The organism is Roseiconus lacunae (genome assembly GCF_008312935.1).
Lineage (GTDB): Bacteria > Planctomycetota > Planctomycetia > Pirellulales > Pirellulaceae > Stieleria > Stieleria lacunae.
Genome location: NZ_VSZO01000016.1, coordinates 1 through 57,671, shown reverse-complemented (window position 1 = coordinate 57,671; position 57,671 = coordinate 1). Strand labels below are relative to the sequence as shown.

The window sequence follows — 57,671 nt, the reverse complement described above, 5'->3', positions numbered from 1 at the left end:
CCACCAACGTTCCCACCATCGCTGCGGTGATCTTCGAGAAAGACGTTTCTTGGATACTGCGGTGGCGCGAAGGTAATGTTCGCTATTGATGGAAGGGGCGCGGAAATCGCTGAACGTGACGGTCGGTGCCTTCTGGCTTTTGCAAGCGTCGGTGGCGTCCACGACGGTCGAGGATCTCGATTAGGAATCTGAACCGCGCATTCGCGTCGTCCGGCGGATGGGGGCACAGATTGAAACTTTGTTTATACATGCGGTCGTCTCATGAGCTTCGGCAAGAAAAGCCCAGTGATCAAAGTTCCTTCAAGCAAAAGTCGCTTAAGCAATGACGATGCGATCTACCGCCAACTGAGTCGCGATGCGTGCTGTGATCAACCGCGATCAGAGTATCTTTGCCAAGCCGAATTTGATCGCATCGAGCAATTGCGTCCTCTCGAGCGATTCGAACTGAAACGAGTCTACCGCCAATTAGCACCGCCGACGATTTCGGAAGTGGATGCCGAGTATGGCGCAGTGATGCTATCACAAGGTGGTGGACTTTCGACCACGATTGTGCGGCGGGCGTTTTCTAGTCAAGGACCGTGGATTGGCAAAGGTTTTCGCCCGCTGACGGTGACCCGGGGTGAAGGTTACAACGTGTTTGGCGATCCATACGATCGACAAATCAAGCTGCTGATGGACACGTATATCGCACAGTCCAACGTGGCCGAGGGAACGGCGTACATCCTTGATTATCGCCAGCGCAACCGAGGTGCAATTTGTTGGCTGCGCGGGGAATTGCGTGTGCTTTCGGAAAATGTATTGCTGGGATTCGGAACCTTTGGGCCTTGGCGAAACAGTTTGCGTCGATTTCGGCGTTCGATTCCATTCTTGCTTTATCGCACCGGCGCGAGTGTCTTGCCGCTCTCGTCGACTCACGCAGCGTGACGGTGTCTCGGGATCTTGTTGATTTCATCTGCCGCAAACGCGATAGCGTGCGGTTCCTCAGCGCAAACCTGGGCCGATGCCCATTGGCTGATCGTTGAATCGCTTAATTCGATTCCATCAACAGGCCGCCGAGCCTTTCGGCACCATTCATTGGCAGCGTTCATCGGAAGTAGCGGAAGGTTTCGGCAGGATGATCCGCGGCACCGATACTATTGGCGGGCACCGTCGGCGCAGAAATCGGCTTGGTAACGGGTCGTTTGAACGACCACGTATGCAATCAGACTCGCCTGGATCCGGGAACGAATCTTTACAAAAAACCTGTTCGGGTCTCGGAACTACCCTCACCGTTACCGGTCATAAGGGGCGTGACCGCCGACACGAACCGGTGTAGCGAAGAAATTTTTTGTGAATTTAGAAAAGTTCTGTTCGGGTATCGAGCGAAAGAACTCACCCAATTTACCTGGCTTACTTTCGCCAGTCAGATTTGAGTGGGTGCCATTGACTTGCGTGTAACCCCTGGTTTGCTGGGGTGTTATGCAAATCCACTTCGTTTAGGACCACCGATCGGCGGGGTGATCAAACCAATAGCGAAATAACGCCCGTCCATCACTCGTTAAGGCTGGGCGGTCTTTCCCAGCTTCGGCAATCCGAAAATTCGGTATCGTTTACTCGTCTTGACCAGACGCTTCAGACGAGATAATCGTCATGGTTCATGGAGGACAAGCATTCGGCTATGAGTGCCGGATATTGTCCATGTCTTTTCATCCTTCTCTTTCCTGCGATTCGTTTCGACCAACTCCCGGACGCACGCCGGGATTCCATGTCAATGACTGACCTGGGTATCGCCCCATTGTTGATGCTCGCTGACTACCGCATTTCGACTTCCAGTTGCCGCGGCGGGTTCAGCTCACCCACCACTTATCGTTCCATGCTCGGGGGAATGTAATGCAGTCAATCGAAAGCCTACGATCGGTCCGTCTACGCGATCCGGCCCGTCAGGTCCTTTCAAGCAAGGTCAAAATTCAGCAGTCGGTTCAGTGTCGCCGTGCGATCACGGCCGAGGATTTCAAGCGGGCCGAAGAGTTTCGTCAGCACCGGTATCAAGAGGCTGGTTTATTGGGCGAATCTGACACCTCTTCGATCCAGACCGCTCGCAATCGTTCACCGGTGGTATTCGAAGAAGATCAGCACTGGCAAGCGTTGACATTTCTTGCCTTTCGAACGACTGAGTATTGGTTCGAGAGTCGACGTGGGCCGCGATTTAGTTCCGAGCCGAGGTTTAGAGGTGACCCGACACGAGACTCCCGAGAGGTGATTTGTGGTACGGTGACCATGTTGGTGTCACGCTCGGACCACTTAAGCGAGTCGTCCGACCATGTAGGCGTCGGGCGAGTTTGTCGGCTTGCGATCGAGCATGACCGCGGCGATTCGAAAACACCAACCAGCTACCGCGGAGTCTTTCTTTCGCTGACCGGTTTGATGCACCAAACGGCGATCGAACTTGGACTGAGCTACATGGACGCGATCGTTCATCCGCGGCATGCGAAACTTTACCGTCGCATTTTCAACGCCGAGCCGATCGGAAAGCCGTTTATTTGCCAAGAGGTGAGTGGCGCGCCGGGACAGTACATGCGGGCAAACATTGCCAAGCCAAGTCGTTTTCACCAACGCTTGCGTGATGGCTATGACAAAGGTCAGTTGAAGCAGACTGCAATCGCTAGCTGAGGCGAGTGGGCTCAAGGCAACTCAACCGAAAGCCTCGGCGGCTCTTGCTAATGAAGCTTGGCGTTGTTTCGGTGCCGATCCTTGTCGCGCTTCGTTTTCTTGGCCAAGTTCGCGCGCAGGGCTTCGGTCAGATCGATCCCCGATTGATTGGCCAAACAAAGCACGACGAATAGGACGTCGGCCAATTCGTCCGACAGTTCACCGGGCGTGTCCGTCGACTTGTAAGACTGTTCGCCACAGGTACGCGATAGAATCCGAGCCACCTCGCCGACTTCTTCGATCAGTTGGGCAAGGTTTGTCATCTCGTCAAAGTAACGCACGCCGATCGTTTGGATCCACTCGTCGACCCTTTGCTGGGCTCCGCGTAGCGTCAGTTCGTCAGGCGTCGATTCGGCGGGCATGTCATTCATTCATTTCTTAAGGCGTTACTTTTGCAGCAAAACGTAGGTTCCGCTTTTACCGGCGACGGCGAGGTCAACCTTTGCGTCGTCGTTTAAATCTTCGACAACGATTTGCAAGCCACAGCCGACGTGTCCTTCATCGATCGTGTGTCGGGTGAATTGTTTCAGCGTCTGATCCCAAGTGTAGTAGTACAAGCACGGAGGTTCGTTGCCGCCCGGGTCACGACTGTTGTGTGCGTAGTATCGTTTGCCGGTGATCAGTTCATTGTTCCCATCGCCATCGAGATCGGCCCAGGCGAGCGTGTGAGGTTGTGAATAGCTGTCGTCGATTTTGTGTTCTTTGAATTCAATCTTTCCGGTTGCTTCGTCCTTGCCGGTTTGCTCCCACCAGTAAAGTCCATAGTTGTGCCCGTTGCCGATGATCACATCGCTGTCACCATCACCATCGAGGTCATCGACGATCATTGGTAGGGAGCTATGGAGTTCCCAGTCGGCATGAAACGTCCAAGGCTGCGACCAAGGCTCGGAGGCGGGCTGTTCATACCAACCTTGGCCGACCAGCAAATCGATTCGCCCGTCGTTGTTTAGGTCACCGATTGCCACCCCGTGCCCGTTACCGACTTGGCCAACCGCGTGCCCGACCAAGTCATAGTTTGCGGATGCCGATTTCGTTTTTTTGTCGGCCGGCTTTACGGTCGATGTCTGCTTTTCAACTAGGCGATAGATAAACGCTGGGACATCTTTTTTCCAGCTGTTGACGATCCACTCGGGGCTCCCATCGCCATCAACGTCGGCGAACAATTGACCTTCGTTTTGAGATTGCTGGGTATCGAGCAACAGATGCTGCGGCCATTGTTTCCCGAGTCGCAGGGATTCGGCACCTGGGTTTTCGTACCAATAAACTTCGGTCGGCAAAAATGATCCGGCGATCACGTCCAACCGACCGTCGCCGTTGATGTCGAAAAGATAGTCGCCATTGCTTTGGACGTACCCGTTCCAGTCATCGATGTTGCGAAGCGGCCGAGCGGCCCAGTCACCGTTCCGAAACCAAGCTCGTCCGGCGACCAAGTCGGTTTTCCCGTCACCGTCCACGTCGCCCGCCGCGATACCTTCGTTCGCATCGAGGGCGAGCATGCGAATATCAAAGCGAATTGGTTCTTTGGCTCGAACGGTTCCGGCAAGCGAAGTCAATGCAACGACGGTGCTCAATAGGATCGCCCGAATCGTCCGCAGCGGTCGGGGAAATTCGATCGAAACACTGGGGGAAAAAATCGATAGTGGCATCGTAGGTCGAAGAGGTGGGAGAACACAGAAGGAAGGGGAGGCTGTGAAAACAAACATTCCACGCGGGCATTCTACATCGACCCGAAAAGTTTCTCAGTCCCGTTGATCGTCAATGTCGCGTCAGACCGAATTTGTTGAGAAAAACCAAAGTTTTCAATAAAAACTTACGGAGCGGCGCTACCGTCTGTCGCACTGACCCGACATGATGTGCATTCATGCTGCCGGCGGGGTGCATTCGTTTAGCGATTGGCAGCAATCAGTCTTCTCAGCCTCTTATCGGGTAACCACAAGCGTGATCAGCAACTCCATGAATGAGTCTGAGCTTGCGGAATTACGTGACCGCTCGTCCAGTCCGTCCGCAAAACGACAGGCGAAGACGACTGCAAATGACCCCGCCCGATACGCCAAAGAAACGCAGTACTCCAACGAAACGCTGTACGCCGAAGATTTATCCGAGGGGGATCGATGGGAAACCGAATTCCGAGAGATTTCCGGTAGCGACGTGAATCAATTCGCAGCGTTAACTGGCGACCACACCGCGATTCATGCTGACGGCACCGAGTCCCCCTTTGGGAAGCCGATCGCCCACGGGTTGTTGGGGCTGAGTGTTCTCGCTGGTTTGGGAACGCAATCTCCCAACGCGGCAACGCTGGCTTTGGTCAGCATCGACGAGTGGAAATTTTTAGCGCCCGTGTTTTTCGGAGACCGTGTCCGGGCCCGCAATGAGATTTTGACTATCGAGCCGCATGGCAGGCGGGCGGTGAAGGTGTTCTGGTTGCGCAGCTTGCTGAACGAATCTGAACGAGTCGTTCAGCAAGGCCAATTTGTCACAATCGTCGCGCGAAAGAACCGCGCCGCAAAGCCTCGATAGTGCTCCGTTAAGACCCAATGTTCGGGTTCGAGTCATCAGTCGACGAGCGTTTGCTCCGGTTGTTGCACCGAAACCGTGGCGAATGTTGACCGGTTAGTCGTTCATGTCAGGGATTGGCGATGCACCGGGTACCGAAAGCTGTGCGGTCAGTCATTCAATCGAGGATCTCGGCGGAGATATTTTGAACACCCTGCGAACCCTGATTGGGTGGGGTTGTCTTATCCCGGTGAAGCCTTCAATTCGAGTCCAGCCGGAGAACGTGACGTGATTTGAGCATGCATTGGTAAGATCGGTCCACGACGTGCTACATCGGAACATTGGTGTTTCGATCTGCCAGTCATGATTGGTTATAATCTGGTGGACCGCATCCTCGTTCGTTTCCATTCCCGATGCATCTTTGAGGCCCCTTTTTTAAGTGCGCGAACAACACACTGTCATTGATGACACCCCTGAACGCAGCGTTTTGGCTCGATTAATCCTGCCAGAGAACAGCGTTTCCGACGATCCGCTGGAAGAGCTGCACGGTTTAGCCACGACCGCCGGAACCCAGGTCGTTGGCGAGCTGATTCAACGACGTTCCACTATCGATCACGGAACGTACCTCGGACGCGGCAAGGTTGACGAGCTGCGTGAGATGGTCGAAAAGACCAAGGCTGACGTTGTTATTTTTGACAACGAATTGAATCCGGGGCAGACTCGTAACCTGGAGAAAGCGATCGGTGTCAATGTGATCGATCGCACGGAGTTGATTCTGGATATCTTTGCCGCCGGGGCGCGAACTCACGAATCGCGTTTGGCCGTCGAGTTGGCTCAACTCGAATACTCGTTACCACGATTGAAACGAATGTGGACCCACCTCTCGCGACAAGCGATGGGGGTTGGGATGCGTGGTCCGGGTGAGAAGCAACTTGAAGTTGACCGTCGTTTGGCTCAGAAACGTATCCACGATCTGAAGCAAGAACTGAGCAAGGTTGAATCGCGGCGGCAACGGCAAGTTGCTTCGCGTCGTGACGCCCCAACGGTATCGTTGGTGGGCTATACCAACGCCGGCAAAAGCACATTGATGAATGCGCTAACTGAGGCGGAAGTGCTGGCCGAAGACAAGCTGTTTGCGACGTTGGACACAAGGACGCGCCGTTGGCATCTTCCTCAATGGGGAACTGTGCTGCTGAGCGATACGGTAGGATTCATCCGTGACCTTCCGCACTCGTTGGTGGCAAGTTTTCGATCGACGCTTGAAGAAACCCGGCAAGCCGACTTGTTGTTACACGTCGCCGACGCCAGTAACCCAGACGTGTTCGCGCAAATCAGCGCCGTTTACAAAGTGCTTAGCGAACTTGAGATCGAAGAGAAGGACACGCTTCTGGTGCTCAATAAGATTGATGCGATCGAGTCACCGGCGATGTTGAACCGAGTGCTCGATCGCTATCCGAACGCGGTTCCTGTCAGTGCCGCGGATGGAAAAGGCTTTGAGTCGCTGATCGAAGCGGTTGGAGACGCATTGGGGCGCGAATTCATCGACCTGGACGTTGAAGTTCACCCTGGGAATGGAAAGTTGCTGGCGTTCTTGGCGGCGAAGGGCGAAATCGCTTCGCAGACCTTTGAATCCGAAGTCGTGCGGTTACGCGTCCGGTTGCCCGTTTCGGCACTCGGACCGGTACGCCAAGCAGCGATCTCGTATCGCGAGGTCAATGATCGCCGAGCTTCGCGTGAGCAAACGATCGATGAATCATCCGTCGCACCGATCGACGTGGCTGATGAAGTCAGCCCACCCTCGGCGTCTGATGTTGCATGATCGGATTCGGCCGTCGGTGGGATCCGACAGGAAAACTGGCAGTTGTGACGGGGGCCAGCAGCGGAATCGGGCAATCGATTGCAATGCAGCTCGTGAGTCGTGACTGTCATGTGATCGCCGTCGCGCGTCGCCAGCAACGATTGGACGAGCTGGCGGAATCTTACAGTGATCGATTCACCCCGGTCGTCGGTGATATCACATCCGAGTCGACGCGACAGAGAATTGTCGACACGGTCGGGAGTCACGGTCGAAGTTTAGATCTGTTGGTCAACAATGCCGGAGTCGGTGCGATTGGCCCCTTTGAATCGGCTTCGCCGGAACGGCTGAGGGGAGTGATGGAGGTTAATTTTTTCGCCGTCGCCGAACTGACGCGTTCCCTCCTGCCGATGTTGCGCCGAAGCAGTGACGCGGTGATCTGTAATGTCAGCAGCGTCTTAGGGCACTGTGCGGTTCCTGACAAAAGCGAGTACTGCGCGAGCAAGTTTGCGCTGCATGGATGGTCCGATTCGTTGCGTGCCGAATTGGCCGATCAATCGATCGGGGTCACGTTGGTCAGCCCTAGCACGACGCGTAGTGAGTTCTTCGATGTTCTCGTCGATTCCGGGGACGCGGTCAGTAAGAGTCTGGGAAGTTGGCCGCCACAACGCGTGGCTCGGGCTGCGATCAAGGCGATCGAAAGGCGGCGTAGTGAAGTGATCTTGAGTGTCGGCGGTAAACTGCTGGTCTACGCGGATCGGCTGTGTCCACCACTGATGGCGCGGGTGCTTAGGAAGCGTGAGCAGTAGTAGTAGGAGTCAATCGAACGATAAAAGAGATCGGCGACTAGCGGTCGCCGCCGAGGCTTTCGGTGATTGGCGGTTGGACGTTTGTCCCGTAGGCTGCACTTAACGGTGGCCAACGCCATTGGGCTGATGTTAAATTTAGATTTTGGTGAAGCACCCGCTGTCTCAACGATCATCATTCCTGTTCCTTCCCCCCCGACTTCCACGTTCAATGAAAGATTTTCAAATCGTCCCGACCGAAGATGAATTGAATGCGATGGAACGCGACCTTTCGTTTCATCCTTCGACCAACACCTCGCCCAAAATTCTTACCACACAGCAGGTGCAACAGTTCAACGAGGAGGGCTATGTACGACCGCTGAACATCTTCGATGAGAACGAGATCAGTGAGATTCGTGCCTACTTTGACGATTTGCTCGCACGCGTCGTTTCCGGCGGAGGGAACAGTTACTCGATCAGTTCGGCGCACCTGAAGTATGGTCCGGTGCACGATATTTTGACCGACCACCGGATCGTCGACCCGGTCGCTGATCTGCTCGGCGACAACGTGATCGGCTGGGGCTCACACTTTTTCTGCAAAATGCCCGGCGATGGAAAAGCCGTTGCTTGGCATCAGGACGCGAGCTATTGGCCATTGTCACCCAGCAAGGCGGTGACGGTATGGTTGGCGATCGACGACGCGGACCTGGAAAACGGCTGCATGAAGTTTATTGCCGGTTCTCATACCAAGGGGCACATGACCTACCGACCGAGTGATTCGGCAGAACACAACGTACTGAACCAGACAATCGAAAACCCGCAGCAATTCGGAACCGAAGTCGACGATCCACTGAAAGCGGGACAAGCATCGATCCATGCCGACTTATTGCTTCATGGTAGCGAAGCAAATCATTCAGACCGACGTCGGTGTGGGCTCACGTTGCGGTACTGCAGCGCCGACGTTCATGCGGACTTGGGCTGGAACGAAAAAGGTGTCCATGTTCGTGGGGCCGATCCGAGCGGCCACTGGTCCGATCAACCACGTCCTGCTACGCAGTAGCATTCTGTTGAAATGAAAATATCCCGATGGGAACGATACCGTTCAACCATCGGGATACTTGTTCGTCGCTGGCGTGGCCGATCAAAGTATTGGTAGCGTCCGCCGCCAAGGCTTTCGGTGACCGGCCATCGGTACCGGTTGGGGGCACCTAATCGTGGCTAACGCCATTCGGCTAACCGTCGGTAACGCCATTCGGCTGATGTTGTCGGTCGCGGCAACTACGTCGCGGGCTACTCTTTCTCTTTCTTTTCTTTCAACTCGCCACAGTCGGCGATTTCGATTGGCAAACGGACGGCACCGGTGGGCGACGATCCAAGCGATTCGATTCGCTTGACGACTTCCATCCCATCGATCACGCGACCAAAAATCACGTGTTTGCCGTTCAACCAAGGGGTTTCAACGGTGGTGATGAAGAATTGTGAGCCGTTGGTGTTTGGACCGGCGTTGGCCATGCTCAACAAACCGGGACGGTCGTGCCCGAAGGAGAATTTTTCGTCGGCGAATTTTTCGCCGTAGATGCTTTCACCACCCGTTCCGTTGCCGGCGGTGAAGTCGCCGCCTTGCAGCATGAACTTGGGGATCACGCGGTGGAATTTACTTCCCTTGTAGTGCAAGGGGCGTCCCGATTTACCGACGCCTTTCTCGCCGGTGCACAGGGCCCGGAAGTTCTCGGCGGTTTTTGGAACGTCGTCACCAAACAAGCCCATGACGATTCGGCCAGCGGGTTCGCCGTTGATTTCGATGTCAAAGTAAACCGTATCGGTTACGTTTGCTTCGCCAGGATTCTTCAAAGAAGTGTCGTTGCTCATAGTGAAGGTCGTGGACAGTGCCACGATCAGGGCCAGGGTAATTCGCATGGAGAAATTGTCCGTCGGGCAGGGAGTCTACAACGATCGCGCCTTACCGACCACCGGTCCTGATCCGGGTCAGCGTCGACGCTGTTTTTCATTTAATCGTATTATCTCCTATCCCGTCGTCATGGCTAGACCAGCCTTGGGTTTCAATTCCATCTCGTTAGCCAGGGAATTCGCCAGGAGGCACCCTGTAGGCGGGTTGGAAAGAGGACGCCGCGATGCCGGGCAATGGCGGAACCGAGAACAGGCCCCGCAGCTTACCTCGTCGGCTGACCAGGACGTACATCCGTTTCTAACTGAACAGCGACGTCAACGCTTGGGCTTTGACTAATTCACGCGGTTGATTGAGGTGGTTGTACACGATGGTTTCGGGGTGGATACCGAACGAGTGGTAGATTGACGCCAGCATTTCGGATGGGTGAACGGGATCTTCGAGTGGGGCCGAAGCCGTTTTGTCGCTTTTACCGTGCACGTAGCCGCGACGGGTGCCAGCCCCCGCCATAACGGCGGTGTAGCAGTACGGCCAGTGATCGCGGCCATCATCGGAGTTGTTGTTGCCGCTCGTGCTGACACCACGTTGCGGGCTGCGGCCGAACTCGCCGACGGCGACCACGAGCGTGTCTTCCAACATTCCACGTTCATCGAGGTCACGGATCAGAGTGCTCAGTCCGGCGTCAAGCATCGGCGCCGACTGATCTTTCATGCGCTTGCTTAGGCCGGAATGGTGATCCCACGAATGGTTGTCACTGTTTGCAACTTTCGGCCAAATCACCTCGACCACACGTGTCCCTGCTTCGACCAAACGCCGTGCCAGCAAGCAGCTTTGACCGAAGGTGTTGCGACCGTATTCATCGCGCAGTTTTTCGGATTCGGCACCCAGATCGAATGCTTCGCGAGCTCGGCCGGAAACGATCAGCGACAACGCTCGATCATAGTATTCGTCTAGTTCTAGGTCTTCGACGGCTTTGTTGATGTGTGGCATCTGTGAATTCAGCAGGCCACGTAACTGGGCGCGCCGTTTCAATCGGACGCTGAATACCTCGGGGCGAAGCTTCAGGTCATCAATTTTGATGCGGCTCATCTTATCCATATCCATGTCATCCCCGTCGGGATAAAGCGTGTATGGATCGAACGACTTCCCTAGAAATCCTGCGGTCCCGCCTTTACCGACCACGTTTGATTCCTGCAGCGGTCGAGGCAGCATCACGAATGGCAACATCGGTTCTTCGACCGGTTGCATCTTGATGATGTTGCTTCCGAAGTTCGGGAAATCTTTCGGCGACGGCGGTTCCAGTTGACCCGAAGGGCTGACCTTGTCGGTCGTGTAACCCGTCATCATCTGATAGATCGCCGCGGTGTGATTAAACAAACCGTTCGGCGTGTAGGACATCGATCGAATCATAGTGAACCGATCGTTCAACTGCGACAGACGCGGCAAGTTCTCTGTGAACTTGATACCTGGCAACTTGGTGCTGATCGGTTTGAATTGACTCTTGACGTTATCGGGAACATTTTCTTTGGGGTCCCACAAATCGAGATGACTAGGGCCGCCTTGCAGGTAGACCATGATGATGCTTTTCGCCTTACCCCATCCCGGACCGCCGCCGACTAGTTCGCTCGCAGAAGCGTTTTCGAGTTGAATCAATGACGGCAGGGACAAACCCAGCATCGAACATCCGCCGACACGTAGGAATGTGCGGCGAGTCTCGCGTAGGTGGTTGTCGCAAAGATCTTTCGCTGGGAAACCCTTGAAAGAAAGCATGACAGATTCTCCGGATAGGAAATCGATTCGGCGGCGGTGGTGACAGTGGGTCATGTCGTGACCGTCTTCGCAACAGTCACGACGCGATCGTTGAACAAATCAGTGATTGAATAAAAATGCGGGGCTATTGATGAGCGCCCAGGTCAGATCCTCGGCGGCTGTCAAACGGATCTTTTCAATTTGTTGCTCGCTGAACTTCGCGTCCTCTCGCAAGCGAACCAAACTGGGATCGTCGGGAGTGGGTTTGGAAAGTCGATCGCGGAGCTTTTCCAGGCGGACGGTTTCGGCGTCGCGTGGAACCGCTTTTTTGGCTGCGGCGACAGCTTCGATGGCTTGTTTTCTTTCGGCATCATTTTTACCGACGAAGTCAACAAGTGTTTTTTTAGATTCGTCGCTACGATTCGCTTTGGGGGTCAGTGCGATCGCTTTCAGTCGGTCAGAGAGATCCAGCGGGATGTCACCATCGACGGTCGTCGCACTGATGCGAAATTTGCCCAAACGGTGATCTTTGGCGTTGTGGTATTGATGCAATTGAATTTGCAGCAGTGCCCCAGACGGGTTCTCGATTGGTTGTTTGAACTTCAACGTTGCCCATTGATCCATTCCGGTGGCCCCGGCGATCGCCCATCCACGCTGATCACGGGGGTTTCCGTCGAAGGTGGCTTCAATGGTAAACCCGCCTTGTAAGAATGACGCGTGTCCGCTGGCGATGGCGACTGGTTTCAACTCACCGGGTTGATCTTGCGAAGCCGACTTAACTTCAATTTCCGTGATGACAAAATTTCCATTTGGCGGCAATCCAGGACCGCCGGCAGGCAACGACGGATCTGAAATCGCTTCGAGCCGCAGTCCGGTGATGTGCTTGAGCGACGTGGGGAACTCCAACGTGTACGTTCCCTTGTCGGAGTTTTCGCTGGCGGTGATCACGCGGTCGGGACCGATCGCGAATTTGGCTTTATTTGTGGAAGTCGCTTTGTTGGCCAGCAACGGATGCCAGTCGATTCCGTCACGGTGTTGTTTGACGAACTCGTCCGCTTTGGCGTCCAGTTTTCCGTTGGCCGTTTCGAGTTTCTTTTCGGCTTCGGCGATCCGTTGTTCTCGCTCTTTGGCCAATCGGTCTTGTTCGGGCTTTGCGGCTTCAATACGTGCGGCGAGCTGTGCTTTCGCTTCGTCCAACTTTTGCATTCGAAGCGACTCGAGCTCAGCCTTTTGTTCGGACCATTGAGCTTCGGCTTGCGCAAGCTGCTGCGTCAATGCTTCGTGGTCAAGTTGGATTTGTTGCTTCACTTGCTCGAACGCCGCATACTCAGCCTCGGTGGGTTCACGCCCGATCGAACGTAAGAATATCTCGTTGGCCAGATCACGGTCGTCTTGATTGTCCGCGACGATGCGTTCCAGTTCGTTTTGTGGATCGGCGATCGCGGAAGCCACCGTCGGTCCACCGATCAACGCCATGATCGGCCCGAGTTGCAGGTCGCTCGACCGTTCGCATTCGCACGCACTTTCGCGAACCGGACGCCCCAGGTTTTGCAGGAAGCCGTCGGCCAGTTTCACGCCGGCGTCGGTGATCGCGGCGGCCCGCGTGCCCTTGGGCATTCCTGGGATTTCGGTCGTCGATCCGGTCAACGCGTGCACGGCATCGTAGATCACTTCGGCTGGCAGTCGTCGCGGAATCGCCCGGGCGTAGTTCAGCGTGTCGTCTTCGTTGAATGGATTCGTTTCGACGTTCAACTGATACGTTCTGCTATTACAGATCTCGCGTAGCGTGCTACGTATGTCGAAGCCTGAATCGACAAAGCGTTCGGTCAAATAATCGAGCAGAGCGGGATTCGTTGGTGGGTTACCGGCGCGGATGTCATCGATCGGTTCGATCAAGCCTTTGCCAAGCAGGTATCCCCACAAACGATTGACAAATGACTTCGCAAAGTAGGGGTTGTCGGCATCGGTCATCCAAGCGGCTAAGCGTTCACGCCGCGTCGCATCGTCTGGTATTTGGCAGTCGACCTGGTAAGGAAACTCAGGTGCGGTAACTTTGCCGGTACGGGCGTGAACGATCTCACCTTCGTTTTTATCGACGACCTTTTCGTACAACGGTTTGGCACCTTCGACGGCTGTCCCACCGATACGCTTGTTTCCAGACTCGGGGTCTTTTTGCAAATCGACGCGGGCGAAGTACGCCGCCATTTCGTAGTACTGGTCTTGGGTCCAACGCTCAAACGGGTGATCGTGGCACTTGTTGCAATTGAATCGAATGCCGAGGAACAAGTGCGTCGTGTTCTCCATCGTGTCTTCTGGATTCCGAAGCACCTTGAAGTAGCTGGCTGCGGGGTTTTCACGATTGGATCCCTTCGCGGTTAAGATCTCGCGAACGAATTGATCGTAGGGTCGATTCTCGGCGACCGCGTTACGGATCCATTCACGAAACGCGCGGCTTCCTTCGACGCCAAGGAACTTGCGATTCACTTGAAGCAAATCAGCCCATTTGTTCGTCCAATAGTCAAACGAAGCTTCGCTGCTCAGTAACCGATCCACGATCTGAGCGCGTTTTTGGCGTGTCGGAGTCGTATCATTCAGGAATGCCCGAACCTCTGCGGCGGTCGGTGGCAATCCAGTTAAATCCAGGGTGACGCGCCGCAAAAACGTTGCGTCATCGCACAGGCCACTCGGGACCACTTTGACGCGATCCCATTTTTCGGCGACCCTTTCATCGATCGGGCCCCACGTTTCATGATCGGACGGTTGATAACCTTCACGATCGCCCATGACAGTCATCGTCGTCGCCGCATACCGTCCTTCGAAGCGAGCCAAAATCGGTGCTTCACCGCGACGGATCGCCTTGAGCAACCCGGAGCCCGATGAAGTCGCTACCTCGGTGTTGCCGCTCTCGACGAATGCTTCCCGTGTCACATCACGGGTCGTATCATCGCTGTAGTAGGCGAGTAAGCGAACCTGCTGTTGGCTACCGATCGACTGAACGACCGGGTTAAGCGGGTAGATTTCCAGTTTGATAACACGCGGCGATTGTTCATTCAGTTGACACCCGTTTGCGATCCAGCGACGAAGAACGGAGTGGTACGGATCGCCTGCGGTCATCAGCACGCCGCCTTCGTGGGGAGTCAATCCAAGGGGTTTTCGCAGCATCAGAGAATCTTCGGGGGCCGACGCGTTGATTCGTCGGGCAGCTAAGTCATCGGTCAACGCTCGCACATCGAAGATGGGGTCATAGCCACGGAGGGAGAGTTTGAATCCGTTCTTACCTTTCTGGGCTCCGTGGCAGGTGCCCTGGTTGCAGCCAAGTCGACTGAGCACTGGGTTGACGTCTTTGACGAAGTCGACGTGTTCGGCGACCTGTTCCGTTGAACCTGAAATGCCCGACGCCTTAATCGGTACGACGACCTGATGCTGGCCGAGTGACACCGTCAGCTTTGCGTCAGTGTCCTGCGTCGGCCAAACCAATCCATTGTTCGTTGTCACAATCCCTTGCGTTGTCTCCAGTGTCACCGCGCGGGTCGCATCGATCAATTCGCCATTCGCTTTCTTTGCAGTGACGACCAACTGGGTGTAGTCATACGGTGAGTCGGATTCGATCGTAGTCGGGTAGACGTCGATCGAAACGATGCCGCCAAGATCAAGTTTTTCAGGTTCCGTTTGACGCATGGTTTTCAGAAACGCCATCGCGTCGAAGCGGCGTTCTTCAGCATCACCCGAATCGAAATCGATCGGAAGTCGAATCGGTTCAAGTTCGCTGCCATCTGCGGCGACACGACGGACTAATCCTTGGTCCGTCGTGACATACAAGGTGTCGTCGGGACCGAACGCGATCGAGTAGGCGACTTGACCGCCGAGCTGAACGGTGGTCAGTTCTTTGGTCTCTTGCTCGCGATACTCGGCGACCTTTTTCTTTTCTTCGGCTGACCGATCGCTAATTCGCTTCGCAATGATCTTTTTCAGTTCATCCGACAGTTTCGTGTCGAAGTCGAATCCCCAGACGCGTAATTGGGATGTGCCATTTAGCGTCGCGACGGCCGCGATTCGATTTCCGTCGGTGCTAAAGTCGACATCAAAAATACGCCCGTCCAATTTCGACAGCTTTCGGATCAGGTTCGCATCGTCACCGATCTTTCGTGCGGTCTCACGAAAGATACGATAGACCTTCGCGACTCCATCGGCACCACCGACGACGATCTCATTGCGCTTCGGGTGCATCGCGATGCTGTTTAGTCCACCGGAAAGAGCACCGGGGGTAATCGAAGTCACGTTGTCGACAAAGCGTTCCGTTGCTACTTCGGTCAGTTTGCAAGACATGTCACGGGCGACAGAAACGAGATGACTGCCATCGGGTGAAAATGCCAAGTCTCGAATCCAATCTTCGTGGGCTCCTTGAAACAATACTTGTTCGCCCGACGTAGTGTCGATCGCCCGGACGACGTTGTCGGCCGCACCAAAGGCCAACTTGGTTCCGTCCGGCGACCAAGCGGCACCACACAACGCATCGTAGGTCACCGTTTTCGACAGTAACAGTTCATGAGTCTTCGTGTCCCAAATTTGGACTTCTCCTTGTTCTCCAGGCGATCCGCCGACGGCTGCCAATCGGCTTCCATCTTGCGAGAAACTGACGGAGTTCATGCGTGGACTCATTCCGACCAGTCGAGTACGCAGTGTCCCATCGGCGGCGTCAAGCAAAAAGGTTTCGTGATAGCCGCCGATGGCGATCAATTTTCCATCGGGGGAAACGTCGATCGAAGTCAACGATGGCTGCGCCTGATAAGTCGGAAGGTGGTCTTTGTCGAAACGTTGACCATGATCGGTGCGATCGTCGATCGCACCTTGTTTGATCCAACGACCGATGAGTTGGACTTCGGTTTCGTGCAGTGGCTTCGCAGGGGCCTTGGGCATTTCCGCGACGCCGTCGTGTGACGTTACCAATTCGATGAGATAGCTTTTATCGGGCTTACCGGGAACGATTGCCGCTTGCTCGGATTCGCCGCCCGCGAGCAAGCTTTCGAAATCGGTCATTCGGTAATCGCCGAGTTGCTTCGCGCCCTGATGGCAACCGAAACAGTTCTTTCGAAGGATCGGTTCGATCTGTTTGTCGTAACTGACCTTTGCGGTCGATGAATCGGGAGTCGATTCGTTCGCGCCGGCGGATGGTAGGTTCGCGGCGTTGTGACAGACCAGCCCGATCAGGGTCGCCAACACGAGCGGGTTGATCAAGCAAGAAAATAGGGGCGGGATTGCTTGTTTACATCGCGATGCCAGCGGCAGGGCGCGCGCAACCACAACACTGACGGCGGGATACATTGTCTTCACGTTGGATACCGGGGTTCGCAAACATCTCGGTTCCGTGTCTGATCAGACGGTATAACCTGCGCATTGACAGCCTTAGTCAATCAGGTCGCCGGCATCTGAACAAACGCAGAACGTTCTTGGATGACCAGCGCCAGTCCGACACAATTAGCGACGTCATTTCTAGACTCGCTCGTGAAGGTAGCCCAGCAAGGGGGCAGGCGGGAGTCGCCAGCGACAGTTAATGCCGTCGACGACACCATTCAGAGTACTGAATGACCTACGCCCCGTCAATCTTTTGTTTTCAAGCCTGCCCGTATCGGGCACTCTGGCGGATGCCGCTGAGGCTTCACCGTGGCTAACGCCATGCAGATGTTGGTGGTAGCGGACGCCGCCGAGGCTTTCGGTTCACGACCCGCCAAACTTTTTTTGGCCTGCTTCGATGATGATTTCAAAGTCGGCATCGAGGTCTGCATTCACGCCTCGCAGTCCGGCGACGACGTCTTGACCCCAGCGAAAGTATTCGGCTTGCCGTTCGGTTGACCAGGCCAACGGAGGGTCGATAAGCAACGAACGCAAGTTGCAGGCTTTATCGGCCAGCTTAATTTGTTTGGCTCCGGCAGTCATGTTGGGAGCGTGCACGACTTGCAATCGTTTCCGCTCCGCTTTTGGAAGCGATTTGTCGTCGGTGCACTCCATCACGAAACCTGTCACTTCATCGCCAAATCGTTCACAAAGCTCGGCTTCGCTGGTATCGGTATCCTCGACCGTGTCATGCAAAATCGCCGCGACCAAGATTGACGTGTCGGTTACGTTACCGACTTGGGCAAGATGTTCTGCGACTTCGATCGGATGATTGATGTAGGGCGTTCCCGCTTGATTTTTGCGACGCTGATCGGCGTGTTTTTCCGCGGCGAATTTGACTGCGGCAAGCAGTTCGGCGGTAGCCGGCGAAGGGAAGGTGTTTGGGTTCATTCGGATAACCATTCGGCAGCTTCGGGAGCGAAGTAGGTCAAGATTCCATCGGCCCCGGCACGCTTAAAACCCAGCAAACTTTCTAACGCGACTTGCTTGCGATCAAGCCAGCCGAGTTGTCCGGCGGCCGAGAGCATCGCGTATTCACCGCTAACCTGATAGACAAACGTTGGGACGTTAAATGTCGCTTTGACTCGGCTGACGATATCCAAGTAGGGCATGCCCGGTTTGACCATCACCGTGTCGGCGCCTTCGGCCAAGTCGAGCGCGACTTCTTGCAGGGCTTCGTCGCCTTGGGCCGGTGATTGTTGGTACGTCTTCTTGCTTGCACCACCCAAGTTACCTTTCGAACCGACGGCATCGCGAAACGGGCCATAGAAGGCGCTCGCATACTTGGCGGCATACGACATGACTTGAACGTTGTTGTGTCCGGCGGATTCAAGGGCATCGCGGATCGCGCCGATTCTGCCGTCCATCATGTCACTCGGGGCGATGACGTCGCATCCTGCATCGGCTTGAATGATCGTTTGCTTTCGTAGCATGTCGACCGTTTCGTCGTTGACCACGTCACCGTCACGAACGATTCCGTCATGTCCGTGAATCGAGTACGGATCGAGTGCGACATCGCAGATTACCCCCAACGAATCACCGACCGCCTGTTTAATCGCTCGAACGGTTTGGCAAACTAAGTTGTTGGGATTGATCGCTTCGGCGGCGTCTGCGGTTTTGAGTTCGGGGGGCGTGGCCGGAAACACCGCGATTGCCGGAATTCCCAAATCCACCGCCCGCTTTGCCGCATCAACGACGCGATCCGTTCCCAAACGATCGACACCGGGAAGAGAATCGATCGGCTGAGTTCCTGATCCCGGATGGACAAAGATTGGCCAAATCAAATCGTCGATCGACAACATCGATTCGGCGACTAAACGGCGAGACCAATCGAATCGACGAAGACGCCGCAAGCGCGTACGAGGAAAAAGGCCGCGAACAAAATCAGTCATCACCCAAAAACTCCAAGTATGTCAAATCACAAATCAATCGCTACGTTTGCCGAGCAGAGGGCGACTCTCTTGGTGGCATGTTGAGTAAATCGACAAACATAACTTCAATATTGTCACTATGACAACGATTGCTTCGCGCATAAAAAAACGCTGGCCAGGGTTGCGGAACCACTGGCCAGCGTAACTTTCTGCGTTCGGTTGAACTAGGCGTGTTACAGACCTCGCTCTTCTGCAAACGACTTGATGCGATAGATCCGTTGTTCTTCGACCGAATCTCTTACCTGCAACTTGCCATTACTGTCGATCATCAAGATCATGCCGGGGGAGGTCAGATCTTCGTTTTCCTTGCCGGCGACCGGGAGGGGAACACCGCCTTCGATGTCGACGATGGTTGTTGCCGATTCGATAATCGCCTCGCCGGTCTTCTTGACCTCTAACGTGATTGGGTCGACGACATCGGCCGATTCGACCTTCTTGCTAAGCACGGTTCCTTCGGTCGCCTTCATCGTTGTCGGAACGAACGTTCCCAGGCGAATATCAAAGCTGCTGGCGACGACGTCGGCGGTGGGCGATTCGCCCTCGGCAACGATCATCCTGGTGCCCAGCCTGAGATACTTGGACTTCTCAGATTTTACCGGTCCGACATAGGAACGATCAAATTTCGCGGGCAGCGAAACGGGTTCACTAATGTCGCTCCAATCGCTCCAGCGAGTGAATTCGCGTTTTTGGTTCTGTTCCGCAGCCGCGGCGAGCGATACGACGCGTTGGTACGCGTCGGGGGCGAGCGTTTTGCCTTTCGGTTGCAGTTCAGGTTTCTGAGGGAAGTTGGGATCGTTGACCCCAAAGCGAACGCGGTAAACATAGGTTTTTCCGGGCCGCGGAATGTTTGGATCTCGTTTCGCGCCCCGCAGGTAAGCGAAGTCGTAGAAGCGTAGCAATTTGTAATCGACTGGATTCTCCTCGGCCGGTTGACCTTCCATACCGCGGGAGCCTCCGCCGTAGCCGCCGTACCCCATGTCGTCACCCATGCCCATGTCCATCCCCATGTCCATGCCATAGCCCATGTCGTCCATGCCGCCGTAACCGCCGGCCATGTTGTGCGTCGCACCTCCGGCGATATCGACTTGGAACTTGCTCATGTCGACCGGACCACTGTTTTTCGCCTTCTGGGCTTCACGGTCCATTTCTTCCTGCATCAATTCGCGTTGGGTCTTCAACGGAATCAGCGGGTGCGTCGCAATATCGGTGTAGGGATCAAGCAAAACCGGTGGGACCCACATCGTGACACCCGGAATCCAGTAATCACGTGGGATGACCTCGGGGGCGAATCCAGACCAATAGTTGGCGGCGTTTACGATCGTTTTTTCGTTGGTGTCACGAAGGATCCAATCCTCTTCGGTCAACGCGTCAACGGACTTGTTGGTGACGTCGGCACGTTGAACCTGATAGGCCAGGTATCGCGGCAAGTCACGTGTGCGTGGGTTGTAGCCAGCCGAATACGAAAGCGCCTCTTGATACGACTTGATCAGGTCTGCGTGTGGAATCGCGGCCGACCCGGCGATGAACAGGCCGATGCCAGGAACAGGCGGTTGTTCCTCGCCGCTACCGAGTGACCGGGTTGCTTCGGCTTTGGTCCCTAGGTTCTTGTCAGGGGAAAGTTTGCGAATCGGGCCGCTTGCCGCTGCACCGGCTCCAATCCCCGAAGGACCGCCGCCCATTTCCATCATCATTTCCATCTCGTAACCCATGTCCATGCCGCCTTGGTCTTCCATGCCGTACATGTCGGCCATGCCATTGTTGCGGCGGCGACTGCGTCGTGATCTGGGTTTTTGCTCGACGACTTCGACCGGATCGGCTGGTTCCAACTCGGACAGTGCATACAAGCCGTCTTTCGAGCGAAACGCCATTGATGCGATTACGCCTTGAACTCGGATGCCCTCAGGTTTTCCCAGCTCGGGGTCTTGCCGTCGCACTTTGTTCGCGGCGACTTTGCTAGGTTCCCAGAGTTCGGGCGTGTACATCGATGCCGGGATGGCATTGAGAAACTTGCTTTGGGCTTCAGCGATATCGAACTCGGGTCGGCGACCATCGAGCACTTGCTCGGTGTGATCATTGTCGACTTCGTTACGGACTTGATTGGCGCGGGTCGTCAGGTTTTCCGGATCGCGAGTTTTCCGGATATCTTCTTTTCCGTAGCCCACCCAGACCAAAAATCCGGACATCGCGACCACGATCAGCACGATCAACTTTTCAAAGTTGTAAAGCGCAAAGTCTTTTAGTTTGTCGGAATCCATAACTTGTCTCGCGTGGGAGTGCGACAGTTTAAACGTGTATTGGAGAAGAATCGAAAAGCCGGCGAAAACGCCGAGGGCAAGAAACCGCTAGGGCTGAGCCGCGGCCGGGTTCGTTGGCGAGGCCGGAGCGGTGGTGCCACCGTCCGCCGGTGGCGTTGCGTCCCCAGGGTTTGCTGTCGGAGGGGTGTTCCCCGCGGGCGCGGCTGGGGCCGCCGGAGTCGTGCCATTTTCAGGCGTGGCTGCGGGCTGACCAGGTTGGGTGCCTGCCGGTGTTCCCGAGCCTGCCGGCGGTGTGGTCACTTCGGCGGGAGAATCATTTGGATTGGGGAGCGCGTCGATGACTTCGGCAGAAGCATCGATCGTCACTTCTTCCTGGTCTTGGACTTTTTCGACGCCCAACGCTTCGGTGCTCGGTGGGTTCCAGAAATAGATCAGGCCATAGATTTCGACGTCCAGATCGGTCGCAAATTCTTCATCCTTGCCGGCGTTGATGCCGCCTGCCATGCCACCGCCACCACCGCCGCCCATTCCCATGTCCATGCCCATTCCCATTTCCATTCCGCCCATCATGTCGTCATAGCCCATGTCACCGCCCATACCGCCCATTCCACCGGCGGCGCTGGACGCGCCTTTGGGCATGACGCGAACTTGGTGAACGTCGACCATCAGTGGCGCGTTGCCACAAGCGGCGAGCAATTCAGGAATACTTTGCTGTTCCATCTGCAACTTCATCATCACGGGAACACGTTTCGCGACTGCGATGGCGACTTGTGAGGGATCGTTGCTCAAAAATGCGCTGCGTAACGTGGCCGCATCGATTGGCTCGAATGCCGTGTTAACGTATCGACCGTCGCCGGGGTCGGTCGCTTCGACGGTGCTACCAAGTCCCATCGAGCTACCCGGGTCCATCGAGTCGTAATCACCGCCCATGCCCATGTCATCGTAACCCATGTCCATGCCCATCCCCATTCCCATGTTCATCGCACGGGAGCCGGGATCGGAGATGGTGCCTTCGTCAAAGGTGACCGACTTTCCGATCCCCATCGCCTTGATCTCACGAATCTTTGCCTCGAACGCTTGCTTCGCATCGCCATTGACGTTCGCGATGATTTGCAACATCTGCTTGAGGATCCAAAGGTTTTCCTGGGAATAATAAACGTCCAACTCTGACGGATTATCTTTGGTACCGCGCCAAGGAAACATGTCCTTTAGGATGGATTCCTGACTTCCGATGCTCCACTTCACCACGGGTTCGTCGGTGGATCCAGAGATATTCACTTTCACGCGTGGCCCACCGGCTCCCATCGACATGCCCATGCCGCCCATCATGTCGTCATAGCCCATATCACCACCCATGCCGCCCATCCCTCCGGTCGGACGCTTGTTGAAGTCCGCCTTCCACTGGGCCTTTGCGATCGCGGCAATCTCGGGCAACACTTCACCGATGTAGCGTTCGTAACGACGCAGAAGTTCAGGGTTGACGTTCTCATGTTCTTCGTTGCCGAATTCTTCATATTGCTCGAACGGCAACTTCAACTTCGACTCATCGACTTCGCCGGTTTCTTCGTCGCGGGCATACTGAAACTCGTCCAGAAATTCTTTTTGCATCACGGGGGGCCAAGTCAGAATGTCTCGCTGTGCATCGAAGACATTTTGCCAAGCTTGCATGACCTCGCCCTTCCGCTCTTCGATCATGCCTTCCATCAATTGATGCGACAGATCGTTGGGTTGGGATGGCATCTCGCCGCTGTAGCTGGTGACCTTTTGGAAGTCCGAGTTGATACTGGAGATCTGTTTGGAGATCTCCTGATCGAGTGTGCTGGTCGAGAGATACCAAACCGACACACCGCCGAGCAAAACAACGGCACTGCCGATCCAGAAGCCGTACTTCATCGCGACGGCAAGGGCTTCTTTGACTTGGTCCATGATTCGATCAGTTGGGTTGAAAAGTGTGACGCGAGTCGAACGTGGTGACGAGAGCGGGAAGAGTCGAGGTCAAATGACTTAGGGGGTTGAGGCAACCGGTCCGTCTCCGGTGGTTGCGTCGGTCACGGGCTGGCCGGCAGCCGGATCAACCGCGGTTGGAGCCGTTTCATCTGGGGCCGCGCCGTTTGGTGCAGTGCCGTCTGGCGCAGTGCCGGGTTCATCTGCGTTCGTTCCGGCCGGGTCGGTGCCAGCAGGTTGACCGCCAGTCGGATCGGTTCCGCTAGGATCTGCGGCGGCTGGACTTCCTGCGGTCGGATCCGTTGCCGTGGTGGCGGGATCGACGGCCTCGCCATTGGCCGCGGCCAACTCGGCAGCTTCGGCTTCTTTGAGTGCCTTTTCTTCGACGCGTTCGCTGTAGGTTTTTGGCGTCCAAACGAACTGGAAGACGAAGTCCAAACGGCGGGGCGTAAAGAACTGTGGCTCCGCATCGGGATCCTGTTCTTGGCCTGCCGCTGGATTGGTCGCGGCCGCGGCGCCGGTGGTTCCCGCCATCGGGGGTTCGTAATCCGGGTTCGGGATTTTCGTTTCGTACGGCGTCTCGATGTTCAGAACCAGCGGGTGACTGATGCCCAGTTCTGCCGGCGTGTACGTCTTGATGTCGTTTGGATCGTTGGGGTTGGGCAACCGAATGATTCGATTGGCGACATCCTGTGGCAACTTGCTTGGATCTCGGAACGCCGTGGTCAGGTACCGCCGGGTGTGGTTGTTGCCATCCAAACCGACTTTGGTGTCATCGTTGAAATAGTGATAGCCTTGCAGTTCGATCACCCAAGCCGGTCCGACCGGCGGTTCGATCGTGCCACCGGCCGCAATTTCCTCTTCGGTCTTGGGGACTTTCATGGCCGCTCGCCAGTCTTTGTCCTCTTTCTCAAAGCGTTCTTCTCGTTTTTCGAACCATGCGGTCAGCGCGGCTTCGTCGTAATACTTCGTTTCGAATGACGTGATGTGGAAATCGATTCGTTCTTCGTAGGGCAGTTCTTTCGGCGAAGGCAACTGGCCGTCTTCGTATTTTGCACGCGGAATCATTTGATTCACGCCACGCAGCAGTTCCATCCACAGAACGCGTTTTTCTGCGTCACCGGCGATTTCTTTTCCGACGGCGTTTAGGTACGTCAGCGTTTTGTCCAGCTTGGAGTCCTGATCACGATGGTCATCGGCGTAGCTGGCCATGTTGGCGACCGCTTGGCTGGACGATTTCCAGATGTCGTCGTGGCTGGTCTGCCAGCTGTGCTGGGTAAAGTAAAAGTTGGTCGACATTCCAAACAGCAAGCAAGCCAGTGCCGCGACGGTCCACGGTTTCTTGGCCCGGATCATCCGCTCGGTGATGATTTCCTGGGGCACCAAACTGGCGTGGACTTGCGACAGTCCCAATCCTTGCAGACACAGTCCGTAGCATACCGAGAACGTGGTCGCGTTATCGCGGAACGCCGGCATCGAAAGCACATCTTCGCCGCTGAGTCGATTGAAGCGGTCGAGCACGTGGACTTCGAAGCCAAGGTTCTTGCCCAGATAGGCTGCCAAGCCGGGCATCTTCACCGTGTTTCCGGTTACCAGCAACTCGCCGATTTCGGCTTTGCGATCGATACTGCGGAAGAACCCGATCGAGCGTTGGACTTCGGTAACCAAGTCATTGAACACCGGACGCATCGTCTGGAAGATCAGCTTGGGGTCGACCGCTTCACGTGCGTTCCGTTTGATGTGCTCCGCCTTGGCGAAGGTCATCTTCAGGTCTTTGGTCAATTGGCGGGTGAAGTGGTTACCGCCGATCGGCATACTGCGCTGCCAAATTCGGAACCCGTTGGTGACGATTAAATCAGAGCTATCTGTCCCGATCGACAACAACACACTTGATTGCGGCGGATCGTCGGCGTTGAAAACCTCGCCCTCGAGTCGCTCATTCATTCGGTCGTACGCGACCATGTTGTAGAGCGCGATCGGCGACAACTGGACAACATCGACTTCCAGATTCGCATCGTTGAAAGGCTGCATCTGACGCTTCGCCTGCTGCTGCTTCATCGCAAACAGGCCGACTTCGCAGTCCAACGCGTATCCGTCTTCGACCATGCTGCCGGGCATCATCTGGTAATCCCAGACGACTTCGGACAAGTCGAACGGGATTTGTTGCCGGGCTTCGTAGCGTACCAGGTCAGAAATCTTCTTGACTTCGACCGGCGGCGGTTTGAAAAACTTGGACAAACCGCTTTGCCCGGGCACGCTCATGCAAATCTTCTCTCGCATGCCGTCGTTACGCTCGATCAACTGATTGAGCGCGTCGGCAATCAGCTCTTCCGGATCCGCTTCGGGCTGACTGAGGATTTTGGGGTATTCGATCAGGTCAAACGCATCGGCAACCACTTCACCGTCTACCAGCGAGCAGCGCAATGCTTTGAGAGCCGATTGGCCAATTTCGATTCCCCAAACCGATGAACTTTTTGCCATAGTGCTGAATGCAAGGAAAAGTGGTGACGAAATTCGTCGACTAGTGACGCCCCCCGGTTCGCCTGGATCAGACGCCCCGCGGGAACATGTGCGGTTCTTGATCGTTGAGCAAACGCGTGCCGCATTGAGCCGGCCGCCACTGACTATAACGATCGAAAAGCAAAACCCTTGGCCGCCGCCGCATGGAATTGTGGCAGATTTCTAAGCCGTCGGGTCGGTCGCTCCGTAAAAAACGCAATCGCGAATCCCCTGCTGGCCTCGTCGTTTCCCGCTGCAAGGCCATGCTCGTTGGCCTGGACGCTTCACGATCGGAGCTCTGGAGAGATATTCGCAACTTACAAATTTTTAGCAGCGTACAAGTTTCTCGTACGTACAGCTTTCTCATACGTACAACGCAGGTTACTCACGTTTTCCACTCGACTCCACGATAAGCTGTGCCGAGGCAGTGAATTCCCGGGTGAAAACTGGTCCGGATGTGCTGATTGGTGCAAATCTCAGTAACACAGGGTCAAAATCGGTCGGTTCGATCAATGGTGCCGAACAATCGTCGTTGCCAAAGCCGTCCAATTCCGAAGCCGGCAACGCGACCGGCAACGCACTTGACAATGGCAACCTGACAAAAAGGCGAAGGGAATAAGACGAAAAAGACAAGGAATGATCTCGTATGTCAGCCCGCGCGTCTTGCGCGGGGTTGCCCATCCGTTTCACCCACGTAGTCTATCCGGATTTGAGGCCTAACGTCAAATTAATTGCCGTTTAAGATGCCTTAACGTCTTCCCCCTCGGCTGCGTTCGACGGAAGCTCGACCGCATTCGGCGGAAGCCTGAACTGCTTGAAGACCCACCCAGCGACTCAACATCAACCTGCAAGGTCATCGATGGATCTATTTGACGAGTGTTCCGTTTTGCTGCCGTCGGCAACGTTGGACGATTTCCCAACCGGCGGATCTGACTCGGACGCCCGCAGTTTGTTGGCCGGCTGGACCGTTCTGTGGCACCCGTTGTTGCTCGCCCGCACCGAGCAATTGCCGACTTGGTATCGGGCCGACGCGGCGCCGGCGCCTGACGGCCCGCGGTTGATCGTCGTTCCCGATCCTTCGCTTGCGATGGTTCCTGCCGATTATCGTCGCAAGTGTGACGTCAATCCTGGTTGCCGATGGATCACCGGTGGCAGTCGCCAAGAAATGCTGGAAGCAATTTCGATCGATGAACTCGTCGCCGGCGATGAGCCCGTCAACCTTCAGCCGCTTCGCCACAAATCGCGTAGCATTGCCGTCGACGATTTTTATGCCGCCGGTTATCTGTCGCTGCAAATTCAAATCATGACGCGGCGATTGCGGTACACCAGCAACCTCGACGAATTGCACCTGCAAGCTCGGATTGTCGAAGCCGCCAAAGCATTCTGTCGATCCGACGCCGATGCGGCCGCCGAGGCACTGCACGACGTCTATGATTCGCTCAGCGAGGAACGCGATCACTATTTCTCTAGCGACCCCCACTTGGTGGACCTCACGCTGTTAACCCCAGCCGTCCTCCGTGATGCGATCGGAGCCGGTTGGATCGAACGGCTGCGATCCGAATCGACAGAGGACAACGAGGCCGACGGCGTGCTGGGAACACCACGCAATGTCTTGATCGACGGCAACGTCGCCGCGGCCATCGTAGCGGAAAATCGATCCGATTCTGACTCAACTATCTTTCAAACCTTTGTCGAAGCGATCGCATCGCCGACCATTGGTTGGGCCGGGGGCGGGCCGGCATCCGGGACCACCCACGGTGATGATTCGATCGGCAGCGACTCGACGGGTGTCGCGGTGCGATCAAACTGTTTGGACGCGATGACGATGTCCGAAGCGATCGAGGCGTTTCGAGAAGGCACCGAACTGGCCCGTGCCGCGACCAATCAAACACCGACCGCGTACGCACGGCTAAGCGGCAGCACTCCGGTCGATCTGGTTCCGTCGCTCGCCGCGCTCGGTTATCGCGGCGTAATTCCAATGGACTTTACCGGAGGCACGGGATCGGGCGAGGAATCCAAACTGCTGATTCAAAGCGGCAACATTGAAATCGAAGCACTGACGGCCAAGCCGGTCGATGCCTCCAGCGATGCGGCCTACCTTTCGATCGGCGCCCATCTGGGGGAAGCGATCGACGGCGGTGAAGTCGCGACGGGGTTGCTGGTCCATTGGCCCGACCGAGTCTGCGACAGTCACCGGGACTTGGTTCGAGCGGCTTCCTGGAGTCTCGCACTTGGCCGTTTTTGGACCATCGATCGCTACTTCACCGATGGGGAGCGGCCCTACCATTCAGGTCACCTTGCCGCCGTCTCCCCCGAAGCCGCCGATTCGATCACCGCCGATCTCGTTTCGTCTGACGCACCGAACGATCGTCTGGCGGCAATGGCCGATCATTTCGCCGCGACGATCGGCGAGGAGTCGCGACAGGTGATGCGGTCGGTCGCCCATTTAATCAAGCCATCACTTGCCGAGGGTGAATCGCACGTCGCGGCGCAAACCGCGATCGCCGCGGCGATCGGTGAATCGGCCGCCGGAGATCAACCAAATACGCTGACAAAAGACGTCGCTTGCTTTAATCCCCACGGCAATGCCGCCCGGGTCCAGGTGAGGTTGGACGGGGCCCCGGATGATGCCGACTTCGTTTATGGCGTTTCTGCCGATCCAAAGTCGTCGCCCAGTGGGAACCCCTGCGTCGCAACCGTTGACGTGCCGTCGCTCGGTTTCACTCGGCTGCACGGCGGCAAACCGATCAAACGTGGTGGCCTGCTTAAACGCATCACAGGGACATCAAAGGGAATCGCCGAGCCGGGGATCTTGCGCAACGAATTCATGGCCGTCACGCTGAGTGAAGATAGCGGCGGCGTGTCTGGTGTTTATAGCGCGTCGCGTGGCAATCGAATGTCGATGCGACTAAATGCCGGTGATTCACTGGCCGGGGATTCCGACGGCGGCAAAATGATTTGTCGTGAACTGAAAACCGAGGTGTCGAATCCGGCCGAAGGCGTCATCGTCTCGTGTGGGGACCTGTGCCGAAACGATGGTAAGCCGATCGCGGCGTTCGAGATTCGATACAAGTTGCAACGTGGGAGTCGCTTCTTGGAACTCGAAGGGACATTGACGTCGAAGCTACCGCCGGAAGACGCGGAGGGATTCTTCAAGCGATGTTTTAGCGTGCGAACCGCAGTCGCCGGAGAAGCTTCGATCATGCGAGCTTTGGTGCGTGACAAAATCCATACCACGAATTCCCGCCGGATCGTTTCGCCACTGGGAATCTTGATCGACGAAGCCGAGAAGCAAACCTTGGTGTGCGGCTACGGACTGCCGCTGCATCGCAAAGTCGGCGACCGTTTCTTGGACACCGTCATCGGCCTCGCGGGAAGCCGCGAAGAACGCTTGACGTTTCGCTTGGCGTACGGTTTCGATTGTCCGCAACCGATCGCTGCGGCACGTGGATTGATCGCCCCACCGGTCATGATTCCGTTGGCCGCATCGGGCAACAAGAAGACTGACCAGGCATGGTTAGTTCACACCGGATCTCCCGACGTTCAGGTTACAAACATGCGAACGGCCCGTCGCCAAGATGGTCGACTCGCCTGCCGGATGACGCTGGTTCAATCGCGTCCCAAGAACGCGAAGGTCAAACTGCAGTTTGCGACGTCTCCTCAAGCCGCCTTTCATGCCGACGAAGCCGGCATCGAACGTTCGCTGGACCAGTTGCCTGATTCCGTTCGTTGCCAAGACGGCGTCGTGACGTTAGGTCTAACGTCGCACGAAGCAGCCGACTTGATCGTGATCTTTGACGCTTGATGACAGGCGTAGCGCTTCTTGTTGAAATCCGGGTAGCGAAGGGCATCTTGCGGTTTCTATCAACCGCAAGTGTGATCCGAGGCTCCGGCAAGCGGCGCCGTGTCCGCGTCAATAGTCATCACGCCGTTAGTATTGCCGGTATAGTTTCATCGCCAGCTCGGTCATGTTGTCGACTTTCATTTTTTCGATCACATGCTTGCGATGGCGATCGATGGTTTGATAAGTCACATGATGAAGACTGGCCAGCTTGCGTGAAGGCACGCCTTTTAGCAGCGCCGGCAACATCTCTCTTTCTTTCGGCGTAAGCTTGCCGAAGCAACTGCGAATCTCACAGAGTGAATCCACGCCCCTGCCATCGGAGCGAAACGCTTCTTCGACCGATTCGATCAACTGGCGACGTTCGATCGGTCGATTGACCAGATCGGTGAAGCCACAACGAAAGGCCATTTGCAACGTTTTCTTCGATTGATCGGCGGAAACGCCTACCATCGAGAATCGAATTCCGTGATCCGCAAAATAGCGAACTTGATTCAACATCTCTTCGCGTTCGTGGTCAAAGTCGACCAGCAAACATCCCGGCCGAAACGAACTGAGTCGGCGGAAAACCTGCTCCCACGAATCAACTTCCTTACATTCAAAAGGAAGCGCATCGGGAAGCGAAGCGATGTTAAAACGGTCGTTTTGAAGTACCACAGCGAATGGACGAATGCCGAGCGTAGCACCCGTCTCCTGACTTGCTTTGATCATTACTGCCCCAGATCGAAACAAATATCGCGATTGTCTAAGTATTTTTTATGGCAAACCTAGTCGCAAAAAAAAGGAAAATAACGAGACGTCCGGCTGCAATTGCCCAGTGCCGCCAGTGCCCCTAACGGTTGATAGGGACATTAGCGAACTGGGCTTTAGAAAATCTAGATCAATTTGTAGAAAAAACTCCGGCGTGTTTCGCGCCGGCTTTTTTTACACGTATGTGCCACCTTACCGATGGCCTACGGCAACCTATTTGGCGAACCGATAAATGCACTCGCCACGCGGGCTGTTGGTCATGTAGTAGACCTCGCCGCTTTCGTCTTCGCCGAACGCAAGCACGGGGATGCTATCCGGTACGACTTCTTCGTTCGCGGTTGCTTTTCCCGAATCGTGATCGTAGGTCAACGCCCAGATTTTCCCGGTGACATAATCGGCGTATAAGTACTTTCCGCTCAATTCACCGACGCGTGAGCTGTTGTAAACGCGTCCCCCAGTGATCGATCGACCGATGCGGTGATCGTACTGCCAAACCGGATCGATCGGGGCGCTGGTGCCTGCGACGGTATCGCGATTTCCGAACGGGTTCGTGCCTTCACGATTGCTCCAACCGTAGTTGCCGCCTTTGGTGACCAAGTTGACTTCTTCCCAAAGCTCTTGGCCGACGTCGGCGACCCACAGGTCACCGGTTTGACGATCGAATGCGATTCGCCATGGGTTTCGCATTCCATAGGCATACGTTTCGGCATGCAAACCATCGTTACCGACAAAGGGGTTGTCGGTTGGAATTCCGTATGGCTTGCCATCGGTGGTGTCATCGACGTCGATCCGAAGGATCGAACCGAGCAGCGTCGAACGGTCTTGTCCGTTTGCTTTCGGGTCGTTGCGATCGCCTCCGTCGCCCAGGCCGATGTATAGGTAGCCGTCGGGGCCGAATTCGATGCTGCCACCGTTGTGGTTTTTATAGGGCTGGTCGAGTTCCAACAGGATTCGTTCGGATGCCGGATCGGCGACATTCGGATCGTCCGACTTCATCGTGAATTCACTGACGATGGACTTTGTTTCGGTGGGGTGTGTGTAGTAAACGTAGAACTTCTGGTTGTCTTTGAATTCGGGATGCAGGGCCAATCCCAGCATGCCTTCTTCGTTCCCACCGGGGCTTTGCCAGTCGGCAACCTTACCACGTTTGTCGAGCACGAGGTGGCTCTTGGTCACGTCGGATTTATTTTCGAAAGTCCAAATCGCACCATACTGCGACGCGGCGAACAGACGGTTCGTGCCGTCGCGTGACGGGGTCAGTTCCAAGATACGAAGCGGACGAATTCGACCGTTGTCATCGACCGGTTCCCATTGATCCCATTTCAGGTTCGGGAACGCGAGTTCGCCTTTGAGTCCCAATTGTCCGTCAATCGGTTGCGGCACCGAACCGTCTTCGGCGAGGCGACGCACTTTGATGTTTCGGTAGGAAACCAAGTTGCCGTGGTCCTGCAAGCAGATGTGTCCTTTGCCAGCTTTGCCAAAGCCATCAAATTTTGCGAACTTGCTTGCCGCAACGCGATTCTTCCAGTCCTTGCCGCCAATTTTGAAGGTGTAATAGCGAACGCCATTCAAGCAGACTTCGCAACCCTGTGGCGCGATCCGTACATAGATCTGGTTCCACTGTCCGGCCGGGCGCGACGCGTCGACGGGGGATTTTTCGGTGGACCAAGAAGGAACTTGCGGTTGATAGAGCTGGTACAACCAACCAGCTTTCTGAGGATCGTGTCCGTCGATGTTGTCTTGGACTTGAATTTCGGGGCCGCTGTGCCAAGGACGCGGGTTGTCTTCGGTGACATGGAACATGACACCACTGTTCCCGCCGGGGCTGATTTTGTAGTCGACGAGCAGTTCGAACGCGTCGAATTCTTCTTTGGTGATGATGTCGCCGGCGCCTTTTTCCGATCGTACCAGTGCGCCGTCCTGGACTTTCCATCCATCGCTGATCGAATCCTTTTGATAGTTTCGCCATGCGTCGGTCGATTCACCGTCAAACAACAGTTTCCAACCGCTTCGCTGTTCGGCTTCGCTAAGCGCGTTGACGTCGTCGGCTAGGACCGTCCCGGAAGAAACGGTGCTGAACGCTAACACGGCTAGCGGCAACGCCCGCCGAACGGATGACAGCGACGCCAAGGATCGTTGGGCCGCCGATAAAAACAAATGCATACCTGTCTCACCGATGCAGAAAGGAAGTGTGGGAGTTCATCGTAGGCCGGCCATTATTGCCGAAAAGCCCCCCGCCACAACAATTTCAACGGCGAAAAGTCTGCCGGACCGACAAAAACCGAGCGGTCACATTGGTCGGCGGACATTCAATTCCAGGATGCCCATTGTCGCGTCACTTCCACCATCGCCGTGGTGATCTGGCTAAGGTCGTCGGGACTGATGACCAGCGACGGCGTGGTGTAGATGCAATCCCCGAACGGACGCAGCCAAATCCCGCGGTCGAGAAAGGCTTGTCGCAATCGATCGACGTGATCCAGGCGATCGACTTGCAGCACCCCGATCGCGCCTTTGACTCGAACGTCGACCACCCGATCGATCTGGCGGCACACACCCAGTTGATCGCTGAGTTGGCGTTCGATCTCGCGGACCTGCGCGAGCCGCGGTTCGTTTTCAAAAAGATCCAGCGACGCATTGGCCGCCGCACAGGCGAGCGGGTTGGCCATAAAGGTCGGGCCATGCATTAGAGCGTCACTAGGGTCATCGCTGAAAAATGCGTCGAACACTCGGTCGCTGGCGATTGTCGCCGCCATCGGCAACATCCCTGCCGTCAACGCCTTGCCGACACAGATGATGTCGGGAATAACCGCGGAACCTGATGTCACAGGACTGTTTTTATCGAGGTTCTGGTTTTCGGTTCCTTGCACGGCGAACATTGTCCCGGTGCGGCCGAAACCGGTTGCTAACTCATCGGCGATCAGTAATACATCGTTCCGGCGACAGGCCTCGGCGATCGCCCGCAGCACCTTGGGGGAATGGAATCGCATCCCCCCGGCGCCTTGGACAAGTGGCTCAATCACGACGGCGGCAAGTTCGTCGCGGTGGTGACCAAGTGTTTGATCTAGCTGTGCGAGGGCGACGTCGTCACGCGGTAAATCGAGGTGCAGTTGTTTAAGCAGGCCATCGCCAAAGCTGGCGTGCATGCTGCGGTTGGGATCGCACAATGACATCGCGCCGGTCGTATCACCGTGATAGGCATGATGAAATGCCAAGAATCGGGTGCGACCGGGCTGGCCATGGTTCCGCCAAAATCCGATCGCCATCTTCATCGCAACTTCGAGCGCCACAGATCCGCTGTCGGCAAAAAAGACGCGGTTTAAATCCCCCGGCAGGATCGCCGCCAAACGCCGGGCCAGCCGGAGTGCCGGTTCGTGGTTAATCCCGCCGAACATGACGTGTGGCATCAGCGACAGCTGCTGCTCGATCGCATCCACAACGGCAGGGTGGTTGTACCCGTGACAGGCCGACCACCAGGATGCCAGACTGTCGATCACCGTGCGGCCGTCGGCAAGGTGCAGTCGAACGCCACTGGTCGATCGTACCGCAAGCGGCAGCGGCGCGGTTTTCATTTGGCAATAAGGCATCCACAGATGATCGTAGCCTTCAATTTGCCATGCGGGATAGTCTGACATCGCTTCCGATGATAACGCAGGTCGGTGGAAAGGACGAAAGCCCTGGTGGCTGTTCGCTCGGCGGATCGGCCGACAACCGATGACGCGGGGGCTTCAACAGAACCGTGGCTAACGCCATTCGGCTGATCCTTAATACAGAGCGTTATGCGGCCGAAAGCCTCGGCGGCTTCCGCTACCGCTTACATTGGCCGAGCATGCTACATGCTGATATTCACGATGTCATTGAAGAATACGAACACCATCAGTGTTAGCAGCATCAAGCCGCCGGCGAGCGTCAATTTGAACTCGATCTCTTCGTCGACCCGGCGTCCTCGCACCGCTTCGTACAACAGGAACAACATGTGTCCTCCGTCGAGCACCGGAATGGGCAAGAAGTTCAAGATCGCCAAGTTCATGCTCAGCATTGTCAGGAACAACAATTGAATTGGGATCCCACGTTCGGCCTCAATTCCGGCGGCTTGAAAAATCCGAATCGGGCCGCCGACCATGTTCGCCGAAACTCGACCGGTAAAGGCCATTTTGAGGAAGCGGAGCACATCACCTAGGCGGTGCTTGCTTTCACGAAGCCCGAGTGAGACCGCTTCGCCGAACGAATCGGCGATCCGAATCGATTTGTATGGCTGGAGTGCAAGTCCTCGGCTGAAGCGAACCTGTTCGGTATCGGCAGCGACTTGAATCGTCGACTCGATAATCTTCTGGCTTTCACCGCGAGCACAACGCAAGCGAAACTTGGTTCCCGCGGGCAAAGCCTGGATGGATTCGAAGAAACTCCATGAGGTCGATTGATTGCTGAACTTCCAGGGCTTGGACAGTTCATTGACCAACGTGCTGTAAGGTTCTTCCTTGAACTCCGCGGGGAAATCGTTTTCGGCAACCAAGACGATTTCTTTGAGCACATCGCCGGGCTGAGGCAGATCGCCGTCGACCTTGAGCGATTGGTCAAAGGACGCGATGACCGACGAGACTTCAAAGGCGAACCCGTACGCGTTCATTGCGGCAACGTGGCGTACCAAGTCGAGCGGGTCGCTCGTTTGCAGTGAATCGTCAGGCGTGATGGTCAGGGTTTGTTCGCTGTCGCCTCGCTTCACGGTGAGATTGACATCGGTTTCTTCGCTTAACCGCAATAGCAGCGCGCCGATATTGAGTTGCTCAAGACCTTCGACGGCAACGATTTGATCGCCGACCTGCATGCCGGCCTTTTCGGCGGGGCCACCGTCGACCAGGGCCGTGATCGGCCCCGGTTTGACTCGAATCCCGACCCACTGGCCGTACTGTGCCGGCAGTGTCACGGTGTGTTCGGAGCCATCGGTGCGTTTGAGCACCAATTCGATCGGTTTGTCAGGGTTGGAGTACATAAAATCCAACAACGGCAAACTCGGCACGTCGGCCTCATGATCGATCGCGGTGCCGTTGAAGGAGACGATCGTCGCACCCTTGTCTTTCTCGCTCAGCACCTCTGCCGCAACTGATTTCGGAACACCAATTTCCTTTTCATTGATCATCGGCCGATGTGCCATGATGACCCCAATCAGGCGATGGTTTTCCTTGCCGGGGATCGACATCATCGGCAAGTTCATCTCACGGTTTTCGTCGCCATATTTCAACGTCACCGGCAGGGATTGTTCGCTATCCTCCAGACCCGAATGCAAGACCTCCATTTGCATATCACGAAACCGCATCAGGTCATCGGAAACTCCGGCAACCGAGACAACCTTCCCGCCGGGTTGTAAATCCGCTTGCCATGCCGGGCCGCCGGGTGCGACGCTTCCGACAATCGTCGGAGTATAAGGAACGCCATAGAAAAACGCCGCGGCGGCGAACATCACGCCGGTGATCACGTTCATAAATACGCCGGCGCTCATGATGATCATCCGCTGCCAAACCGGTTTGGCCGGCAAACTGCGTGGATCAAAGTCCTCGCTACGCTCGAGTTCTTGTTCGTCCGCGTCTTCATCGACGGGGTCCTCGTCGGATTCTTCAAGCTGTTTGGCACGCTCAGATTCCTGTTTCAGCTTTCGCGGGTCGTCGTCTTGGCCAAGCATTTTGACGTAGCCACCGAGTGGGATCACGCCGATGCCATACTCAGTTTCCCCGTAACGAAACTTTGCCAAAGCACTCGGCAACTTGATCGGGCCGATCTTCAATGGTGGGTCGAAGCCGACGTAAAACTTCTCGCACTTCACCCCAAACGTCTTCGCGGCGACGAAGTGTCCGAGTTCGTGGACGAAGATGACCAAACCAATCCCGACGACGACGCGGGTCCAGAGCAGCGTTTGAGCCCAAATTGCCTCCAGCATGGAGGGTTCCGCTTCGGCAAACACGAGAAGCAGGTCGGTTAGCATTGCGTTGTCTTGTTTTGAATCGAAAAAGGAATGGAGGGTTCACGCCGCCGACGACGGCGAACCGCTAGCCGAATGGTCTCAATGAGGGGGCCGGCGGTGTCGATCGCAGCCCCAGCCGATCGAGCCCCCCAGCAGATCGCACCGGAGCGTCGACCGTTAGCCGACAGTGACGCTTCGGTCGAGTCAACAAATTGTGTTGACTTGATCCGAGCATCGACCCGCCGCTGGCCGCCGGCGTCAACACGCCGTTGCGTTTCGGTACGAACGATCCGGTGGTGTTCGTATTATTCCAGCAAATCTTGGCAGCGGCCACGGGTAGCGAAACGGCTGGCGCCAACGACAGCCAACCGTTTCGATTCGCGTAAAGCGGAGCGGTCGCCGGGAAATCAGGCAAGAGGGGTATCTTTGCAGGTTCTGCCTCAAACGCGTAGACCAATCAGTCTACGTTACCGGTACAGAGACGCGTTTCTTGGCGAGCCCAGCGATCCAATTCCAGCAGCCGCGACAACGTCGGACTGGGCTCAAACGTGTGACATTCAAGCACTTTTCGTGCGGTCGGGACGATTTGGTCGAAGCGGATTTTTTCATCCAAAAACAATTCGACCGCCACTTCGTTTGCCGCGTTGACGACGGCTCCGGCGGTCCCCCCGCAGCGGGCGACTTCGAATCCCAACGCCAACGCCGGAAAACGATCGAGATCGGCCGGCTCAAGCGTTAACTCACTCGGTTGACGAAAATCAAGCTCCGGGGCCGGACAGGGCAGCCTTCTCGGGTAAGTCAACGCATATTGGATCGGCATCCGCATGTCCGGCGGACTCATTTGCGAGAGCACCGATCCGTCGACAAATTCGACCATCGAGTGAATGATTGATTGGGGATGGATGACGACTTCGATCTGATCGGATGAAACGTCAAACAGCCACCGGGCTTCGATGATTTCCAAGGCTTTATTCATCATCGTGGCCGAATCAATCGAAATTTTGGGACCCATTTGCCAAGTCGGATGGGCGAGCGCGTCCTTGGGGGTCGCGGCAGCCATGGCTGACTTTGAAGCCGAGCGAAACGGACCCCCACTGGCGGTCAAAATCAGTTTTCTCGGTTTGGCGTGCGAGCTAGCGATGCACTGAAAGATCGCTGAATGTTCACTGTCGACCGGCAACAAAGCCCCGCCGTTCTGAGCGAGCTTTTTCTGGACCAAGTCCCCGGCGACGACCAGGGTTTCCTTGTTTGCCAAGGCAACGCGTTTTCCCGCCTCGACCGCTGCCACGGTACTTTCCAGGCCTGCGCGGCCGACGATCGCAGCAACCAACACGTCGACCTCGTCTGCCCGCGCGACGTCGACCAGGGCGTCGGGGCCGAAACGAACGTTCGATCTGTCCAGTCCGGCGCGACCGAGTCGATCGAGTGCGGACGGTTCGGAAACGGCTTGCCGGTCGGAAAAAACTAATCGTTCGGGGATACGGCGACTGTCATTACAGCCGGGAGTCACGCCGCGATCGATCGGGGAAGAACCGTGATCGGGACTTGCGGCAAGCGTCTCGACAATTTCTAGCAGGCCGTCAACGTTTCGGTGCCCCGAGGCCGCCCACAGCCGCCAACCAGACTGGGGGTCCAGCCGATTTAAATTTTGTAAGACGTCGACGGTTGCCGTCCCGATGCTTCCGGTCGTCCCTAGCACGGCGACGTTCGTGACGGACCGGTTCTGCGGCCGGTTTTCGGAATCGGTTTCGGCCGGTTGGTAGTTCGTCACGCTCTCACTCAGATCCATTGTCGTGTTTGGGCAGATAAGGAAAACTTCAACGCAGGCCTATCATGCACCATGGCTGCCACTGGTACGACCCGACCTTTCGTCACAACGGATCGTGCGTGGGTTGTCTACTTCCTTGACACGTCGAACAATGGGACGTATCGGACAGTCAGTCGACTAGGCTTGTCTCACATCCATTATTGTCGTCCGGCGATTCGTTCCTTTCCTGCAAAGATTGCCGAACAGACCTCATTTGATTCCGACCGACATCAATCGTTTCGGATCACTCCCGTTGAATCGGATTCCCCTCGTTGATTTGGACCGCTCACCGAAAAGCGGTTGTCGCATTCCACCAGTTTTTAAGAAACCATGAGTGAAAAGAAGCGTTCGAGCCGCGATCCCGAGGACAAAGAGTCGCGCGGCAAGAACTCCACAGGCAAGGATTCACGCGGCGACGGTCCTTCGCGGGAAACTCGTGGCAGCGGCGTTTGGCTAGTGATTATTGCGGTTGTCGTCGCCGTGATGTTGAGCGCGACGATGTTCAACAACAACGAAATCCAGATGCCCTATCCGGTTCTGGAGCGTTTACTCGAAGCACACGCCGAAGCAAACACCGGCGGAAATCAAGGTGAGAACGCGGGCGTCCCCAAGGTCGTCGTCGATTCGCCCAGCGATCCCAGCGAGAAATGGGAGTTCTCGGATCTGCAGTTGGTACTTCTCGGGGAAAACAAAATCACCGGGACCGTGATGTGGCGACCGCTGAGCGCCCCAGGTGAAGTCGACGACAGCGAAAACGTTCCTTTGCAAAAATCGTTTTGGACGATTCGCGATCGCAACGAAACTCAAGACGCGCGGATGGATCAGTTGGTCAGCCAATCCGGTGTCAACTGGGACAATGCCCGCCCCAATACTTTTCTTGCCGACAACTGGTTCAACCTCTTGATGTTGGCCGCGATTATCGCGATTGGTGCGATCATGTTGCGGCGGATCGGCGGGGTCGGTTCACCGATGTCGTTCTCGCGAAGTCGCGGAAAGTTGCACGGACAAGAAGACCTTTCGATCACATTCGAAGACGCCGCGGGGATCGACGAAGCGGTCGAAGAGGTCCGCGAAGTCGTCGACTTCCTGAAAAACAGCGAGAAATATCAAGCGCTCGGTGGGCGGATTCCTAAGGGCGTCTTGCTGGTCGGACCTCCCGGAACCGGTAAGACCTTGCTCGCCAAAGCGATCGCCGGTGAAGCCGGGGTGCCGTTTTTCAGTCTATCTGGGAGCGACTTCGTTGAAATGTTTGTCGGCGTCGGTGCCGCCCGCGTTCGGGACATGTTTCAACAAGCGACGAGTCGTGCGCCATGCATCATCTTTATCGACGAACTCGACGCGCTCGGCAAAAGCCGATCCGGCAGCGTCGTGGGAGGGCATGACGAACGCGAACAAACGCTCAATGCCCTGTTGGTCGAAATGGATGGCTTTGATTCCAACAACGGCGTGATTGTGATCGCGGCGACGAACCGACCGGAAACCTTGGATCCCGCGCTACTGCGTCCCGGCCGCTTTGACCGTCAAGTCTTAGTCGACCGTCCGGACGTCGCGGGCCGTGAGGCGATCCTGAAAGTTCACGTGAAGAGTGTCAAACTTGCCGACGAAGTCGACTTGCGACACATCGCGTCGATCACCAGCGGGTTCGTCGGCGCCGACTTGGCGAACCTTGTCAACGAAGCCGCCTTGCTCGCGGCACGCGCAAACAAAAATGCGGTTAGTACGACCGAATTTGATGAAGCCGTCGACCGGGTCACTGCGGGGTTGGAAAAGAAAAACCGAGTGATGAACGAGGACGAAAAGATTCGCGTCGCCTACCACGAGGCCGCTCACGCACTCGTCGCTGCTGCGCTGCCAAACACCGACCCGGTTCACAAGGTCAGCATCATTCCGCGTGGCTTCGCAGCCTTGGGTTACACCATGCAGCGTCCCGAATCGGAACGTTACTTGATGACGAAGTTGGAATTGGAAAGCCGAATGAAAGTCTTGCTCGCCGGAACGCTCGCCGAGGAAATGGTGATGCAAGACATCAGTACCGGTGCCCAAAATGACCTTGAGCGATGCACCGAAATCGCGCGCAGCATGGTGATGGATTACGGGATGAGCCGTCTCGGTCGGATTAACTATCGACGCAGCACCGGTTCGGCTTTCCTGGCTGGCGGTGGCGGCAACGGCCACTCGACCAGCTATGGCGAAGACACCGCCAAGATGATCGACAAGGAAGTCGCCCGGATTGTCGAAGAAGCTCTCGGGCAGACACGTGATATCTTGGCCCAGCGACGCGAAGTCTTGGAAGCGATCACGCAGCGTCTATTGGAGGTCGAAGCGATCGACAATACCGAGTTGATGCGGGTTATCGAAGAGACGTCGGCGGGGCCTTGGCTGGTTCCCGGCACGATCACGGAAAAACCGCGTGCCCAAATCCGCAAACCCGAAAACGATTTGGATACACTAAAGGACGCGAATTGACGCCTCCTTTCCCCGTGACTGACTTCCATGCGTAAATTGCTCTGTTTTCTGGGCCTCGCGGCCACCTGTGTTGGATCGATTCTTTCGGCGAATGCCCAAACCCCGTCGACCATCGGGCGAATCGAAATCTTGGCTCCGGAAATGGAGCAGTACGTCGATGCCGGGACTAAAATCGAAGTCTTGGCCGGCGGGTTTACCTGGACCGAAGGACCCGTTTGGGTGAGCGATGATTCCGGAGGGCACTTGCTGTTTTCCGATATCCCACGCAACACCATCTTTCGCTGGTCAGCCGCCAAAGGCATTGAAGAATTCATGTCGCCGAGCGGCTACACCGGCGTCAGTTATTACGGTCTGGAACCGGGAAGCAACGGCCTGACCCTTGATTCCCAGGGACGGCTCACGATGTGTGAGCACGGCGATCGCCGGGTCAGTGTTCTTACGCGAGGCGGCGGTAAGCAAACGTTGGTCGATGCCTATCAAGGCAAACGATTGAACAGCCCTAACGACCTAGTCTTCGATCAAGCCGGGAACCTTTATTTCACCGACCCGCCCTACGGTTTACCAGAACGCGCCGATGACCCGCGACGTGAACTCGATTTCTGCGGCGTTTATAGGCTTGACCGCGACGGACAACTGCAACTGCTCACCCAAGAGATGACTCGCCCGAACGGAATCGGACTCTCTCCCGATGAGTCGACGCTGTACATCGCCCAAAGCGATCCACAAAACCCGATTTGGAAAGCCTTCCCGATCTCCGACGGCAAACTCGGTCCCGGCAAGGTTTTGCATGACGCCAAGTCTGCGATGAAAGAATTTCCCGGGCTACCCGACGGGATGACGGTCGCGAAAGACGGCACGCTGTTCGCCAGTGGCCCGGGGGGAATCTATGTGATCTCTCCCGCCGGAAAACTGCTCGGGCGAATTCTAACCGAAGGTCGCGTCAGCAACTGTAGTTTCGATAGCGATCAAAAGTTCCTTTACATGACCGCCGATAAGTTTCTGTGCAGGGTCTCGCTAAAGTAAAGTGAAGAACCCAACCGGTCGTGCGAAGCGATCCTCAAAAACTTGACAGACGCGTTGTCTACGAGCTATACCTAAGTCCAGTTGCGCCGGGAAGTCTGGCGACGATTGATCACCCCTTCTCTGCTAGAGAGTGGTCGCCGGAGTGTTCGTTCGGCATTGACGACCAGCTTTCAAACCAGCGTTCCCGATGGAAACCTTCGCGTCTCGGTTGTGATGTGCCGACCGCGGACGCTGTACCGTTTTCAACTTTCGCGAGGACTACTTTCCGATGCTACGTTTTCAACCTTCTCTTCTTGCCCGTCGCGGCGGCCTTGGCAGTATCGTTAGCTGGTTTATCCGGATTGTGATCTATGACATTTGCATCACGGGGATCTCGGAAGTCCTGGGCGTCTCGCGGATGGTGGCATTGTTCATTTTCCTGGGGATTCTCGGCGTGATCGCATTCGTTGGTTACCTGATGCAGAATAAATACGCCTCGGGAACCGCTGACAACGATTTCTAGTTCGGCGCTCCGTTCGGAAACCGCCGAGGCTTTCGGCGCGGTTATGGTTTAGAAACCGTGGCTAACGCCATTCGGCTAATCCCCTACCGAATCTACCTGTAGCGGAAGCCGCCGAGGCTTTCGGCAGCGCTGACCCGTCGACAGGTTTTGGAACGGTTGTGGTTTGGAACCGTGGCCAACGCCATTCGGCTAATCCTATAATCGAGCTGAAGCAAAGCACTCGGTTTGCGTTTTCAGATCTCTCCCATCCGGGGAACGGATTCCACGCATGGAATTTCAAGTCAACCACGCGCCCACGTTTTCGACGCTACAGCTATCGCTAGAGAAGGATGAGTTCGTCGTCGCACAGCCCAATAGCATGCTGACGATGACGGCTGGAATTCGAATTGTCGCGCGGGCGGGGCGTCAGGATCAGGCGGATGCCGACGCGAGCAATGCGAACCAGCCGCGGCGCCATTCATGGTTTGGCGGCGTCAAAAATTTGCTCGGTGGCGAGAACTTCTTTACCGCCGAGTTCCGGGCCAAGGAGGACGATCAAACCGTCGTGCTCGCCCCAGAAAGCTATGGTGACATCGTTACCTTAGATCTTAGCGAAGATTCCGGTTACTACATGACGCGGGGATCTTATTTGGCCAACATTGGGCCAACGGTGTTGAAGATTAAATACGGCGGTCTGAAAGGATTGATGAGTAAGAAGGGGCTGTTCTTGATGCACGCCACCGGGACCGGTCAGGTGTTTTGCCAGAGCTTTGGGGCAGTCGTTCATCGCTACTTAGAAGCGGAAGAAACGTTGTTCGTTGACAATCGCTTTATGATCGCATTTTCGGATTCGATCGAATACAAACTGGTCAAGGCGACTGACAAAATCAGTGACTCGTTGATGTCGGGGGAAGGGTTGGTCAATCGATACACCGGCCCGGGGCACGTGTTTTATCAAACCCGTAGCAAGCCGACCGGTGGGTTTCTTTCGATGTTGGTCGACGCGGCCTTTTGAAGTTTTGTCGCTATCTAAATCAGGCCTGGTGATCCGTCGAGATCAAACGTTCGGATTCGGACGATCAGCCGACGGGCGTTAGTCCCGGTTATTGCACCGAAACCGTGGCCAACGCCATGTGGCTAATCCTATGTTAAAACGTTGACGAAGGACGAGCCGTTCAGCGTTTGCGCCGACTCACATTATCAAGTGCGGGCGTGATGCCGCTATCGCCTCACTTACCGCCGGAAGACATGATGCATCAGATTCCCGATCGAAACGAATTGCTAATGATCCTGCGTCGGGCCAATCAAAATGCCTGGATCTGGATTTCAATTCGCCTCGTCGGAATACTCGTTCTGATATATCTAATCAACTGGAACGCCGTCGTGCTTTCGCCGATCGCTTCGGTCACCGCCTGCTTGGTAATTATTGGACCCTTGGCGATGGAGTTGGCTCAGCTCTGGGGGCAAAAGAAGAAGCGTATCGAAGACATCAAGGAATCAACTCGCTTCGGTGATCTCGACAAACATAAACTCAAGTTTCTGTATCAGGAAACACTCAAGCGTCTCGATCTTCCCGCCGTTGGTCCACCCGTTTATGTCAGCAACGATCGCTCGCTGAACGCAAGTGCGGTTCGGTTGACTTCGTTTCTGACCGGTTTGAACGGCATCTATCTGCACCGTCAGATCCTACACAAATTGCGTGACGAAGAAGTTCAGTCAGTCATGGGTCATGAACTGGGGCACTATTATCGGTTTCGGTTGGTCGATGACCGGCTGATGTTTTTGACAGTGGTCCTTGGGGCTTTCGTCGGACTTTTTGCGGTCCAGGTTATCCGGCTCGACGGACTACTTGGATTCATCGTTCTCTCAGCGATTTGTTCGGTGTTTTGGATGATCATGAATCATCGCCGATACAAGTATGGGATGACCACCGAGTTTCTTTGCGACGACTTTGGGGCGCAAGTCAACGGAGTCGAGTATTCGATCTCGGGGCTTTTGAAAATTGGTCTCGATGCTGAAATTCGGACGCTCGTTTATCTCGAAGTTCTCGGACGCAATCTCGATCAACCTGACCTGTCTCCGAAGGAGATCGCGTCGTCGATCGAATCTGCGGTTCCGTTTGGCTATGAGGATGAGTCAGACCTCTACGAATCGGTGGGGCGAGAGATCCAAGCGAAACGTCAGCAGAATAGCCGGTTATCGATCAGAGGTTTCTTTCGATACGTCTGGGAATCGGACGACTTAGATGACGAGGAAGCACTGCGTGAGACGCTCGAACGGCAAGCGAGAGAGATCAACCAGATTGAACGGGTGGAATGGGAAAGCGTTTTAGATGACCCGAGCGAGATACGCTTATCAACGCGGCAGGCGGAAGAACTCGTGATGATGATCGAGCAAAACCCTGGAAAGTCGCTGTTCCGTGTGCCACGGTCGGCCGCCTACAGCGATGGCATCCACCCACCGATCGAGCAGCGAATTCTCTATCTCTGGAAGAATCGTGACCACTCGTCTTCGTTGGAACTGTAGGGTCGGTCGCGGGCCTTCGACGAGCTTACTCGTCCGGTATTTCCGGCAAACATCCAACGAACGAGTCGGCGCCGGGCTTGGGTTGCCAAGTTTCGAAAAAAGCAGCGTCAGCGTTAGTGCTTCGTTCCAATCGTATTCCGCGGTGGAAACCGTGGCTCACGTCAAACGACTGTTCGAAGACGGTGTTTTCGTTGATTCCAGCGTCCGGAAGTTGACCGACAAGCGATCGCACTAAAGAATTGAAGGCACCGCTCGCCGTTTCGCCCGACCTGGAGATCGCTGGATGATCTATGATCCCTATCAACCTCAAAAACTGACAGGTCGCCACGCAGAATTGTATTGCAAATCGCTGGCCTTGATGCTGGACTCTTTTCGTGATTGTTTTCAGCGCCCCGAGGAAGACTTGGTTTGGACGTTTGGTGTCCGGTTGTTCGACGGCCTAGGTTGGCGCGAGAAATTGATGCTACTGCTGAAGGTCTCGAAGTTGGCTTTGCTGGGTGAAGGTGACATCCACGAATGGGGTGCTCTTGAAAAGGCGGCATGCTTCAGTGTCTATCATCACGTATTTCAGCAACTGGAGATCGAGCGGGATGTGCTGAACATGGACATGCGATCGCGAAGCGAACGAGTCTGGATCGATCCCGGCGACGAAGAAGCCGAGGAGGCTGCGTTCGCCCTCGACGAAATGGCCCGCTGGAAATTGTTGATCGAAGAAGCATACGCCGAAGATGCTCGTCAAGAAGGCGTTGAAGATGATGAGATTCAATCGATACTTGAACATCCCGAAGATGAAGAGGACGATCTGAATCACTACTATTCTTTGATCGACCTGCTGGCCGGACGTCTGATTGATGATCGCGACTTCGAGATGGCGGATACATTTCTGGATCTCGATCCGGATGTCGCATCGGAACTGAAGTCGACGATGGGGATAAGTGATGACTACTTCATTCAAATGGCCGATGATGCCCCGATCGAGAAAGACCATGAGACCTTCGATGCCCTAGCCAAATTGGCGGGAGCGGTGAAGCTGAATGATCGTTTCGAACCGCCGTACTGAGCAGGTAAATACGAGGGTGAGTCTTCAGCGGGCTGGCGTTACCACCGGTATGACGCCGAAACCTTGGCAAACGCGATTCGGCTCTCGATTGGCAGGCGGCGGTTTTCCGACGCGACCTAATAAAAAACCGCCGTTTCGAAATTGAATTCGAAACGGCGGTCCCATGGACTCAATTTCAGGCACGCTTTAGGCGAGCGTGTTTTGATCGGCGGCCAACAGGGCCAGCAAATCGTCTTCCTCATCATCGGAGTCGATCGAGGTCGAACCGATCAATCCGCCAATCGCGGCGTCGTTGCTGGATGATGCATCATCGCTTGATCCGATCGATTCCCCTTCCGCAGGCGACGAGGCGGCCAAGCGAGCCAAGTGGTTGATCACCATCAGGGCGTCCATTGGCGAGGTCAAGAAGTCACCGTTGACGTCGGTGAACGCCGTTGGGGCCGATTGCTCGCCTTCGCCCACGCGACCGAGTGCGTTGATCACCGTCAGGGCGTCTGATGGCGTAACCAATCCGTCATTGTTGACGTCTTCAGGCATCGCTTGGTTTTGCAGCGTACTGACCGGCGTAACCGTTACGTTCAACACGTCGTAGCGAATTTGTGATACCGGAACCGGTTGGTCGCGATCAAACAGCAGCGTGTCTTGGAAAGGCGACGAATCAGCCGGGCTACCGACCACTTGGGTGACCGTGGTCGAAGCGACCGGCCCAGCGGTGAAGTAGACGGTGGCCATCAAGTTCGGTTCGTTGATTGCTCCGGAATCGACGACTGTATCACGCAAAAGTGATCCAAACTCATCGATGATACCGGCACGGGCGGCGGTACCGACGCCGGCGTTGGAATCAAAGTCGTTATCGAAATCGACATCAAAGTCGTAGCGTCCGCCGGCAGGGACCGAACCCGGCGCCAACACCCCTGCGTCGTACAGCATGTCGAGGTAGCCGGCAAAGACAAAGGTGTTGCCTTCGACGACCGTTCGCAAGTCTTCGACAAAGACTTGAACACCGAACGTTTCACCCGAAGCGACTGATGTAATCGGATTATTGAATTGGTCGACCAAAGCGAAAGAGATGTCTACCAAGTCATCATCATCCGCTTGTCCGATTGCCATCGTGACTTCACCGACGCTGCGGACCCCGTCACCGGATACGATGTAGTAGGTAAAGCTGTCGAATCCACTGGCATTGGTGTTGGCGAAGTAATTGATCGTGTCGTCGGTCAGATCGCTTGGTGTGCCATTGTCGTCAATGGTCACGTTGCCCAGAGTAGGGTCGATCCCGATTCCGAATTCCAGCAAGGTGCCGGTGGGGCCGAACAGGTCGTTGTCTAGGACATCGAGAGTGTTAGGTCCGTTCGCAGAATTGATCAAGATGCCGTTGCTGTCCGTGCCCGCACTGAATGCGTCATCGATCGCACTGGCGAAATTATCTGTGGTTGGGAAAATTGTCAGTTCGGCGGTTCCGAGTCGTTGCTGGGCAACGGTCAGGGCATCGTCTTCGCCGACCAGAATCGTTTCTGCTTGGACAGCATCGGCGGGGTCAGCTTTGAAGACAGCAACACCCGGTGAAACTGCAGTCATCGTGATGGTGAACAGTTCTGCCGGATCACTGTGCCGAATCAGGTCGCCACCACCGATCGGTTGAACGGCTCCGACATCGTCAATCAAACCAGGAGTCGTCGCGTCACCGAGTTGGAATCCGCTTCCCTGGAAGTTCGGTCCGAAGGTGATGTCGAATCCAAATGCATCACCGCCGATGGTGTCCTGAGTCGAAACTAAGCCGTCGGAGTAGAGCAGGTCGAGGAATGCCGATGCGACGCCCTCGGGGCTGAAGTTCGGGTTATTCAGTTCTTCGACGAAGACTCGGACGTAGAACTCTTGGCCAACCTGAACACTGGAGATTGGCTGGTTGTTGACCACATCAAAGATGCCGATCGTGAAGTCGACCAAGTCATCGTTACGTGCGCCGGGCTGCGAATTTACAGTGACCTGGGCAGTGCTTACTTGACCGTTGGAGTCCTGAATGCTGTAGCTGAATTGCTCCGTTCCGGTAAATCCGGCGACCGGGGTGTAGCGAATCGTTTGACCGCCTCCTTCGAGGGCAACGTTTCCGCCCTGATCACCCGCTGTGACGCTGATGATTCGAATTCCCCCGGCGATACTCGGGACATCGTTCGCCAAGACATTCAGCGGCCGATTGCTCGACCCTTGTGGAATATCAAAGATGTCGTCGACAGCGATCGGTACATTCGATTGGAAACTGACCGTGACAGAGACATCGGCCGTGTACTGATTGCCCAATTGGTCTTGAACGGTGTACTGGAACGTGTCGAGTCCGGTGAAGCCGTTGCGTGGGGTGTAGAAGATTGACTTGCCATCACCGGCGACGCTCGCGACACCGGAGGTACCGACGACATTGAGGTTGACGATCGTCAGCTGAGTCAGGTTGGACTGGAAGTCGTTCGCTAGGACATCCAACTGATTCGAAAGCGAGTTCCGCGAGACAGTGAACTCATCATCGTTGGCAATGTCCGCCTGTTGCAGGATGTCGAATTGGTAATCTTCCACTTCGCCTAGATCGGCATCACCACCGACGCCCAAACCAGCCGTCGGGCTGTAGCGGAAGCGAGCGTAGGTGGAACCGACGACGGCGTTTCCAGGAACGTTGATTTCCAAGTTCGAGACGCCATCGGCGACGACCACGTTGTTAAAGACTCGTTCGCTTGCGTCGAATGTACCGTTGGCGTTGAAATCGACCCAACCTTGCAGGTAGGCCGGCTGGCCGGTCGTGTTTCGGGCGGTGACTTGGACGGTCGCGGTGCCGCCGGGACCGAGCGGAGACAGAAGTTGGATTCCGTCCTCGTCGTCAATGTTGTTGTTATCGTCGCCGAGGGCGTTTGCCGATGGGAAGCCATCGATTTCACGATCCACTTCGGCTCCCAAACCGACCGCAAGCGATGTCCCGTGGCTCGGACCACCGGCGGCGATCGACGTGCCGTAGCTGTCCGGTGCGTCACCATAGTCCCGCGAGGGAAGATTTCCGAAGTTGTAATTGTCGGTCAAGCCGACACCGTTGTAAGTAACGATGTGTTCGCCGCTGACTGGGAAGGTTTGCTCGAATCCTGGTTCAACGACTTCCCGAATCGTGTACGTGCCTGGGCCGGGGAAGTTGATCGAGTAGCTACCGTCGGCAGCGGTGATCGCCGATGGTTCACCGAGGTCAGGACGGTCGTCCCCATCCAAGTCCAAGTAGATGTAAACCCCTCCCATACCCGATTCGTTCGTGTCGAACAAACCGTTTCCGTTCAAGTCAGCGAACTTGGTTCCGGTGACATCGGCGATAACTTTCGTGAAACCGAAGTTGAGATTGGTCACCCCGGCGGACACATTCGAGCGGACCGTCGAATTGCTGGCGACGTATTGGGCTGGTGTTTCGGCAACGACCGTGTAGCTCAAGCCGGGCGCGACATCCAACCGATAAGCCCCATCGGGAGCCGAGACATCAAATGGCTCGATCGGATCACGCACTCGGTCACCGTCCAAGTCGGCGTAGACAAAGACGCCGGGTAATCCCGCGTCGCCGGCGAAGGCGCCGTCGCGGTTAAGGTCGTTGAAAACGCGACCGGTGATCGACGAGGTAGCGGTACCGGTGGAAAGCTCAAACGACAACGACGTTGCCGTTCGCGTGGTGCCGAAGAATCCTTCGGCCGGGGTGAATTGGTCTTCAGGTGCAAAGACGGGAGACAAGTCGTCGGCGGTTCCAAGGATGCCGTCTGGCCCTGGGGCGATCAAACTGTCAATCAATCCCTGCAGGTTGCCACCCGCATCCATGATATTGTCAGTGTTATTCGTATTGGTCGTGTGCCGCTCACCGAAGGTATGTCCCGCTTCGTGAGAAACCACACCGGCTAGGAACTTGGAAATCACATCCATTTCACTGACCGCAGGCGACCGGGCGATCGCGGTGGTCGTTGCCGAGATATCGTCAAGCTGCACGATCGTGATTTCGCCGGGGCGGAAGTTTCCGATGTCGACCGATTCGGCGATTCCGTAGGCACCGTCAATCCCGGTCGAGGAAACCAGGCCACCGATCAAGACGCGTGTGACCAACGGGTTGTTGTTTAAATCCGTGTTTCCGACCGCACAAGCGCTTCGGTCACCGAACTCAGGACACTCCAAGGAGCTGACGATTGTGATCCCGTATTGACCACCGATCCCCGTCTCGTCGTAGTCACCATTGGAACCGTTGACGGCAATCGTATCGAAGTGATCGCGGACTTCGTCAAGAATGTTCTCTTGCAGCACCTGCGCATCAACGGCGGTTGGGTTGGTGAACCCCAAGACGCCTAGGTTGTCTTCCAGGCGATCAAAGCGAACCACGCCAAGCGGTAGCGTCGAACCACTGATCTCACTCGTTGGATAGATTCCGCCATCAAAGTCAAGATAAAGGATCTGTTGAGCACCGCGAGGAGCTTGCTCGATCACCGGACGGTAAACACGCAAACCCATCGTGTAGTTGCTCACTCCAAGCGAAGGAGCGAGCCCGATGTAGTAACGTCCCGTCTCAGGTACCACTTGAGCCGCGACCGCACTACCACGTGTTTGTAGTGGCGAACCTTTCGCGTAAATCGATTGACCCGTCGCCGGATCTAGGATCGCCTGGTTCGAATCTGTCCCAAACCAAAAACGACCGGGAGCTTGAGTGCCCGGCCCGTACAGCACGCTGATGTTACCCGCGACTCCGTTCAAGGAGATGTCGAGAATGTCGCCCGCACGCAAGTCCATCGCGTAGTAATCGAGGTCGCTGAGGATCTGATTCTGTGCGTTGAGCTGGATTCCAATCGATCCGGTGACGTCGATCGTGTCTTGCTGGCTGGGAAGCGTTCCCAGCGGCAGATGTGTCGCCGTATTGATCGTGTCGTTAACACCACGTGCACCGGCGGCTTCGTTCTCGCCAATTTGGACTGCCGTGACCGTCCCGACGTTGCGAGGCGTTTGGGCGGCAAAGAGAGCGGGATCCACCGGAACGGGAGTGAACGCGGTGTCGCTGGCCAGTAAACGCCGGCCCTCCAGATTCTCCATCAACAACCGTCGCTTTTGCCCGGTATGCGCAGTTCGCTTTCGGTTGCCCTTGGCCGTTTCACGGCGTGTAGAATCAGAAAGTGTTCGTCGGATCATCGAAGGTCTCTACTTTTGAACCCGGCTTCGGGTGAATAGAAAAGCGGGCAAAGTCGCGGGACAGGTTGGGAATATTTGCGAGCCGCAGTGTAATTCCACTGAACTCGCCGAGCTAACTAAATCCATTCTCTTATCAGCCGCAGCGTCGCGATTTCGCACCGGTTGCTGCAGCCTAAAGCTGACGCACGTGTGTATGACATCGGACATTTGGTTGCCGAGCATTGCAAAATACGTAGTGCTCGCCCAATCAGAAGGATGGGTAAAATGCGAAGCGTGGGGCGGTTGGATAAGCGTTGGCAGCGATTCTAGTTCGGGCGAATAGTGTGTCAACGAATCACCCCGGTCTGACGCCCCCTTGTGACTCGAAGTTCCCCGCTTAATTCGGGAAAACGCGTCATTTCGGGATTAAATGTCCGTCATCCCCCAGCTCGCGAAGTTTGCCGTTTTTCTCTTTAGAACGCTTTTGAGACCGGATAGAACCGCCTTCGCCCCCCTCACACGAAGTCAGTTCGATCGGGGCACAAAAAAAGCCGACTGCATTTCCCGCAGTCGGCTTGCGTTGTTTCGCCCGGAAATTAGCGGACGATTGTGCCGGTCGTGCCGATCGCAGGCTTCGGCATTGCAGCCGCACCGGAGCGGGCCAGTTCCATCGCTCCGAACATCGCCCCGGCGAAGAAGAAATCCCCGGCGATGGTGTATCCGTAAAATGGAATTGCGGCGGTGAAGCAGCTCAGCAGGCCCGATAGGTTGGTAGCGTACCAGGGACCCAACCAGACGCCGACATTGCTCACAACAAAAAATACCGTCGACGCGGCTAGTACGGTCAGTGGAAATCGCTGCCAAGAAACCGATGGCTGCTCCGCAGAATTAGAGCGGCGTCCCAGGCGACCGATCGCAACAGACGCGGCCATACCGAGATAGACGAAAAGCATTTGCTCGGGGCGATAGAATCCTAACCCGGAAACGGCGAACATCTGGCCGAGGATGTCGCTGGCGGCTAACGCTAACAAGGGAACCAAATAGGCACGCCGACCGGCGACGTAACAGCCGGCGAACAGTCCCAGTGCTCCGATGCAGGCAAAGTTCGGAGGGTGCGGCAAAAATCGCGAAGCGACGGCAATCAGCGTCAGCAGGTAGATCATGTTCGATCATCCATGGGGTATTGAATCAGACGAGTGCTTTGTCAAACCCAGCGTTTCGATTCGGCGGGATGGCGTCGACCGACGCGAATGCCCATCGGTCGATCGATAGACACGGCGTTTTTTTCAACACAAAGCACTGGCTTTATTTTCTACCCGACGCGTTGTCGAATCGGAAGCCCTTTTAGGGTAGGCCGATGATCGCACCGACAAACGCCCCTTCGGCGACCAACGCTTTTCGTTGATAGGGCGGACGTTGCAAAAATGCGGGAACGCAGGAGCCTGCCCGGTAGTATCCCAAGCTGTATTGGCACTCGTCCGGCGGCGAAATCGCACTCAAGTAAGGCAATAAAGCGGTCTGTGAAGCGAACCGTGCCGCCGACACGAAGGGCTGCAGGTGCGGAAATCGCGATTGTCCGTGTCGTTCCAGCATTCGATCTTCAAAATACAACGGGTGCGAAAACGTGTTCGCCGCGGCCCAGTAACGCTGACTCCAGTACCAATTCGCCGCCCGATCGACGCCACTTTCGGGCAGGGAAACTGACAGCGGATCTTCGCCTTGACGGTAGCCTTCGGGGGTTTCGCCATTTCCGATTTCACTGGTGTCGGTGGTCAACGCCGCGATCGGGGGCAACACGAACCGACGCTCACGAAATTGTGCTTTGCGTCCCGAAAACAGCGACTCGTTCTCGCCCGTACCGACGTCGGACGCCGATTGCTGATCCAAATCCAGATCTCGCGGCGATGTCGGCACGTTGACGTCGTCTTCGGAAAGCATCTCCAAGGCGTCACGCAGTGTCTCGTCTTGGCGGCCTTCGAGCGAAGGCACCGAGTCGGTCGCGTCGCCGGCTTGTCCGCTCACGTCTTCGACTTGCTGCGGCACCATCGCCCAACGGGGCGAGTCTAGGCTTAGGGTCCGCTGGGACTCTTCTGCGGTCGCCGCGCTGGCAAATCCGCAGAGTATCCCGAAGGCAAAGATTCCTTTGATGGTCCGTCGCATGATTCAATTCATCCTTGATTTTAGCGGTGAGCTTTCGCATTCACCGAATCGGCAGAAGCGGAGCGACCGCAACAACAAGACTGCCTCGTCTGCGAAAACAGTCACATCGCGAACGATCCAATCATTCGTCAAAGTCGTTCTCTTTGCCAGACTCGTAGAACTTCATCGCAGCGCTGTTCATGCAAAATCGCTTTCCCGTCGTATCGGTCGGCCCGTCGTCAAAGACATGTCCCAGATGGGCACTGCATCGTTTGCAGTGGACTTCGGTCCGCGGATAAAACAGAAAATAGTCGGTTTTGTAGCCAACATGGTCTTCTTCGATCGGCGCCCAAAAGCTCGGCCACCCCGTTCCAGATTTGTACTTCGTTTCTGAAGAAAAGAGCGATAACCCGCAGACCACACAGCGATACAGGCCGTCTTTCTTGTTGTTCCAGTAACGATTGCGGAACGCAGGCTCGGTATCGGCATTTTGGGTCACCTTGAACTCAATGGAAGTGAGGGCCCGCTTGAGCTGAGATTTTGACTTGCGGCGAAACTCCGGTTCCTTGATCTTCGTTTCGTCGGGATCCTGATCTGCGACAGGATCCGCCGACGCGCGAGAGTTCTCCGGCGCTCTTGTTTTGTCCTGCGATGCCGATCGGTTCTGGTCCGCGGGATCTCTCGCCGTTTCGGAATTCGCCGTCTTGCCCTCCTGGCCGAAAACGCGGCGAATGTCACCCGCTTGGCCGATCACTATCGCCGCACCGCAAACTGATAAAAAAGCGGCCAGGCGAATACGTCGCTTACGGAACTTCGATACGATTGGCATCATCTTTCCTCAGGGGGTTTATTCGAATAGTCGATTGGGCACCCGGGTTGCTACTGGATCAATGACCGATGGACAGGCGAATCCGCAATCGCGGCGCCGCTCATTGCCCGCGTGTCAGTCTCCGTCTGCGTCTCACTTTCTTTCGCCATCGGAAATCATTTGATTGTATGTCGCTCGTCCAGTTGAACGAAATCATTTTCGGCTACTCCAAAACCCCAATCCTTCGCAAGTTTTGCCTTGATATTCGGGAGGGTGAATACCTGGTACTGCTCGGTGCTAGCGGCTGCGGCAAAACCTCGGTGCTACGCTTGATCGCGGGGCTAATTCGGCCGGAATCTGGATCGATCTCCATCGGCGGGCGAGACGTTGTCTCAGTCAAGCCAAGGGAACGCGATGTGAGCCTCGTTCCCCAGGGCGATGGTTTGTATCCACACCTACCGATTGGTAAATCCATCGCACTGGGGATTAAGCGCGGGCTGAACGCGTCATCTCGAGAAACGAGAATTGCCGAAGCCGCCGCCGCGGTCGGGATCGGCAACCTTCTCGATCGTCTACCCGAACAGCTGAGTGGCGGCGAAAAGAAACGCGCCGCCCTTGCCAAGGCTGCCGTATCGGGCGCCAGCGTCCGTTTGCTCGACGAGCCCCTATCGGCGATCGATGCGGCAATGCGATTTCAGATTGAACGGGATCTCAAGCAGTTGCACCAGAATTATCCCGGCGCGACGCTGCACGTGACCCACGATGGCGCCGAGGCGCGACGGCTTGGTGATCGAATCGCCGTGATCGAAGACGGTCGCGTCGCGCAAGTGGGCGACTCGAAATCGGTTTTTCAGAATCCGGTGTCCGTCTCAGTCGCGGCGGCGATGGGGACCTCGCCTTTCGTGACCACTCGGATAATCCGACGATCGGGTCAGTGGGTCGACAACTCGGGCCGCGCTTTGCCGGGGCCACTTGCCGCGAATGGAACCGAAGCAACGTTGGGTTACTACCTTGATGATTGTTCCGGCGACAATGATGTGGAATATTGGATCGATCCGCAGCTCGGTCATCGAGTCGCCTCGGACAAACTGCGTTGGTTCGTTGATCAACCACCAGCGAGGTGATTGCGATGGCTGATCAGTAAGTACGTCGGCAGGGAATCTATCCGCAGGGAATCTATCCGCAGGGCTCAGGTCGCCGCCGCTGGTACGGCTAGTTCTGCCGTTTGATATGCACGCGAGCGGAACAAGAAATCGATGATGTTGCCTTCGTGCGGCTGTAACCAGTTCAAGCGGTTGGTCGCGATCGGACCGATGTTCAATCGATCGATATCGACGCAACTTCCTGCCTGCTGGATGAAGCTCTCGTCGCGAGTGAGCACGGTTCCAACCAGCGTTGGCCCGATGCGTCGCAGCATCTCCGCCTGCGGGCACTCGACGACGCTAACGAATGGGAACATGTATTCTTTGGCCGCGACACCGCGATCAGGCGAGTCGGCGTGTAGCACCATTGGACGCAAGTAGGCACAGTGCTCGCGTTCGATCAGCTTATCGCCGTAATCAGCCGTCATGTCGGTCACCCCGGCTTCGGCCAGGTCTTGTTCGACCATCGCATATGTCCCCGTCGCCATCGCGGGCACGGTGAACGCGGCCAACTGCGCGTTTTCATCGGTCGGCGGCAGCACATCGACTGGCCCGATGCGTTCGGCGATCGCCTGGGCGATTTCGCGAGTGTGCCGGCTCGCCCAAATCCCGCTGCAGTTGATGCAAGATCGTCCCGAGTTGCTCAGCACACTCTCGACCATCATGTCGAGGTAGAGCTCCCAGTCGTCGACAACGTCATCGCAAAGCAAGATCTTGGACCATCCCGGGCCGTGTGCTTGAACGCGTGGGTTGCCGGCATGCTGAGCAACCGTTTGGGCGCTTCCAAAAATCATGCTGCGAGACGTCTTGGTCATGATCGCCCCACCCGCATCGTGGCCGCCGGGGTACAGTCCGAACGCTTCGGCAGGCACGCCGGCTTCGATAAATGCCGAAACCATTCGGTAGGGCGTCCAAGGTTCCTGCGAGCCGGGCTTGAGCGCCAGCCCGATTTGCAACGGAATCGCGGGCAGCCAAAGCGTATGCACACCGGGTGAGTTGTTCGGTAAGACGGCACCCAAGATTGGTGTCTGTGCTTGATAGCTGACGATCACGCCGCGACCTTCTTCACCAAAGCCACGGCTGAAGATATTAAGGTCCAATCCCCGCGTCAGACAATCAAGGATCTCGGTCATGTTGGCCAACACGAAGCTGTTTTTCTTCATGTTCGACCGGCACATGTGCTCAGGCAATCCCGTGCTGGCCGATTGTTGGTGGACAAACTGATCGACAGACTGCTTCGAATCGCCGACCTGCAGATCAGCGGTTTCAAATAGCTCGGCCGCCTTCTTGCACATCTCCAGCAATTCGGCCGGTGTGTACTTGAGCAACGCTTGCCGGGCCTTCTCCGCCTTCTTCATATCGCGAGCGACGATCCCACCGCCGACCGAACCGAATTTGGCGATCGGTTCGCCGGTGTCAAAGTGAACGACGTCCTTGATTTCAATTGATTCGTACGGTTTGCCCCAGCGAAGTGGTTGCAGTGTGATCATGTCGACAAAGAAAGTGAGGTGAAGTGCTTGAATTCAATTCGCGATCAGATGAAGGCATGCGAAAGGCAGGCCGCTATTTCTGATCGCTCGATAAAACGCAATCGTTCGTTGCGTTCCGCTATGGAATTTAACCGAAAACGGTGAAACGAACGCGCTTGCGTCGGGCCGGAGCCAACAATGCCTGAGCCGAACGCGAGGCGTCAGGCCTGCATCGCCAATGCGGGCGAGAGCAAGCCTTGCGACGTGAGACCGTGTTTCATCTTAAACCTAGGGCTAGTCAAATGACGTCAGCCACGGTTTGGCCACTTTGACCGGGGCTAACGCCCGGCGGCTGATAGCCGTGCTTGGAAACCGGGGCTAACGCCTGGCGGCTGATAGCCGGCAGGCCGCTGTTATGTCCGTTCTTTAGGTCCGGTTCCCAGCGACCGTTAATAAACGCCAACGGTGGTCGCACTGGCAAGTTCGTGGAAGGGGCGAACGCCGCTCACACCGTCCCATGGGAACTTGTCAAACGGAGCTTCGCGTTCGCCTTCGTCGCGTTCCATGAAGCCCGGTACGAAGAATTCATCGGTCAACGTGTACAGTTTGACGCGACCAGTCTCGCCGTAACCGACGACCTGATTGTAGTCTTCGAATTGGACCACTTCCGTAACCGCTCGCGGTTGGGGCGCGTAGTAGCTGATTTTGTATCCGTCGGCGGCCGAGATTGGTTTGCTGCAGGCCAAACCCATCAAGGTATTGCCGTAGGTCGGCGTCATGTAAACGCCGCCTTCTTCGACGGTACCACCGAGAAGCTCTTCGACGCAGAACCGCGTCCACTGTGGTGTGAACTCGGTACCCCCAGAGAAAATTCCCTTGATGCCGACTTCTTGCAAGCTGGTACCGCGGTCTTCCAACGCTTCACCCAGTGATTCGAGCAACTTTGGTGTCGCGAACATGCACTTAATGTCATGGCCGGCGGTCAACACCGTGACCGCTTGGTCGATGCAGTGTTTTTTGTACTCTTCAAGATGTTCCATCCAGCCTTTCTTGATCAACTTGACGACCCAGCGAGGATCCAAGTCGATGCAAAAGCAGATTCCGCCACGATGCTGCGCCAAGTGTTCGACCGCCAATCGCAAACGCCGCGGACCGCTCGGTCCAAGCATGAGCCAATTCGAACCGCGAGGAAAATGCTCGTCAGGCAACGTGTCGCTGAACAACTCATAGTCTTTCCAGTGATCTTCGATCACCATACGGCTTTTCGGGATCCCGGTCGTTCCTCCGGTTTCGAAAACATAGGTTGGCTTACCGGCGTGTCCTTTGGGCACCCAACGGTCGATCGGCCCACCACGCAACCATTCGTCTTCGAAGTGGGGGAACTTTTTCAAGTCAGCAAAAGATTTGACATCCTTGAGCGGATCGAAATCCAATTCCGCCTTCTTCCCCAACCAAAACGGGCTTCCCGTCTCTTCGCTGAAGTGCCAATGGACGGTTTTCAACGTGTGCTCATTCAAGCGATCTAGAGCTTCGGCGGCACTTTTTGCGACTTCATCAGAGATCGCTGATTCAGCTGAACTCATGCTTTTCCGGCGGGTAAGGAGGGGGTGGGACGG

Annotated in this window: 36 protein-coding genes; 14 read left to right on the top strand and 22 right to left on the bottom strand. The window is 55.9% G+C overall.

What is annotated here, in order from left to right; translation table 11 throughout:
* The first annotated feature begins 285 nt into the window (after positions 1-285).
* Positions 286-924: a hypothetical protein gene (locus FYC48_RS20675; RefSeq protein WP_149498700.1), complete on the top strand. Its 639-nt coding sequence runs from the start codon at positions 286-288 to the stop codon at positions 922-924.
* 945 nt (positions 925-1,869) lie between these two features.
* Entirely contained in the window at positions 1,870-2,649 is a 780-nt protein-coding gene (locus tag FYC48_RS20670) for an N-acyl amino acid synthase FeeM domain-containing protein (protein WP_149498699.1), read from the top strand.
* A gap of 47 nt (positions 2,650-2,696) precedes the next feature.
* Here the strand turns inward: FYC48_RS20670 and FYC48_RS20665 are convergent, their stop codons facing one another.
* Both FYC48_RS20665 and FYC48_RS20660 read right to left on the bottom strand, forming a co-directional pair.
* Positions 2,697-3,050, bottom strand: coding sequence for a nucleotide pyrophosphohydrolase (locus FYC48_RS20665; RefSeq protein ID WP_149498698.1), 354 nt, complete (start codon positions 3,048-3,050; stop codon positions 2,697-2,699).
* A 24-nt stretch (positions 3,051-3,074) separates the two neighbouring features.
* Positions 3,075-4,184: an FG-GAP repeat domain-containing protein gene (locus FYC48_RS20660; protein ID WP_230773699.1), complete on the bottom strand. Its 1,110-nt coding sequence runs from the start codon at positions 4,182-4,184 to the stop codon at positions 3,075-3,077.
* A gap of 457 nt (positions 4,185-4,641) precedes the next feature.
* Here FYC48_RS20660 and FYC48_RS20655 point away from each other — a divergent pair, with 457 nt between their 5' ends.
* From FYC48_RS20655 to FYC48_RS20640, 4 genes are all read left to right on the top strand, one after another.
* The gene (locus FYC48_RS20655) at positions 4,642-5,205 is read left to right on the top strand and encodes a MaoC family dehydratase (RefSeq protein WP_160149668.1); all 564 of its coding nucleotides are present in this window, start codon (positions 4,642-4,644) and stop codon (positions 5,203-5,205) included.
* A 415-nt stretch (positions 5,206-5,620) separates the two neighbouring features.
* Positions 5,621-7,000, top strand: a complete 1,380-nt coding sequence (hflX, locus tag FYC48_RS20650; protein ID WP_149498695.1) for a GTPase HflX — start codon at positions 5,621-5,623, stop codon at positions 6,998-7,000.
* Positions 6,997-7,785 carry an SDR family NAD(P)-dependent oxidoreductase gene (locus FYC48_RS20645; RefSeq protein WP_149498694.1) on the top strand — a complete coding sequence of 263 codons (789 nt, stop codon included), beginning with the start codon at positions 6,997-6,999 and terminating at the stop codon, positions 7,783-7,785. Before hflX ends, FYC48_RS20645 begins: the two co-directional genes overlap by 4 nt.
* A gap of 208 nt (positions 7,786-7,993) precedes the next feature.
* Complete coding sequence (locus FYC48_RS20640) at positions 7,994-8,821, top strand: phytanoyl-CoA dioxygenase family protein (protein WP_149498693.1); 828 nt, start codon at positions 7,994-7,996, stop codon at positions 8,819-8,821.
* A gap of 230 nt (positions 8,822-9,051) precedes the next feature.
* On the opposite strand, the gene FYC48_RS20635 is transcribed toward FYC48_RS20640, so the two are convergent.
* From FYC48_RS20635 to pilM, 8 genes are all read right to left on the bottom strand, one after another.
* Positions 9,052-9,630, bottom strand: a complete 579-nt coding sequence (locus FYC48_RS20635) for a peptidylprolyl isomerase (RefSeq protein ID WP_200836660.1) — start codon at positions 9,628-9,630, stop codon at positions 9,052-9,054.
* 337 nt (positions 9,631-9,967) lie between these two features.
* The gene (locus tag FYC48_RS20630; protein ID WP_149498691.1) at positions 9,968-11,437 is read right to left on the bottom strand and encodes a DUF1501 domain-containing protein; all 1,470 of its coding nucleotides are present in this window, start codon (positions 11,435-11,437) and stop codon (positions 9,968-9,970) included.
* A gap of 99 nt (positions 11,438-11,536) precedes the next feature.
* Positions 11,537-16,738, bottom strand: coding sequence for a DUF1549 domain-containing protein (locus FYC48_RS20625; RefSeq protein WP_149498709.1), 5,202 nt, complete (start codon positions 16,736-16,738; stop codon positions 11,537-11,539).
* 393 nt (positions 16,739-17,131) lie between these two features.
* Complete coding sequence (locus FYC48_RS20620) at positions 17,132-17,698, bottom strand: HD domain-containing protein (protein ID WP_149498690.1); 567 nt, start codon at positions 17,696-17,698, stop codon at positions 17,132-17,134.
* A complete protein-coding gene (gene hemB, locus FYC48_RS20615; protein WP_149498689.1) occupies positions 17,695-18,699 on the bottom strand; it encodes a porphobilinogen synthase in 1,005 nt (334 codons plus the stop codon). Before hemB ends, FYC48_RS20620 begins: the two co-directional genes overlap by 4 nt.
* A 212-nt stretch (positions 18,700-18,911) precedes the next feature.
* Complete coding sequence (locus tag FYC48_RS20610) at positions 18,912-20,993, bottom strand: hypothetical protein (protein ID WP_149498688.1); 2,082 nt, start codon at positions 20,991-20,993, stop codon at positions 18,912-18,914.
* Positions 20,994-21,080: 87 nt separating this feature from the next.
* Positions 21,081-22,919 (bottom strand): hypothetical protein, encoded by a 1,839-nt coding sequence (locus tag FYC48_RS20605; protein WP_149498687.1) that lies wholly within the window; start codon positions 22,917-22,919, stop codon positions 21,081-21,083.
* A 78-nt stretch (positions 22,920-22,997) separates the two neighbouring features.
* Entirely contained in the window at positions 22,998-25,418 is a 2,421-nt protein-coding gene (gene pilM / locus FYC48_RS20600) for a type IV pilus assembly protein PilM (RefSeq protein WP_200836659.1), read from the bottom strand.
* Positions 25,419-26,295: 877 nt separating this feature from the next.
* Between pilM and FYC48_RS20595 the strand changes: the two genes are divergently transcribed.
* On the top strand, positions 26,296-29,241 hold the full coding sequence (locus FYC48_RS20595; protein ID WP_149498686.1) for a hypothetical protein: 2,946 nt from the start codon (positions 26,296-26,298) through the stop codon (positions 29,239-29,241).
* Between the two features lie 126 nt (positions 29,242-29,367).
* Here FYC48_RS20595 and FYC48_RS20590 read toward each other — a convergent pair whose 3' ends face one another.
* The 5 genes from FYC48_RS20590 to dxr form a co-directional block, all read right to left on the bottom strand.
* Positions 29,368-29,988, bottom strand: coding sequence for a LuxR C-terminal-related transcriptional regulator (locus FYC48_RS20590; protein ID WP_149498685.1), 621 nt, complete (start codon positions 29,986-29,988; stop codon positions 29,368-29,370).
* Between the two features lie 252 nt (positions 29,989-30,240).
* Positions 30,241-32,190, bottom strand: coding sequence for a family 16 glycoside hydrolase (locus tag FYC48_RS20585; RefSeq protein WP_149498684.1), 1,950 nt, complete (start codon positions 32,188-32,190; stop codon positions 30,241-30,243).
* A gap of 146 nt (positions 32,191-32,336) precedes the next feature.
* Positions 32,337-33,659 carry an adenosylmethionine--8-amino-7-oxononanoate transaminase gene (locus tag FYC48_RS20580; RefSeq protein ID WP_149498683.1) on the bottom strand — a complete coding sequence of 441 codons (1,323 nt, stop codon included), beginning with the start codon at positions 33,657-33,659 and terminating at the stop codon, positions 32,337-32,339.
* A 197-nt stretch (positions 33,660-33,856) separates the two neighbouring features.
* Positions 33,857-36,001 carry a site-2 protease family protein gene (locus tag FYC48_RS20575; RefSeq protein WP_149498682.1) on the bottom strand — a complete coding sequence of 715 codons (2,145 nt, stop codon included), beginning with the start codon at positions 35,999-36,001 and terminating at the stop codon, positions 33,857-33,859.
* A gap of 436 nt (positions 36,002-36,437) precedes the next feature.
* The gene (gene dxr, locus FYC48_RS20570; protein ID WP_149498681.1) at positions 36,438-37,769 is read right to left on the bottom strand and encodes a 1-deoxy-D-xylulose-5-phosphate reductoisomerase; all 1,332 of its coding nucleotides are present in this window, start codon (positions 37,767-37,769) and stop codon (positions 36,438-36,440) included.
* 348 nt (positions 37,770-38,117) lie between these two features.
* Here dxr and ftsH point away from each other — a divergent pair, with 348 nt between their 5' ends.
* The 6 genes from ftsH (at position 38,118) to FYC48_RS20540 (ending at position 45,343) form a co-directional block, all read left to right on the top strand.
* The gene (ftsH, locus tag FYC48_RS20565; protein WP_200836658.1) at positions 38,118-40,253 is read left to right on the top strand and encodes an ATP-dependent zinc metalloprotease FtsH; all 2,136 of its coding nucleotides are present in this window, start codon (positions 38,118-38,120) and stop codon (positions 40,251-40,253) included.
* 27 nt (positions 40,254-40,280) lie between these two features.
* Complete coding sequence (locus tag FYC48_RS20560) at positions 40,281-41,276, top strand: SMP-30/gluconolactonase/LRE family protein (protein ID WP_149498680.1); 996 nt, start codon at positions 40,281-40,283, stop codon at positions 41,274-41,276.
* A gap of 268 nt (positions 41,277-41,544) precedes the next feature.
* Complete coding sequence (locus tag FYC48_RS20555) at positions 41,545-41,778, top strand: hypothetical protein (RefSeq protein WP_149498679.1); 234 nt, start codon at positions 41,545-41,547, stop codon at positions 41,776-41,778.
* 268 nt (positions 41,779-42,046) lie between these two features.
* Positions 42,047-42,772, top strand: coding sequence for a TIGR00266 family protein (locus FYC48_RS20550; RefSeq protein ID WP_149498678.1), 726 nt, complete (start codon positions 42,047-42,049; stop codon positions 42,770-42,772).
* A 200-nt stretch (positions 42,773-42,972) separates the two neighbouring features.
* A complete protein-coding gene (locus FYC48_RS20545) occupies positions 42,973-44,283 on the top strand; it encodes a M48 family metallopeptidase (RefSeq protein ID WP_235034343.1) in 1,311 nt (436 codons plus the stop codon).
* Positions 44,284-44,566: 283 nt separating this feature from the next.
* The gene (locus FYC48_RS20540; protein WP_149498677.1) at positions 44,567-45,343 is read left to right on the top strand and encodes a hypothetical protein; all 777 of its coding nucleotides are present in this window, start codon (positions 44,567-44,569) and stop codon (positions 45,341-45,343) included.
* 186 nt (positions 45,344-45,529) lie between these two features.
* Here FYC48_RS20540 and FYC48_RS20535 read toward each other — a convergent pair whose 3' ends face one another.
* From FYC48_RS20535 to msrB, 4 genes are all read right to left on the bottom strand, one after another.
* On the bottom strand, positions 45,530-50,518 hold the full coding sequence (locus FYC48_RS20535) for an Ig-like domain-containing protein (protein ID WP_149498676.1): 4,989 nt from the start codon (positions 50,516-50,518) through the stop codon (positions 45,530-45,532).
* Positions 50,519-51,093: 575 nt separating this feature from the next.
* Positions 51,094-51,660, bottom strand: a complete 567-nt coding sequence (locus FYC48_RS20530; protein ID WP_149498675.1) for a DUF6580 family putative transport protein — start codon at positions 51,658-51,660, stop codon at positions 51,094-51,096.
* A gap of 181 nt (positions 51,661-51,841) precedes the next feature.
* Positions 51,842-52,657 carry a hypothetical protein gene (locus FYC48_RS20525; protein WP_149498674.1) on the bottom strand — a complete coding sequence of 272 codons (816 nt, stop codon included), beginning with the start codon at positions 52,655-52,657 and terminating at the stop codon, positions 51,842-51,844.
* A 121-nt stretch (positions 52,658-52,778) separates the two neighbouring features.
* On the bottom strand, positions 52,779-53,465 hold the full coding sequence (msrB, locus tag FYC48_RS20520) for a peptide-methionine (R)-S-oxide reductase MsrB (protein ID WP_149498706.1): 687 nt from the start codon (positions 53,463-53,465) through the stop codon (positions 52,779-52,781).
* A 167-nt stretch (positions 53,466-53,632) separates the two neighbouring features.
* Here msrB and FYC48_RS20515 point away from each other — a divergent pair, with 167 nt between their 5' ends.
* Positions 53,633-54,568: an ABC transporter ATP-binding protein gene (locus tag FYC48_RS20515; RefSeq protein WP_160149667.1), complete on the top strand. Its 936-nt coding sequence runs from the start codon at positions 53,633-53,635 to the stop codon at positions 54,566-54,568.
* Positions 54,569-54,633: 65 nt separating this feature from the next.
* Here the strand turns inward: FYC48_RS20515 and FYC48_RS20510 are convergent, their stop codons facing one another.
* The 3 genes from FYC48_RS20510 to FYC48_RS20505 all read right to left on the bottom strand — a co-directional run bounded on the left by FYC48_RS20510 (position 54,634) and on the right by FYC48_RS20505 (position 57,638).
* Positions 54,634-56,076, bottom strand: coding sequence for an aldehyde dehydrogenase family protein (locus FYC48_RS20510; RefSeq protein WP_149498672.1), 1,443 nt, complete (start codon positions 56,074-56,076; stop codon positions 54,634-54,636).
* A gap of 277 nt (positions 56,077-56,353) precedes the next feature.
* Positions 56,354-56,530: a hypothetical protein gene (locus tag FYC48_RS27910; protein ID WP_160149666.1), complete on the bottom strand. Its 177-nt coding sequence runs from the start codon at positions 56,528-56,530 to the stop codon at positions 56,354-56,356.
* Positions 56,505-57,638 carry a phenylacetate--CoA ligase family protein gene (locus FYC48_RS20505; protein ID WP_149498671.1) on the bottom strand — a complete coding sequence of 378 codons (1,134 nt, stop codon included), beginning with the start codon at positions 57,636-57,638 and terminating at the stop codon, positions 56,505-56,507. Before FYC48_RS20505 ends, FYC48_RS27910 begins: the two co-directional genes overlap by 26 nt.
* Between the last annotated feature and the right edge of the window lie 33 nt (positions 57,639-57,671).

What these genes read in the sequence shown, in the direction of transcription:
- dxr (WP_149498681.1), bottom strand. Translation starts at nt 37,769, where the DNA reads ATGGATCTGAGTGAGAGCGTGACGAACTACCAACCGGCCGAAACCGAT.
- FYC48_RS20630 (WP_149498691.1), bottom strand. Translation starts at nt 11,437, where the DNA reads ATGCTTTCTTTCAAGGGTTTCCCAGCGAAAGATCTTTGCGACAACCAC.
- FYC48_RS20505 (WP_149498671.1), bottom strand. Translation starts at nt 57,638, where the DNA reads ATGAGTTCAGCTGAATCAGCGATCTCTGATGAAGTCGCAAAAAGTGCC.
- FYC48_RS20525 (WP_149498674.1), bottom strand. Translation starts at nt 52,657, where the DNA reads ATGCGACGGACCATCAAAGGAATCTTTGCCTTCGGGATACTCTGCGGA.
- FYC48_RS20535 (WP_149498676.1), bottom strand. Translation starts at nt 50,518, where the DNA reads ATGATCCGACGAACACTTTCTGATTCTACACGCCGTGAAACGGCCAAG.
- FYC48_RS20645 (WP_149498694.1), top strand. Translation starts at nt 6,997, where the DNA reads ATGATCGGATTCGGCCGTCGGTGGGATCCGACAGGAAAACTGGCAGTT.
- FYC48_RS20665 (WP_149498698.1), bottom strand. Translation starts at nt 3,050, where the DNA reads ATGCCCGCCGAATCGACGCCTGACGAACTGACGCTACGCGGAGCCCAG.
- FYC48_RS20515 (WP_160149667.1), top strand. Translation starts at nt 53,633, where the DNA reads ATGTCGCTCGTCCAGTTGAACGAAATCATTTTCGGCTACTCCAAAACC.
- FYC48_RS20545 (WP_235034343.1), top strand. Translation starts at nt 42,973, where the DNA reads ATGCCGCTATCGCCTCACTTACCGCCGGAAGACATGATGCATCAGATT.
- FYC48_RS20580 (WP_149498683.1), bottom strand. Translation starts at nt 33,659, where the DNA reads ATGTCAGACTATCCCGCATGGCAAATTGAAGGCTACGATCATCTGTGG.
- FYC48_RS20655 (WP_160149668.1), top strand. Translation starts at nt 4,642, where the DNA reads ATGAATGAGTCTGAGCTTGCGGAATTACGTGACCGCTCGTCCAGTCCG.
- ftsH (WP_200836658.1), top strand. Translation starts at nt 38,118, where the DNA reads ATGAGTGAAAAGAAGCGTTCGAGCCGCGATCCCGAGGACAAAGAGTCG.
- hemB (WP_149498689.1), bottom strand. Translation starts at nt 18,699, where the DNA reads ATGACTGATTTTGTTCGCGGCCTTTTTCCTCGTACGCGCTTGCGGCGT.
- FYC48_RS20510 (WP_149498672.1), bottom strand. Translation starts at nt 56,076, where the DNA reads ATGATCACACTGCAACCACTTCGCTGGGGCAAACCGTACGAATCAATT.
- FYC48_RS20660 (WP_230773699.1), bottom strand. Translation starts at nt 4,184, where the DNA reads ATGCTCGCCCTCGATGCGAACGAAGGTATCGCGGCGGGCGACGTGGAC.
- FYC48_RS20590 (WP_149498685.1), bottom strand. Translation starts at nt 29,988, where the DNA reads ATGATCAAAGCAAGTCAGGAGACGGGTGCTACGCTCGGCATTCGTCCA.
- FYC48_RS20670 (WP_149498699.1), top strand. Translation starts at nt 1,870, where the DNA reads ATGCAGTCAATCGAAAGCCTACGATCGGTCCGTCTACGCGATCCGGCC.
- FYC48_RS20555 (WP_149498679.1), top strand. Translation starts at nt 41,545, where the DNA reads ATGCTACGTTTTCAACCTTCTCTTCTTGCCCGTCGCGGCGGCCTTGGC.
- FYC48_RS20625 (WP_149498709.1), bottom strand. Translation starts at nt 16,738, where the DNA reads ATGTATCCCGCCGTCAGTGTTGTGGTTGCGCGCGCCCTGCCGCTGGCA.
- FYC48_RS20595 (WP_149498686.1), top strand. Translation starts at nt 26,296, where the DNA reads ATGGATCTATTTGACGAGTGTTCCGTTTTGCTGCCGTCGGCAACGTTG.
- FYC48_RS20550 (WP_149498678.1), top strand. Translation starts at nt 42,047, where the DNA reads ATGGAATTTCAAGTCAACCACGCGCCCACGTTTTCGACGCTACAGCTA.
- FYC48_RS20585 (WP_149498684.1), bottom strand. Translation starts at nt 32,190, where the DNA reads ATGCATTTGTTTTTATCGGCGGCCCAACGATCCTTGGCGTCGCTGTCA.
- FYC48_RS20635 (WP_200836660.1), bottom strand. Translation starts at nt 9,630, where the DNA reads ATGAGCAACGACACTTCTTTGAAGAATCCTGGCGAAGCAAACGTAACC.
- FYC48_RS20575 (WP_149498682.1), bottom strand. Translation starts at nt 36,001, where the DNA reads ATGCTAACCGACCTGCTTCTCGTGTTTGCCGAAGCGGAACCCTCCATG.
- FYC48_RS20605 (WP_149498687.1), bottom strand. Translation starts at nt 22,919, where the DNA reads ATGGACCAAGTCAAAGAAGCCCTTGCCGTCGCGATGAAGTACGGCTTC.
- FYC48_RS20620 (WP_149498690.1), bottom strand. Translation starts at nt 17,698, where the DNA reads ATGAACCCAAACACCTTCCCTTCGCCGGCTACCGCCGAACTGCTTGCC.
- FYC48_RS20530 (WP_149498675.1), bottom strand. Translation starts at nt 51,660, where the DNA reads ATGATCTACCTGCTGACGCTGATTGCCGTCGCTTCGCGATTTTTGCCG.
- FYC48_RS20560 (WP_149498680.1), top strand. Translation starts at nt 40,281, where the DNA reads ATGCGTAAATTGCTCTGTTTTCTGGGCCTCGCGGCCACCTGTGTTGGA.
- pilM (WP_200836659.1), bottom strand. Translation starts at nt 25,418, where the DNA reads ATGGCAAAAAGTTCATCGGTTTGGGGAATCGAAATTGGCCAATCGGCT.
- FYC48_RS20640 (WP_149498693.1), top strand. Translation starts at nt 7,994, where the DNA reads ATGAAAGATTTTCAAATCGTCCCGACCGAAGATGAATTGAATGCGATG.
- msrB (WP_149498706.1), bottom strand. Translation starts at nt 53,465, where the DNA reads ATGCCAATCGTATCGAAGTTCCGTAAGCGACGTATTCGCCTGGCCGCT.
- FYC48_RS20540 (WP_149498677.1), top strand. Translation starts at nt 44,567, where the DNA reads ATGATCTATGATCCCTATCAACCTCAAAAACTGACAGGTCGCCACGCA.
- FYC48_RS20610 (WP_149498688.1), bottom strand. Translation starts at nt 20,993, where the DNA reads ATGGATTCCGACAAACTAAAAGACTTTGCGCTTTACAACTTTGAAAAG.